This is a genomic window from Vibrio sp. A1-b2 (assembly GCF_021726015.1).
GTDB lineage: Bacteria > Pseudomonadota > Gammaproteobacteria > Enterobacterales > Vibrionaceae > Vibrio > Vibrio diazotrophicus.
Map to the genome: position 1 here is coordinate 57,672 of NZ_JAKKCI010000005.1, position 57,671 is coordinate 115,342.

A 57,671-nucleotide genomic window follows, 5' to 3' on the forward strand; every position below is an offset into this window, starting at 1 on the left:
CAACCCATTGAATATGGGAATGAGCACTGGAACAGGTTGTCATAACGGCTGGTTAATTTTTTAATCGCAATAGCCAGGTCATCACGCATTTCATCGCTAAGCTCGCTCATGCGGCGGATGTGGGTTTTCGGTAATAACATGGTTTCAAATGGCCATGCCGCCCAGTAAGGCACAAGCGCTACCCAATGTTCCGTTTCAACGACAATTCTGGAACCGTCTTTTAACTCTGCCTGCACATAATCCACCAGCAGGTTTGAGTTATTCTCTTGGTAATAGGCTCGTAAGTTATTGTCTTTACGTTCTATTTCATTAGGTAAAAAGCTATTTGCCCAGATTTGTCCGTGTGGATGCGGTTGAGAACATCCCATGGTTTCGCCTTTATTTTCAAAAGCCTGAACCCAGAGATACTCTTTGCCTAGCTCTTCAATCTGCTCATTCCATGTATCAATCACACCACGAATCGCTTGTGGAGATAATTCAGGCAAAGTCTTGCTGTGGTCCGGCGAAAAACAGATAACCCGACTTAAACCGCGAACGCCTTGCATCTTAAATAGGGGATGTTCATTTTCAGGTGCATCAGGAGAATCAGCCATTAACGCGGCAAAGTCGTTGTTAAAAACATAAGTGTCTTTGTAGTCTGGGTTCTTATCGCCAGAAATCCGCTCGTTGGTTGGACACAGGAAACACTTCGCATCATACGCAGGCAGTTCAGCGACAGATGGCTTTTCATCCTGACCACTCCAAGGACGCTTAGCTCGATGAGGAGAAACAAGCACCCACTGCCCAGTTAATGGGTTGTAGCGACGATGCGGATGATCTACAGGGTTAAATTCAGTATTCGACATAACTTTTATTCATCTCTCAAACTAGTAACCTTGCGGGTTAGCAACTTGCCAACGCCAAGTATCTTCTGTCATTTCTTTTACGCTGCGAGTTGCTTTCCAGCCCAGTTCACGCTCAGCTTTTTCAGTACTCGCCCAACATTCAGCAATATCACCAGCACGACGCGGGCAAACTTCATAAGCCACATCTTTGCCGCAAGCTTGGCTGAATGCCTCTACCATATCGAGCACACTAGAGCCTTTACCAGTGCCTAAATTATAGATATGCAAGCCGCTCTTCAGACCCACTCGAGTCAATGCTGCAAGGTGGCCATCGGCTAAATCCATCACATGAATATAGTCACGAACGCCCGTACCATCGGGTGTTGGGTAATCATTCCCGTACACTGAAAGTTTTTCTCTACGCCCTACTGCCACTTGTGCGATATACGGCATGAGATTGTTTGGAATACCTTGCGGATCTTCGCCCATCAAGCCTGATGGATGTGCGCCAACAGGGTTAAAGTAGCGCAGTAAAGTAATGCTCCAGCTCGGATCTGCGTTGAAAAGATCCGATAAACATTCTTCCACCATGTACTTGCTGCGGCCATAAGGGTTGGTCGTTGCGCCAGTAGGGAAAGACTCGGTAATGGGCACTGAAGCTGGGTCACCATACACAGTGGCAGACGAACTAAAGATAATATTCTTCACTCCCGCTTTACGCATAGAACGCGCAAGAACTAAAGAGCCGTTAACGTTGTTATCATAGTATTCGAGAGGCTTAGCCACCGACTCACCTACGGCTTTCAAGCCAGCAAAGTGAATAACCGCTTTGATATCATGCTCAGCAAAAATGGAGTCGAGCAGCGCTTCATCACGAATATCGCCGTGATAAAAAACTGGCGCTACACCAGAAATCATCTTAATTCTGTCCAACACCTTCTCTTTGGCATTACACAGGTTATCAAGAATGATCGGCTCCATCCCAGCGTCAATCATTTGCACGCAAGTATGACTACCTATGTATCCCATACCGCCAGTGACCAATACTTTCACTTCACTTACCTCAAACAACATCTCATTTAATGTGCAAGAGTTTAGCAGGCTATATCGTCAGCATTCTGTGATCACTGCTGCATAGTGGAAACGTTTACACAAATAACACTAAATTGTCATATACAGAAGGGGAGTTTAGATAACAAACATCTATGGCTGGTATAAGGTATTGCTCAAATGCCTTTATCTATAGGCGGTAAACGATTTCACATAAATATTTTGAAGCACATTTACTGGTTGTTTATTGAACAGAAAAAGGCAATCTCAACTAAACTTATTAAGTAGCTATAAGTTGCGTAATTAGGTTGATGAATTGAGTTGTCACCGAGGAAAAATTAGGGGGAGATGCCATGGACACGCACAGCAAAAATAGCGATCACAGCTATTTCGCATCTGCGGGAACTCTGAATAATCAGCTTACTGATATTCATGAGCGTTTGCGCGTGTCTGCTCCAGAAGTCGATCGCATTTCTTTTGCGCTTTACGATGAGGAGAATGATCACCTAAAAACCTATGCTGATAGCACCTTTCATGGCTTTGAACTCTTACACTACGAGTTTCCCTTATCAGAATTGCCAGCGTTAAAAATCTGTTCTGAAACTGGCGATTGTCGTTATTTAAATGATATTCCAAATCAGCTAGATGCCAAATTCCCTCATTCTAAATGGCTTATAGATCAAGGGTATCGCTCATCTCTGGCTGTGCCTGTTTTCCAAAACAAGAAGTTTATCGGTTTTATATTCTTAAATTCTTTTCAAAAAGATTTATTCAACCAGTCCATGACCGAAGCACTCAAACCTTTTTTGGAGATCATTCGTTTTGTTGTGACGTCAGAATATGACTTAGTGCACTCATTGATCGATTCAGCCAGCCATGTTCATTCACAATCTCAAGAACACTGGCAAGAGTCGTCTGAACACAAAGAAAGAATCTGTCGATATGCCAAAGTCATAGCACTTGAAGTTGCACACATCTACGAATTAGATGATGAAACCATTGAAAACATTACCCTGTTTTCTAAATGCCATGACATCGGCAAACTGTCTATTCCGGTGAGTTTATTAACCAAATCTAGCTCACTGGGACATGATGAACGCGATCAGTTAAAAGATCATGTGGAAAAAGGCGTAGAGATCATCAACAAGATCATTAATGAAATGGGCTCACCTGATCACCCTTGTGTAGCTGTACTAAAAGAGATCGTCGCTTACCATCATGAGTTTTTGGATGGTAGCGGTTACCCCTACGGTTTAACCCAAGAAGACATTCCAATATCTGCCCGCATTATCACCGTTGCCAATGTATTCGATGCGTTAACCAGCCACCGACCATACAAACAAGCTTGGTCGGTTCCCTTCGCGTTACTCGAATTAGAAAAGATGGTTGCCAACGGCAAGCTAGACAGACATTGCGTTAACGGACTCAGGTACCATCAGGAATATTTGAAGAAGGTAATTGAAGCCTATCCTGAGCCAGATCCCAAAGATAGGCTTGACCGTCACTGAGACATCATTTCTGCTTTTTCAGGTGTTTTTGCACGCACTTCGGCCAACGCACGTTCTAGATTTTCATTGGCAATCTTGTAGTAAGAAGTCTTTTTGTCGATGGCTTGCTGCAAATATGGGATCGCTTTTTCTGGTTTGCCCTGAAGCATTAAGAAATAGCCAACATTATTCAACGCTTCTGGAGCATCCATTCGGCGCATAAACACATTTAAAGCTCGCTGGGTTTCGCCTTTGGCTAAATAAATGAGTGCCAAGTTGTTTAACGCCTTCTCGTTATCTGGTTCTTGCTCAAGAGCGGCTAAAGTAAAACGCGTCGCATCAGTGTAATTTCCACTCATATAATGGGAATAACCCATATTCATTAACGCCTTACTCGATTTAGGCTCAATTTTTAAAGCATGTTTGTAAAACGCCTGCGCTACTTCATGTTGCGCTTTGACATCATCGAGTATGCCTAATCCCATGTAGGCACTGGCCGGAGAAAGATTGTCGCTGCTTAACGCCTCTATCTCTGACACACTTGCATCATCATCCAGTTTTATTCTGGAACTCAAACGCAGTTGATCCGCATTAATCGCTCGCAAAAAGTAGCTTCGACCTTCATCAACTTTACCTTGTTTACTGTAATTCGAACCCAATTGCTCCAGAACCTGAACGTTATTAGGGTTGTGCTCTAACGCCAGCAGATAAGCTCGTTCAGCAAGTTCATAATTGCCACGAGACTGATGTATACGACCAATGGTATACAAGGTTTTGTCGCTATATTGTGAGTCAGGAAACTCTAAAGAACGGATATATTCGTAAAGCGCCAAATCAGAATTGTTTTGCCTTAACGCATAGTCACCGCGTTTTATCGCTTCCGTTTCGGTTAGAGGCGCAGCGTCTGCACTAAAGGTTTCAACAGGTCTGCCATCATAAAGTTCACTATCAAACTTAGATTGTTTATCGGAATCGCTAGCGCAGCCGGCGATAAGAGAGATCAATAAGAGAGTGGCATAGTTATATTTTTTCATCATTTATCCTTTATTGCCCAAAAGCTTCCATTAACTTGATGATTGCCGGTCCAAGAACAACAATAAAAAATCCAGGCCAAATACAGACCAATAGAGGAAAAATCATCTTGGTGGGTATTTTAGCTGCAATCTCCTCCACTTCCTGATTTCGCTTGTCACGGTAATCTTCTGTATAGTCACGCAATGTTTGAGATAAGCTGCCGCCGATCCTTGATGCATGAGACAGCATGCTGATTAAACCAGCCAACTCCTCAACACCCGTTCGTTCAACAAACCCTTGAAACGCTTCTGACATATCGTAGCCCGCCTTGATTTTCAGACAGACGGTATCTAACTCATCCGCTAAATCCATATGAGACATGCCAAGTTCTTTTGATACTCGCATCAAGCCAGCATTTAAGCCTAACCCCGATTCCGTACAAACCACTAATAGATCAAGCATATCTGGGACACCAGCACGAATGCGCGACTGACGTTTTTTAACTAAATGTCGTAAGAAAATATTAGGAATAAAGAGGCCGACTCCAACACAGATTATTAAGATGAACAGCGGATTCTGCCCACTGTCTGAAAACGTGTAGTAGAGCAATCCGGCAAAAAGCCCGATTAGCGTAGAAAGTGTTTTTGTCACATAGAAGTATGTCAGTGCCGTTTCATTGTGAAATCCCGCATGCATCAGTTGATGACGCACCGTTTCTTTTTCTTTAGCATTACTGGTAGTAAAAATCGGTGATAAAGATTCAAGCGCATTATCAATTTTGCTATTTTTCTTTGTTATCTCCGCTTCCATTGTGTAGGTTTGTAGGCGATTACGAACAGTAGACTGTTTAGAACGACCAAATACCAGTAAGAATATAGTAATGACCACCAGAATACTGGCAAACATTATCATCAGCAGAATGAGGTTTTCTTCTGTTAATTTAAAATTCTGTAGATAATTGACTAGGTCCTGCATATATCAAACCTCAAAGTTAATAATTTTTCTTATCCACAAAGAGCCAATAAATAACCCTATCCCACCATATATCAATAAGCGGTGACCCCGAGGGTCACTGTAAAGAGGGTCCAAATATCCAGGACTAATTACACTTAACATAATAAATATAGCGAAAGGTGCTAACATTAATACCCAAGCAGACATTTTACTTTCAGCGGATAAGGTTTTTATTTTTCGCTGCAACTTGAATCTAGCACGTAATACTTTAGCGACTTTATCTAAATTTTCAGCCAGATCGCCGCCAGTCTCTTTTTGTAATAAAACTGCACTTGAAAAGGCAAACATAGATACGGTTGGATTACGCTCTACCATTTGCATCATGGCTAATCTGATATCGTAACCATAATTTAAAAGATTAAACGTATTCTTAAATTCACTGCCAACCGGCTCGGGTAATTCTTTTCCGACTTCATTAAACGAATAAGTAATAGGATGACCAGCAGATAGCATTCGCTTCATTATATCCAGAGCATCAGGAAAAAGTTCTTCAAATTTACTTAACCTTTTTGATATTTTTCCGCTAATAGCAAAATACAAAATTAGCCAAACAATAAAACTAGCTGCAAAAGCTATATAAAGTTCTGCGCCTAAGAAAATAAAAAGAATCAGAACCAATACTTGACTTAAAACCGTATAGGTAACCACTTGTGTTAATGATTTTCCTATACCGGCAAGCTCTAGGTTTTTTTTCATATTGGCGAAATAACTGTAACTCACCAATTTCTGATCAATAGGAGACAAGCTCTTGATGTAATGTTCATTCAACAATGAACGACTCTGCTCATCGACCTGCGATTGACTTTCTTTCAACCGCTTACTAATGGCTTTGTGCTTTGCTTTATTGCCAGCCGCTGGCATTAGGAATGCTTGGGAAATAAGAAAAACTGCGACAAACAGTAAAGCAAAAAAATACAGTTGGTCCATTGCTCTACCCCTTATTCAAAGGTTTCATTAAAAATTTCGTAAGGTAAATGCCAACCACGTTTAGACAATGAATCATGGCACTGTGGGATGACTCCGGTCGCAGTAAAAAATCCGATGACATTGCCTTCCTCATCCATGCCTTGGCGTTGAAATTTGAAAATTTCTGACATGGTAATGATGTCACCTTCCATTCCATTGATTTCGGCAATACTGACCATTCTCCGTTTACCGTCTTCCTGACGCTCCATCTGAACAACCAAATGAATCGCAGAAGCAATTTGTGCCCGTAAGTTTTTGGTAGAGATGTTCCAGCCAGCCATCGCAAACATATTTTCCACACGGCTCAAGGCATCTCTAGGAGTATTGGCGTGAATGGTTGCAAGCGAACCATCGTGCCCCGTATTCATTGCCGCCAACATATCAACCGCTTCACTGCCCCGAACCTCACCTAATACAATTCTGTCAGGTCGCATACGTAGTGAGTTCTTAACTAAATCACGCTGGGTAATTTCACCTTTACCCTCCAAGTTTGCAGGGCGGGTTTCTAGACGAACAACATGAGGTTGCTGTAATTGAAGCTCAGCGGAGTCTTCTATGGTAATGATTCGATCGTCACTAGGAATGAAGCCTGAGAATATGTTCAAAGTGGTGGTTTTTCCTGAACCAGTACCACCAGAGATAAGAATATTGAGTTCGCCTTTAACGGCTGCTTCGACAAACTTTGCCATTTGCTCTGAAATAGAGTTAAAGGATAACAAGTTATCCATAGTGAGCTTATCGACAGCAAAACGGCGAATAGAAACTGAAGGTCCATCAAGTGCCAATGGTGGGATAATCGCGTTGACACGGGAACCATCAGCTAAGCGGGCATCGACCATAGGAGACGATTCATCGATACGACGACCAACCTGGCTAACAATTCGGTCAATGATGCTACGTAGATGTCGGTCATCGAGAAAGGTATAAGGCGTTCTTTCTAGTTTGCCTCGGCGCTCAACATAGACACTTTTTGCTCCATTAACCAGAATATCTGAAACCGATGAATCATTTAAAAGTGGCTCTAGAGGCCCCAAACCAAACACTTCATCTTCGATCTGTTTTATGACACGTTTGCGACCCTCTGCACTCAAAGCATGACTTTGGTCTTCTGCCATTAGCTGAACCACTGCATCATGGAGATCTTTCTTAGCCCTGTCTTTTTCCAAGCTAGAAAGCAATGCCAAATCTAATGTTTCGAGTAGCCGGCGATGATAATAGTGTTTCGTTGCTTGCTCCTGTTCAAGCTGCTTACGGGTATCATCGATTTGTTTGTTTTTTGCTTCGGCTTCACGCAATTTGCGCTGAAGAGGGCTCTCATCCTGTTTAGGTGCTTCACTCTTTTCTTGATTTCCCAGTGCAGGACTAGATTTAGGCTTTACTGGTATATCAGCTTTTGGGGTGCTTTCTTCTTTTAAAAGCTCCTCTTGAAAATCAGAACTAATATTCTTACGTTTAAAAAACATACCCTCTCCCTAATCCATCAGGAAAATAGACGTCTCAGCCACCCTTTTTTCTCTTTAACTGGCGCTAATGTTTGTGATAAATCCACTACCGATTTAGTAATTGAGCTACCTTTTCTCGACTCTACAAATGGTTTCCCTAAGTTGGCACTTTCAATAGCCGCTTTAAAATCATTAGGGATAACATGTATTGGAACTCCTGAAATCGTCTGTTCGATATCTTTCAGTCGTATTTGCTGACGTTTTTCATAGCGATTAAGGATTATTTCAATTTGATCGCGCTGAATACCGTATTCAAAGGTCATTGCCTTTAGAATACGAGACATGTTTTTGACCGCGACTAAATTTTGTTGCGTGACCAAAAATGTTTTACTAGCTCGCGACAAAATAGGAGAAAACATTCGGTCGACACCACCGGAAAGATCAACAAATACATAAGGATAGTATTCCAATAACGTTGGTAATAACTTACCCATCTGCATCGCTTTATCAAAATTTTCATTATGATTTTCATGTTTAAAACTTAATACATGTAAACCAGATGGATGCTTAGAGACTAAAGCATGCAATGAAATTTCATCTAAATCTGACGCGTTCGCAATGGCGTCGTTAATGCTATAAGCTGGATTAATATTGAGATAATCCATGACAACACCAAAGTGAATATCCAAATCCAGCAATAACACTTTTTCTCTATGGTGCATGGCAACTTCAACCGCCGTATTTAAAGCTATTGTTGTCGCACCAGAGCCTCCTTTAGTATTAATAAATACAAACAGTTGCCCAAGTTTGCGTGCCGCTATTTTTTCCTCAGCAACATTTTTCAACAGAGGCATTAAATCCAAAATTGTGGCTTGATCAGATATAAAGTCTGTAGCACCTAGGCGAAGAGCTATTTTTAAAGCCCCATTATCACTCTCGTCACCAAATATAATTAATGAAGTACTAACTTCACTATCTTCAATCATTGGCCCGTCGTAATTTTGCAATTCCACTACTTTTTGTGCCCAGTTGGGACCTGTTTCTACAAAAATAAGGTCCGGTGGCGTAAAGTGTTTAAAACTGTCAGCAACAACACCATGAAGCGATATAGCTTCAAAATTTAAACTATTACACTGAGACAGCTCATTCATCATATGTAACTTGAATGCATCACTTGAATACAAAATCCATATAGACAAATTGGTCTTTATTCGAATGTTATTGCTGTCACCACGAGACAATTTAACTGCTTCTCCCATAGGGGCTCCCTTGATTATTTTTATTTGCAGTCAATATAAACTTTATCACCTGTTGATGAATCAAGTCGCCCTACCCCTAATGACTCTCTGACCAAAACTGTTTCAAATGCAGGAACCGATATGACACCATTATCTCCGAGAAAATTGAGTATTCCTGAAAATCCATAGTTGTAATCAACAACTTCCGCTTTAACATAATGAATCGGTGCATCATCGGCCAAAACATTTGGCACTGATACTCCTTCAGCATCCAGATAATCGATCTTCAGATTTTCGTTAGTAAATCCTTTGGGCACAAATTCTGACATTGTCAAACTGCGTATTACATCACCGTCATCAACCTGACAAACTGTCGCGATACGAGCAGCTCTTCGAGTTAAGTCATTCAAAGCTTGTAAGTTAAAAGTAAAGTATCCGAGCTCCAAAATGGCAAATACAAGCAACAGTAATGTAGAAGCGACCAGTGTAAACTCGACGATGGTGATACCTTGTTGATTACGTAATCTCCTCATGGCGCAACCCTCATCACTGCTGAAGAACGAACAGTTAAATTATCCAGTGCATCAATAGGAAGTAGATTAAGAATCGGCTGGTAATCATAGTTCGCACTGATTACCACGTAATTTCCCACAGGGATCACGGAAATGTTATCAAGTGTCAGTGAGTCAAGAACAGCTGTCGGCTTTTCGCCTTGCTCAAAAGACGTCTTTCCGTACATCACCATTTTCTTGATGTCACTTTCATTCGCAATCGAACCTGATGTGGCTGTGCCATAGATATCCACCACAGCGTAACGGGCGGCATTTTGTACAGATTTGTTTAAAGTGCTGTAGCGAATAAAAGCGTTACCAAATTCAATGACCACAGTAAATATGAACAACAATACTGGTAACGTGACCAAAAACTCTACTGCGGCAATACCCGATTGTTTATCGACAAAACTACGCATTTCAGGACTCCTTATTGAAAGGATCGTCATAGAGCACAATACGATAAGTACCTAAGCTATTGCTGACACCGTTATAAGGAACATTCGGCGTTGGGCATTTTTCCAAATACTCTCCGTATATCTGTTGCTTATCTCCGTTATTGGTCGGCGCGCGTTGCAACAAGAAAAAACAACCCACTGATTTCACGTTGTAATCACTCGCCCCTGTAGGAGAAGGATCACCATAAGCGTCGGCACTGCAATCTATGATAGGTACTGCTAAACGACGTCGGTCATTACCTGTATTTTGGTATTGCTCATAGTTAAAAGTCAGATCTTCTTGGCTATTAAGTGGATAGTCAGCCAAGACTGCTTCATATTGAGCGACCTCTGCATCAGTAAGTTCTTTGTTATTTTTGGGGTTCACATTGGTCGCTAATGCGGTCTCCGCTTCCGCTATTTTTTCAAACACATCCGTTATCGTGTTTACATCCTTATGATCATTCTTATAAATATCATTGAGTTCAGCTTCGGTGGTATTTGAGTCAGCAGGAAAAAGCACAGCATCGAGGTTAGATCTATCACCAAACCGCATATTGAGACCGTCACCAACAGGCCCTACGGTATTACCCGGTTTTGAACGAACAGTTTTCCCCGGAACCGTACATCCTTTGTATGCTCCTGCTAATTGCTCACTGAGCTTATAACTCTCTGTTTCCGAGGGCGTGTTGGGATCATCAGGGTCATAATTAAGTAACTGAAAATTGCCCGGCCCCATTTCGGAGTTGTTGGTAGCTAGCTTAAGTGCATAAATACTGTTGTACTCATAGCCCGAGTTACTTGTGTCACTAGGGTCTATTTCACATACAGCCATAGGAACCAGATTACAGCTGCCCCCGCCCGCACTAGGTCCAGCAACAGCACTGGCAGATAACTGTTTATTAAGACCAAACATCTGCATGACAAAACTGTTCAAAGATAAGTTGTTTACCGCAACCCTTACATAATGATCATCTCCTGCTGGATCATATCCTCCGGTCAAATCAGCTCGGTTTGCCAAGGTAATATTGACTTCAACAGGTGCGGAGACAAAATCTAACTCAGCATTTCCGTCTGCCGTCGCCATTTGAGCGAGAGCATCTTTGGCTGCTCCTGATGCGATAGCCAAAGCGCTTGCTGCTGTGCCATTGGTAAAGTCAGAACGATCAAGTACCAACGCCGCAGCTAATGCTGCGGAGTCAACACTGTTTTGCAATTTAGTACGGTTCATGAGCGCATGGTTGATATCAACGGCTAACGCTGCAATCCCCATAAAGGAAAACAGTGCGATTGTTACAATCACAGCAACCAGACCTCGCTGTTTTCGCATACTGCGAACTGGGTGATGTGTTTTCATATTGGCCTCAACTTAATTAAAGCCTAACAGCACTTGGCTGCTAGAGCCGCCCTCTAGAGTTTCACCACTTTTGCCAGTATATGCACTGTAAGCGTCTTCCATCCGCTCACCATTACCAGATGGTATAACTTCTAAGTTATTGAGAGTGGCTGACGTGTCATAGGTTTGTTGCACCCTAAGCTGGGCAACGTGTGTTCCCAAACGATGTTGATTGGCACAACCAGTAAGCAAAAAGCTCAACGACACTAATATTAATGATGTGTATTTCATTTGAAGCTTCTCCTTACATATCGTGACCAAATGATCCTTCAGCACCACCTCGAGAGTTGTCCTGCAACTCGTCATATTGCTGAGGCTCGGCACGATGTACCTCATCCGGTTTAGCGATATATGCGCCTCGACCTAATAGGTAATATTTAACATCGTTTGGCTCAACGAAAGCATCAGTCGGTAATTTAATTCTAGAACGATCGATAGGTTTAGCCAGTCTCGGCGTAACCAAAATGACTAGCTCAGTTTCTCCAGAAATATATGACTGACTTCCAAATAGCTGCCCCAAAACTGGCACATCCCCTATCCCCGGAAACTTAGAAGCTGAGTCTCGGACATTTTCACTAAGAAGACCTGCAATACCAATAGTTTGCCCGTCAGCCAACTCCAGTGTAGAAGAAGCACTTCGACGGGTAATTGGCGGAATATAGTAAGTGGCATTAGTTCCAGCCGTACTTAAAGACAAAGTTGTGGAAGTCGCTATCTCACTCACATCAACGGCCAAGTTTAAGTTAATTTTCTTATCACTGAGAATAGTCGGTATAAATTTCACTCCTACACCGTACTCTTTATATTCGATGGTAATACCTTCTTCACCAGGTACAGGAATCGGGAATTCCCCCCCAGCTAAAAATTCGGCTTTAGCGCCACTTAAAGCGGTTAGATTTGGCTCAGCCAAAACCTTGGCTACCCCAGTTTCTTTTGCGACATCAAGAGCTAAAGTAAACAGAGTATTCCCATCAATAAACGAAGATAGGACGCCTGTGCTTTCCGCCAGAGGCACACCGAGCACAGGGTTTACACCAAGGAAACCGCCACCAACAGAGGTACCACCAATTGAGAAGTTGCCGTTGGTCTGAAAGAAATTAAAGTTGGTACCAAAACGTCGCACTAAGCTGCGTTGCACTTCTGCTACGGTTACTTCAAGCATCACTTGCTGAGCACCACCTATAGTCATTAGGTTAACCACACCAGTGCTACCGCTTTCCTCATTACGAGTTGCAGTTTCACTATCTGCGGCCTGACCCGCAGCATAAGTTTCAGCCAAGCGTAATGCTAAGTTCATTTTTTCTAGTGAGCTTACCTGTCCACTTAAAATCAGACGATTTTGTGCACTTTGCACACTCACGGTTTCATCCGGCATTATCTCAAACAGCTTGGCCTTGAGATTGTTTACATCATGAGTCACTTCAATATTGATCGACTCAATTAACTGACCTCGACTATCCCATGCCATCAAGTTGGTCGAACCCAGTTTTTTACCGATTAAAAACAGTTCATCCGCTTTTAACATCACAATATCGAGAACATCAGGATCGCCCAAAGAAACTCGTGTCGCTTTGCCAGCAAGTTCAACAAAGGTCGATTTATGATGTGGAACATTGACCGTTTTACCGCTTTGAGTAGCCGCTATGACCCAGTGACTTAGTGCAAAACACAGTGTAAGTGCCGTTATTATTTTTTTCATCACTCACCTCACTCCCTGACCCGAACACTTGATGAATTCGTTCCTTTAATGATTGTCACTCGTGGAGCAACATACGGTTGAACAACTTTCGGTTCTATTGCTTGTGGATTACGCAGAGCCAGTTGTATAGCCCCTTTGGTATTCGCACTCAGTAATTTTTCTGCTTCTTTAGGCGTTACTTCAAGAGTTACAGCACGAACAATAATCGGTTTGTTTTCTTTGGTTCTGGCCGTCTGGTCTACCGCCAACACTTTGATATCTTTCAAAACGGTGGTTGTAGATGCTGAGTTTTGTCCGTATTTCACAGTGCTAAGAATATCAACCCGATTTCCCGGAAGAAGAAATCCTGCTACACCGATAACATCATTGACTCGAATCGTCACAGCTCGCTTATCTTCAGGAATGAGTGTTGCGAGCGTTGCGCCTTGCCCTGGAGCATTCACATGTTGAGCAATAATAATTTCATCTGGGTATAAGTTGTCTGCGGCAACCATACCAACCAACTCCGCAACATCAGAAAACTGATTTTCCGAACGCCACGCTTTTTCCAGTAATTTGGTGGTAAAGTGTTGCTCGTCAAGAATAGTGCCTGCAGGCACTTCAATGGCTGCCACCACAACTGGTTCTCGCTCAACAACTTCAACTTCAGTTTGAGGCTGTGATTGCCTATCCATCCATTGCTTAGCAAAAAATACTGCACCCAAACCGAAGATAATTGAAAGTAAAAATAACAGGATTATTTGATTGCGACTCATCGAGCGCCTCCTCCTTTACCATCAGCAGTGAAGTAAACCTCCCAAGCTCGTTTCAATATTTCAGGAGTAATCACAGAGGTGGCTTCTTCAAATGCAATGATGTCTCGACTGATTCCTATAATGTCTTTCGGTAGACAAGGATAAAAACCCACACTATGTATTCTGTGCAGATCATACAAACTATCAAAAGATGCTGGTTGAACAGTTAGTGCTCTACTAATCGCCATGTTTTCCCACAGAGCGTGATACTCAGAACGCTCAAGCGGATGAAATTGTATTTTGTATCCCAATCGACGTAAAAAAGCAGGATCACTGATTTTTTCAGGATCTAGGTTAGTAGAGAACGCTAGAGTAAGAATGAATGGGATGGTGATTTGCTGTCCGTTAGGCAAGGACAAGTGGTCAAAAAAATACTCCATTGGCACAATCCAACGGTTCAGTATGGTATCCACAGGCATAGGTTGACGCCCTAAATCATCGATAACCAATATTCCATTGTTCGCCATCATCTGAAGAGGTGCCATCCAAACCCGATTGTGCTCTGAATGATTGACTTCCAGCATATCCATGGTCAGTTCTCCACCGACTTGAATGCTAGGGCGTTCACACAGCACCCATCGACCATCATACTGGTCTTTGTAAGTCAGGCTTACCAACTGTGAATCTTTACTCACTACTGGTTTATGGTGCTGCTGAGATAAAACTTTGATGATATTTCCCGCCGCATAAACCGCATAAGGAATATAGACCGAGGTATTTAGCGAATTTAGTAGCCGAGTAGCGACATAGGTTTTACCAGTACCTGCATCACCGTACAATAATAATGCACGGCCAGAATTGATAGCAGGGCCTAAAACCGAGATCATTCTTTCAGCGCCAAACACATCACTCATTGCCCTAGTTACATCTGGACGAGTGACCAATTTAGCACGTACATCCTGAGCCTTAACCATTGCAGTGTAGTCTTGTAAGGAAACCGGAGCCGGCCCCAAATAGGCATCACGCGCAAAAGCGTTGTCCGCTTCCTGCATTCCGGTTTCAGATAGACCATAGCGAACATGACCAGAAGATTGGGCAAGATAAGAATTGGATTCAGCTTGATATACTTCAACCAATGATTTTTTGCGTAAAACGTCAATCAACTCTTCGATCATATGGCTGCTGATTGCCATCAAGCGAGTGAGCTGCAAAATGTCAGATTTAGGGTAAGCCGCTAGCTGTTTAAGTAGTAAATTCTCAAGAACAGCTTGAGGAATATGAAGCTCATCAAAAGTAGTAGGAACTTTAGGCGCGGCAGCCTGAGGAGTTAAAACTCCTTTTTCACTTGGCTTGATCTTTACAACTTCATTGACCTCTGATTCCATTTGAGACTCCCTTGTCTCTATAAAAGATAGGCTTTATGAAAAATGAGAGAAATAACTGTTTATAGCTAAAGCAACAATCATTACCGGAGCTAGAGGCATATAAGTGGCATTGGTTTGCATCGGCTTCATACTTTTAAAACTAACACTCACTAAAACGGCTTGATATCCTAAGTACCCGTATTGCACATCAGTTGTTAAACGTTTAATCAATTGGTACATCACACCTATAAACAAACAACTAAAAGCAAATGCCCAACTGTAGCTAGCCAACTCCTCCCAACCCAATATATATCCAATCACAGCAGCTAATTTGACATCGCCTGCAGCAACACCACCAACTAAGTAAAGCAACAACATCAATATAAATAATAGGGCAAAGCCGTATAACCGCTCGCTGATATCGATAGGGGAACCTAACGAAACGACAATAGCCACACTTAATAGCAATAAAACCCAAAAATTCGGAATGCGATGTTCACGGGCATCATAAACACCAATAATAAAAAGAATTACCCAAGTAAATATAGACGGATAAAGCACAATCCAGTTCACCAGTTCATTCCCAATTCAAAGCATTACGAAGAAACAAAAAGCGGTTATCAATAACAGGACCCAATACTGCGAATCCCGCGACTAATACTGCGATTAACAACGAACCAGCAACAATGTACTCAACCGCACTTAACCCTGATTCGCTTTGCCATAAAGATAGTATCTTTTTCATTACGTAGCCTAGCGCTTTCTAATAAAGTTAGAGGAAGCACTTACAAAAGTACTTCCACTTATCAGTTTAAATACATTAACAATCAGAGTTATGAATATGTAACTGCTAATCTGCAGTTGCATCAGTTAATCCACCTGTATTTAAGTCAGCATTTAATCCATCTAAAGCTTCGTCTAGTCTTCCTCCCAATGAAGTAAAACCAACAACTAAAACACCCACAACAAGTGCACCAGCCACAACATATTCAACAGCACTAAGACCGTCTTCGTCTTGCCAAAAGGCTTTGGCTTGTTCAATAAACTTATTCATTAGAGGCCTCCTTAATAAATGGCTCATTTCTAATGTAGAGAGTTCTTAAGTTTGCGGTTAGGACTTTTTTGTTCTCTTTTGGCACTTTTTTATACTTAAAATCGGTCATCATAGGAAAAACAGCTCAACCTTTAGGATGGATTTGTACTAACTACAAAGTGTTAAATTCATAGCAAAGCCTTTATAAAACAAGTTTCAAATAAGTTGAGACAAACAGTTAGAGCTGAGCATATTACCTAGATTACAAGCCACACTATTTATACTTGTACTTTCTCATTCTTGAAATTATTGAAAAAAATTACATCAACAATATGAAGCAATATCACTATTAATACTTACATCAACACGCCATTTCTCTAGGTAAAACCTACAACTTTTAGATGACAACTTGCACTTTCCAGTCACAACTCTACGCTTACATTACCATGACAACAAAATGACAATGCTGACATTATTCTGACAAAAAGAAGCTAAGAACCTAGTTGATTATCTACGGAAGGATAAAAACTCACTTATGGCAACAAAACATGTCGCTCACTGGCTTGGAAGCCCTGTGAATCAATTGCCCCTGAGAGCGCAACACGCATGTAACTCTTTTTTTACCGTGATTGAACACGGCAACGATGTCTCTGTTTTAAGTGAACCCAACATCCACTATGCAGTGTTTTTTCTGCACAGAGATAAATGCCAAGAGTTATTGCTCACGGCGCTAAGGATTTGTGCGAATCTCAACAAGTATTTGGTCGTTATTCATGAAGGGAACTTTCTAAACTCAATTAATAGAAACGAAGCGATTTTTGGCATTATTGATATATCAAAAGAAGATCCTCATATCGCAGCGAGTTTGATCAGTGAAAAGCTAAATCTCAGTTTTTCTTCTGGCCGAAGATCCTTGGATCCAAGGTTACAACATACTCCGCCACATCCTCATACAATGAGTAAGGAGATGTTAGACATATTGCGACATATTGATCTCAACCTTACTCAAGAAATTAGGGAAGAAGATGTCGCAAGCTATTGCCACTACTCAATCTCCTATTTTTCCAAGCTGTTCAAAAGAATGGTGGGGGTAAGCTTCAGAGATTACATTTGTAGCAAGAGAATCACACTTGCAAAGCGACTTCTACTCGAAGAGCCAAATGCGAAAATCGCCTTTGTTGCCTATCAGTGCGGGTATCATGATGTATCGTATTTTTCCCGTATTTTTAAGAAGAAAACAGGTATCAGTCCGGGAGTGTTTAGGCAAATCAACGCTCCTTAAATTTACAAATTTTCACGTTTTGATCTTTTTCGAACCAACAAACCCGTGCTAATGTTAAGTTGAATTAACATTTTTATAACAATAATAGGCTGTTGTATGGAGTTCGAACATGATTCTGCCAAATGAGTCACATCAACCTTACTGCTCTCTCCCACCACCAAACGAAATGATTTTGAAATGGGCCGAAGAGCGACCTAATGACGTTTATCTGAAACAGATAATCAACCGAAAATTCGTCGAATTTACTTATGCAGATGTTGCAGACAAGGCTTTGCGCTTGGTTTCAGCATTGCGAGCCCTAGGAGCCAAGCCCGGCGATAAAGTCGCGCTTGTTTCTAAAAACTGTGCGGAGTGGTTTATTTGCGATTTGGCGATGATGCTCGGTGACTATATCAGCGTTCCCATTTTTCCAACCGCAGGTTCTGACACAATCGAATACTGCCTGAATCATAGCGGCAGCCAACACATAATCATCGGTAAGCTGGATGATAATGAAGCGGTTATTGAAGCTATGAAGGCAACGCCGAACATCGTCAGTATCGCTTTACCTTACAGTTCTGCTCCAAAATGCCAATACGAGTATCAAGAGCTAATTAAACAGTACCCACCAAGCACAGAAAGAGCTCAGCATCACGATGATAAGCTGATGTCATTGGTCTATACATCAGGAACATCAGGTCAGCCTAAAGGCGCTATGCTCACCTACGGAGCTTTTACTTGGTCTGTCCAGCAATTAATAGATCTGATACAGATCGAAGACAACGATCGTTTGTTCTCTTATCTACCGTTAGCACACATCACCGAACGTGTGTACATTTTCGGAACCTCTATACAGGGTGGGGTCCAAACGGCCTTTCCTGAATCACTTGATACGTTTATTGAAGACGTCAGAATGCACCGTCCAACCTTCTTTATTTCGGTGCCACGTTTATGGACACTGTTCCAGCAAAGAATTCTAGATAAACTTCCTCAGCGAAAGCTCAACTTATTGCTGAAAATTCCGTTTGTAAACTCAATAGTCAAACGCAAGATAGCCGATGGTTTAGGGTTAGACAATGCAAGGATATTAGGCTGTGGTTCTGCACCTGTCTCTCCTTCTTTGCTTAGTTGGTATCACCAAGTGGGATTAAACATAACCGAAGCCTGGGGAATGACAGAATCATTTGCATACAGCACTATCAACTACCCTTTCCGCGCAGATAAAATTGGTACCGTCGGTAATGCAGGGCCTGGAGTAAAAATAAAAATAGCTCAAGATGGTGAGATTCTTGTTCTCAGCAAAGGGCTGTTCTCTGGTTATTACAAAAATGATATTGCAACTAAAGAGTCATTTGATAATGAAGGATGGCTGCACACGGGTGATATTGGCTCGATAGATAGCGACGGCTATCTCAGCATTCAAGGACGTAAGAAAGACACCTTCAAAACAGCTAAAGGTAAGTTCGTAGCACCCGTACCTATTGAAAAGAAACTGTTTGAATATTCGCGTGTAGAAATGATGTGCATGATTGGTTTAGGCTTACCAGCGCCAATACTATTGGTGGTTCCTCACGCATTTCCAAATTTTGACCGTTCGCGTTACGAAAGGACGACCGAGAAAATCATTAAACGCATTAATTCTGAGGTAGAGACTCACGAACAAATTAAAGGTGTTTTGATGATCAAAGAACCATGGTCAATAGCCAATGGTATTCTCACGCCGACGTTAAAAATTAAGCGCCATGTTTTAGAGAAAAAGTATCATGAAATTGGACAAAACTGGCCTAAAGATCAATTGATCGTCTGGGAAAAGTAAGTCAATTAACCCACCGCTAACGTCCTCTCTCCCAGTGAATGAGTAGTTTTAATCTGGGAGAGAACATCGTACCCCACCTAAGATAAATTATTCTCCGTCATTTGATTCAAGCTTGTATTGGAATCACCAATAAAACAAAAGCCCCATTCGCTTTCACGAATAGGGCTTAAAACACTTATTTAACTAATGACTAGTTAATTAGGCATTATTTCTTAGCGTTACGCTCTTTAACTTCAGCGATAACTTTTTCTGCTACGTTAGCAGGACATGGTGCGTAGTGTGCGAACTCCATAGAGAACTGACCACGACCAGAAGTCATTGTACGTAGTGTACCGATGTAGCCGAACATTTCAGATAGTGGAACGTCTGCTTTGATACGTACGCCAGTAGCGCCAGCTTGTTGGTCTTTGATCATACCACGACGACGGTTAAGGTCACCGATTACGTCACCAACGTGATCTTCTGGAGTGAACACGTCAACTTTCATGATTGGCTCAAGAAGTTGCGCGCCAGCTTTTGGCATAGATTGACGGAATGCGCCTTTCGCTGCGATTTCAAATGCGATAGCAGATGAGTCAACTGCGTGGAAGCCACCGTCGAACAGTTCAACTTCAACGTCTAGCGTAGGGAAGCCAGCAAGAACACCGTGATCCATCATGCTTTCGAAGCCTTTTTCTACTGCAGGCCAGAATTCTTTAGGTACGTTACCACCAACAACTGTTGATTTGAACGTGAAGCCAGAGTTTGGCTCACCTGGTTTGATGCGGTAGTCGATCTTACCGAACTGACCTGAACCACCAGACTGTTTCTTGTGCGTGTAGCTATCTTCAACAGCTTTAGTGATTGTTTCACGGTAAGCAACTTGAGGAGCACCAACAGTCAGTTCAACACCGTAAGTACGCTTAAGGATGTCTACTTTAATGTCTAGGTGTAGTTCGCCCATACCTTTAAGGATGGTTTCACCTGAGTCTTCGTCAGTTTCAACTTGGAAAGATGGATCTTCTGCAACCATTTTACCGATCGCGATACCCATTTTCTCAGTAGAACCTTTATCTTTAGGTGCTACAGCGATTGAGATTACTGGTACAGGGAAAATCATAGGCTCTAGAGTACATTCGTGCTTAGGATCACATAGAGTGTGACCAGTTTGCACGTTCTTCATACCTACGATAGCGATGATGTCGCCAGCTTGAGCTTCAGTGATCTCTGTACGATCGTTCGCTTGCATCTCAACCATACGGCCGATACGCTCAGTTTTACCAGTTGCAGAGTTAAGAATGGTGTCACCCTTCTTAATGCGACCTGAGTAAATACGTACGAATGTTAGAGCACCGAAACGGTCATCCATGATCTTAAACGCAAGAGCTTTAAGTGGAAGTTCAGCGTCAACGATCGCTTTCTCACCAGTTGGTTCACCAGTTTCTGGGTTAGTTAGATCTTGTGGTTCAACTTCTGTTGGGCTTGGTAGGTAATCTACTACTGCGTCAAGAACAAGTTGCATACCTTTGTTTTTGAATGCAGAACCACAGAATGTTGGGAAGAACGCTAGGTCACGAGTACCTTTACGGATACAACGCTTAATGTCTTCGATAGAAGGTTCTTCGCCTTCCATGTAAGCCATCATTAGCTCGTCATCTTGCTCAACAGCAGTTTCGATCAACATTTCACGGTATGTTTCTACATCATCAACCATGTCTGCTGGAACTTCTTTGACTTCGTAGTTCTCTGGTAGACCAGAATCATCCCACACATATGCTTGGCGGTTTAGGATGTCAACAACACCAACGAAATCGTCTTCACGACCGATTGGTAGAGTCATAACTAGTGGGTTTGCACCTAGTACTTTTTTAACTTGCTCAACAACGTTAAGGAAGTCTGCACCCATACGGTCTAGTTTGTTTACGAAAATGATACGTGATACTTCAGATTCGTTAGCGTAACGCCAGTTAGTTTCTGACTGAGGTTCAACACCGCCAGAACCACAGAATACACCGATACCGCCATCTAGAACTTTAAGTGAACGGTATACTTCAACTGTAAAGTCAACGTGTCCAGGAGTATCGATAACGTTTAGACGGTGATTTTTCCATTCACACGTTACAGCTGCTGACTGGATAGTAATACCGCGCTCAGCTTCTTGCTCCATGAAGTCTGTAGTAGATTCACCATCGTGAACCTCACCAGTTTTATGGATTTTACCAGTAAGCTTAAGAATACGCTCAGTGGTAGTGGTTTTACCCGCGTCAACGTGCGCGAAAATACCAATGTTTCTGTATTTCGATAAATCTGCCATTGTCTTACTCTGTTAATAGGATATAAAATGCGCGCAGAGTATATCACAATCTGTCAAGACTGATACCCCCGCAAACCGCTGCCCTTAAAAAATATTTAACTACAGCTAATGATCGTGAAATATAGGCGATTCCATCCCAAGACGCGAGCTAAATCAAAAATATTTTCTCGACTTTCATCTTTGGGAATAACACACCTAAAGTTCATCAAATGCTTCAATTGCCTCTGAAAGCTTCTTAACGCCATGTATCTGCATTCCTGCAATACCACCTTTAGGCATATTTGCAGCAGGAACAATGGCCCTTTTAAAGCCGTGTTTGAACGCTTCATTCAAACGTTCTTGCCCGCTTGGTACCGGGCGAATTTCTCCGGCCAGCCCCACTTCACCGAAAATAACAACGTCTTTCGGTAGCGGTTTGTCACGAAAACTGGATAGAAGAGCCATCAATAATGCCAAGTCAGCGCTGGTTTCCGTTACTTTCACGCCACCTACTACATTGACAAACACATCTTGGTCAGCCATTTGCAGCCCACCGTGCTTGTGCAACACCGCAAGCAATAGTGACAAACGGTTCTGCTCCAGCCCAACTGCAACTCGCCTTGGATTCGCCAACTGCGAATAATCCACCAGCGCCTGTATTTCAACAAGCAATGGACGTGTACCTTCCCATACAACCATCACTGAACTGCCTGAAGTCTCTTCTTCTCCACGAGAAAGGAAAATGGCAGATGGGTTACTTACTTCGCGCAGCCCTTGGCCTGTCATAGCAAATACGCCAAGCTCATTGACAGCACCAAAGCGGTTTTTATGACTGCGTAAAGTTCGGAATCGTGTATCTGAACCACCATCAAGCAATACTGAACAGTCAATAATGTGTTCCAGTACTTTCGGACCAGCTAAAGAGCCATCTTTTGTAACGTGACCAACAATAAATACCGCAACATTGTTTTGTTTTGCATAGCGAGTCAACGTTGTTGCTGATTCTCGGACCTGAGCCACCGTTCCGGGAGATGACTGAACATCAGCAACATGCATCACCTGAATCGAGTCAATCACCATAATTCTTGGCTGCTCTTTTTCTGCGACCTGACAAATTTTATCAACGTTGGTTTCAGAGAGCATTTTCAGATGCTCTTTAGGCAACCCCAGTCGAGATGCACGCATTGCGACCTGTTGAAGTGATTCTTCGCCAGTGACATAAAGCGTAGGCATTTGAGGTGAGAGCAAACACATGGTTTGTAACAAAAGTGTAGATTTACCAGCACCAGGGTTACCACCGATTAAAATTGCAGCGCCAGGCACCACACCACCACCAAGTACACGATCCAGTTCTTTAAAGCCACTACTAAAACGAGGAACTTCCTGTAGATTGATTTCTGAAAGTGTCTGAACCTGTGATTCTGTAGCACTTCCCGCATAACCACTGAGTCGCTCATTACGCGCAACCTGTGGTGAAGCAGCCAGCCTTACTTCAGATATGGTATTCCATGCGCCACAAGCGTTACACTGACCTTGCCAACGGGGAAAATCTGCGCCGCAATCGTTACATACGTAAGCGCGTTTTGCTTTTACCATGCTTCCTCAAATTCATCTAAGTTGTGACATAGAGACTTTAATAATATGTTGAATCAATGCAACATATTGCTAAAGAAATCATTATCAATGCCGATTTTATTAAGTGGACATTACTCTAACAGAAAACTATGCAGCAATCTGAAATTCTCTCCCTCGCTGAACGGCTAATTCCCGCTTATAAATCAGCCGACTTTGAGCAACTCCTGAATAAATTCACGGGGGGACAGCCGCCGTCTGTCAAACTTCTGGTGAAGATGGAATTGAATCGAGTCATGGCTCCATGCTCCAAAAGCATTGATTTACGCGGGCGAGTTCAAGGTGAATGCAGAGAATATGAGTTAGACGGCAAAAAACATTGGCTGGATGATGTTGCATTTAATACTTATCACAAGAGTGTTAAGAAGTTTGGCGGTTACACCGAAGGGGTTTGGGAGAATTTAATTAATACTCGCAACAACTTTCGCGTTATGAATCAGCAAGGCACATTGAACAAAGGTAAGAGTGTCACTGTAGATGGTAGCTTTGAAGTTGAACCGATTAAATTGGGTTATGACCTTAAACGCTTAGAAAATCGCTTAAAGATTAATACTCAGGTCAAAATCCATCTGCCAAGTAATGAGCAAGTGGTTCACGGTTTGAGTGTCGATTTATCAGCATCTGGCGCCAAATTCAAAGTTCCTTCAGCATTCAACTACAAACTTGGTGATACCATTTGGGTTCAATTCACCGAACTCACAAAAAGCAGCAAGCTGGAAGAGCTAAACAAACCGATTGAATATCGTATTCTTGGTGTTGATGAATCTTACGATAATGACGCGATAAAGTATTTGCGTGCTTTGAAACTGTCAGAGAGCCTAATTATTGAAAAGGTGATTGAAGAATCGCTAAAAAATAACAGCCAGAAAGCCCGTCACGACAACCAAGATAAAATTATCCGCGCTCGGACTCGTGGTTACGAACACAGCTATTTAAAACATACTTGTAACTTGCCTGTATTTTTCAGTGGTAGCGAACTGAAATTGGCATTGCTCACCGAACACAATCATCAGCTTTGGCAATACTGGCACGACGAGCGAAACCAACAATCTTTAAGTAGTCTGTTCAATCAGACTCGTATGGACATGCTCACCAAACCAGGTGTAAGCGGCAGTAATAATGTCCTTTATGCTTTCAAACACGAACATCAAGATAAGACGTTCTTCTTCTCGATGATGATGCCCGAAGCCACTAGCGATCAACGTAAGCTGTTTTGGCATGTCGGTGCACGTAAAGAAAGTTGGAAAGCTTTCCGTTTATCGGTATTTGAGCTTTCTCAGTCAGAGCGAGAAGAACTGGCTAATCATTCCAGTGAACTTGCGAACCAGTCGCAAAAACTCACTCACTGCGGTGTATTACAAGAAATCAGTGATTTCAGCTCGGCGAAGGACTATTTACTAGTCGACAAACCTCAGCTGCCAACCAGTGATCTCAACCCATTTCGTCATCCCCGTAAGGTTATTGGCTCTCCTACAGGTATCTATTTTGATGCCCGCTCACGCCGGAAAGAGCCTCGCTACACACTGAAAACCCCAGTGAGTGTCATTTTCAATGACCAAGTTCTTGGAGAAGGTGCCACTGTCGATCTTTCCAAACGCGGACTGAATGTGATTGTGAATACCCCTTTACAATTGAAAGCGGGGGACATGATCAACATCGATTATCTTGAGTTGAAGCTGTACGACAAAAATTTACCTCTCAATAATGTTCCATATCGGGTAATTAGAATCAGTCCTGAAGGACAGCGGTTGCATCTTGTGATCGATGAAAATGCGCAAACGATGAAAACCATCGCTTTTTTCAATAGCATCATTGAAAGCAATCAAGACAAGTTAAAAGCAAAAGAAGAAGTTCTGCCTAGTCCACAGTTACTTGAAGGCTTACACAATATTTTGCTGGATAAGATTGTTAGCGCACCAATTTTTGTCGAGAAAAGCGGTCCTAGCCTGAAGCCTAAAGTGATTGGTGTAAATTACCCTCTTCCACCTCACTTGGCTTTGCTGGCCAAATTGGGGCAAGAAGGTCAAATATCCCTTGAGCCAATCTTTAAAGGTCACACCAACACCTTACTGGCGACACCAATGAAGCGAATTGATGGTGCTGAAGCTCAACACAATGAAGTCTATATTGCTGCAATCAAATTTGGCTCACGCATCCAGTCTGTTGAGACTCGATTGTTATCAGATTTTGCCAATACAAACGAACGCATCAAGTTCATTCAAAAGGCACAATTGATGGGCGAGATTTTCATTCTAAGACTTTGCGGGGCTCCAGTGTTTGATCCATTCACAGTACTGTTGAGACGAGATATTGATGAGCTGGCACAAATCAGCCTCCATCAAGCCAAAAACTTAGAGAAAGAAATCGGTGCAATTGTTGGATATGGTGAGATTATCGATATTACTGAAGAAGTTCTTATCCGGTTGGAATTAACGAACTAAAACTTTTCTTGTTACGCAAATAAAAAATCCAGTGCTAATACACTGGATTTTTTATTCTCATTTAACTTAGGTTACTCGTTAGCCGTAAGCTCAGCTTTCTCTTTCGCTAGCTGAGCTTCGCGCACATCTTTGTAGATTCGCCCCAACTCAATAAACGAGTAACGATGTTCTACGTACTCATACACATTGAACGAGATAGCCAACTTATAAAGTGACACAGCATGAGCATAATCACCTTGCATGTGATAACGCTTACCTAAGTAGAAGTAGGCTTCTGTTAAACGCTGAGCTAATACATTGTTGTCACGCGTACTCGCTAATATCGCTTTGAATAGTTGCTCTTCAGATATTTCGTCCAACATCATAGCAACCAACAGCCATCCCCACTCTTCATTGTGAGATTTGAATTGTTGGCTTAGCTCGGCTTTTGCAGTATTTGGATCGAGATCCATTTTAATGATGTAGCGCCAAAGAGCTCGAAACGGATCGTTAGGATCCATTTGATAGTGTTTGTCAGCTTCATCGAATGCAAGCTGTGGGCGCTCACCGTAATAAAGCGCAACCGCTCGGTTACGCATTGCATATTCATTGTTCGGATCAAGCTCTAATGTTGAATCAAAAGACTCGTAAGCTGCATCGAACTCACCAGTTTCAGTGTAATAAACACCTAACAGATTAAAGATATCTGATTGTGCGGGGTTTAACGCTAACGATTGGGTGAAATCTAAACGAGCTAAATCACGTAAGCCGACACTGTCATAAGCGTTGCCACGTTCAAAAAGCATTTTTGCTCGAACTTCGTCGGTTAAATCAGAGCGCTGTAATAGCTGAGTCAAACGCGCTATTTGAACTTCCTGCTGCACACTAGCCTGTAAAGGAATAGCCATTGGTGGATAAACCCAAGGTAAGGATTGATCCGATTCTGATGAATTGTTCGCACATCCAGCTAATAGCATTAACGCTACACTGGCCGCTGCGGTTTTGAACCATTTCACTAATAGATACTCCTGTATACCCCAAACGCATGAAAAAGGGAGCGAATCACGCTCCCTTTATAACACGCTTTCTAGATAAAATGCGAAAACAGTTCGCATTCCATCTTTTGCGTAAACTTATTCCGCTTCTGGAGCAGAATCAGTTGCAGCTGCTTCAACTGGCTTTTCTACTGCTTCTTTCATGCTCAGACGAACACGGCCTTGGCGGTCGATTTCAAGTACTTTAACTTGAACTTCTTGGCCTTCAGTTAAGAAATCAGATACTTTCTCTACACGCTGGTCAGCGATTTGAGAAATGTGTACAAGACCATCTTTACCAGGAAGAACGGTTACGAATGCACCGAAATCAGCGAGACGTGCAACTTTACCTGTGTAGATCTTACCAACTTCAACTTCAGCAGTGATTTGCTCAATACGACGAATCGCTTCTTGCGCTTGCTCACCAGAAGTTGCTGCAATTTTGATTGTGCCGTCATCTTCGATTTCGATCGTTGTACCCGTTTCTTCAGTTAGCTGACGGATAACTGCGCCGCCTTTACCGATAACATCTTTGATCTTATCTGAGCTAATCTTCATTGTGTGGATACGCGGAGCGAATTGTGAAATATCGTCACGAGCACCAGAGATAGCTTCATCCATCACAGACAGGATGTGCTTTCGTGCACCTTGCGCTTGGTTAAGTGCAATTTGCATGATCTCTTTAGTGATACCTTCGATCTTGATGTCCATTTGAAGAGCAGTAATACCAGTGTTAGTACCTGCTACTTTAAAGTCCATATCGCCTAGGTGGTCTTCGTCGCCAAGGATGTCTGAAAGAACAACGAAATCATCGCCTTCTTTAACAAGACCCATTGCGATACCCGCAACAGAAGACTTGATTGGAACACCTGCGTCCATAAGAGCCAGTGAAGTACCACACACAGATGCCATTGAAGATGAACCGTTTGATTCAGTGATTTCTGAAACAACACGTACTGTGTACGGGAACTCTTCTGGAGAAGGCATTACAGCTGCAATACCGCGCTTAGCCAGTTTGCCGTGGCCGATTTCGCGACGCTTAGGAGAACCTACAAAACCAGTTTCACCTACACAGTATGGAGGGAAGTTGTAGTGTAGTAGGAAGTAATCTTTCTTCTCACCAGTTAGCTCATCAATGATTTGCGCATCACGTTGAGTACCTAGAGTTGCCGTTACTAGCGCCTGAGTTTCGCCACGAGTGAATAGCGCAGAACCGTGAGTACGTGGAAGAACACCAGTACGTACATCAAGTGCACGAACCATGTCTTTCTCACGACCATCAATACGTGGGTTACCCGCGATGATGCTACGACGTACAACTGTTTTCTCTAGATCGTGGAAAATAGTGTGAACTTCTTTTAGGTTCAGCTCTTCATCTTCAGCAAGTAACTTTTCATTCACTTCAGCACTGATTTCGTGGATACGGTCATAACGCGCCATTTTTTCAGTGATTTGGTAAGCTTCAACAAGTTTAGTCTCAGCTAGCTCAGCGATTTTCGCTTTAAGCTCTGTGTTTTCTGCTGGAGCTTCCCAAGACCATGCTGGAGTTGCAACTTCTGCTGCAAATTCGTTGATAGCATTGATAACTGTTTGTTGTTGGTCGTGACCAAATACAACAGCAGAAAGCATCTCTTCTTCAGTTAGGTTGTCTGCTTCTGATTCAACCATCAATACTGCAGATGAAGTACCAGCAACAACAAGGTCAAGCTTAGACGCAGCAAGCTCAGTGTTGCTTGGGTTAAGTACTAATTGACCATCAATGTGACCAACACGAGCTGCACCGATAGGGCCATTGAATGGGATACCAGAAATAGCAAGCGCTGCTGAAGTACCAATCATAGTTACGATATCTGGTTGTACATCAGGGTTAACTGAAACAACAGTAGCGATAACTTGAACTTCGTTTTTGAATGCATCTGGGAATAGAGGGCGAATAGGACGGTCGATTAGACGAGCAGTCAGTGTTTCGCCTTCAGAAGGACGGCCTTCACGCTTGAAGAAGCCACCTGGGATTTTACCTGCAGCGTACGTACGCTCTTGGTAGTTTACAGTTAGAGGGAAGAAGTCTTGACCTTCTACCGCTTCTTTTTTACCAACAACAGATACAAATACTGCGGTGTCATCCATAGTAACCATAACTGCTGCTGTCGCTTGACGTGCAATAACACCTGTTTCTAGCGTTACAGTGTGGTTGCCGTACTGAAACGTTTTAACAACTGGTTTTTCGAACATGTAAATATTCCTTGCTCTGAGCAGATGCTCAGATTTATTAAATGAATCTCACACATTACGAATCGCGACTAGTAAAAACGTGCTCAGTTCTTTATTGCAAGAAACGTCCGCAAAACACGCTTTGAATAGCCGCGACCGTTTGGTCGACGTGGTTGACTGTAATGTAGTGAGTATTGATTGGAAATCCTTACAGAGGATTTCGCCGTGCGTAGTATATACCCGCTTGCTTCAAGATGCTAATTTCAGGAGATAATTGGTGTGCTTTTTCCGGTATTCCAGATGCCTTATATACCATTAAAACGTAGGCTGAAATCTAGCTAAAGCGCGCGATTATATTAGATTCTGGATATTTGGTGGCGAAATTCCAGAATGACACTGTTAAGTAACTGAGTGTCACACTCTCAAATCGCAGACACAAAAAAGGGGCTAAAAAGCCCCTTTTTCTTCAAACCTGCTTGGCAGACGCGAATTAACGACGTAGGCCTAGGCGTTTGATTAGGTCGTGGTAACGATCTAGATCTTTACCTTTTAGGTAATCTAGAAGTTTACGACGGCTAGAAACCATACGTAGAAGACCACGACGGCTGTGGTGATCGCCTTTGTGTTCTTTGAAGTGACCTTGAAGGTGGTTGATAGAAGCTGTAAGTAGAGCTACTTGAACTTCTGGTGAACCAGTGTCGCCTTCAGCACGTGCATATTCTGCTACGATTGCTGCTTTAGTTTCTGCATTCAGAGACATAATTCTCTCCTAAAGAGTTAAGTTTATATTTGTGTCAGCCAATCTCTGATTCAGCCGACACGTGAGGGGCGGATTATAGGGAATATCCTGTAATCACACAAGCGCTATTTCACGTAATAAAATTCGTAACTTCGCACCATAAATCTGTCATTGAAGTTGCAGACAAGCAAAAAGCGAACGACTCCTCACGAGCATAGATAAACTATGTTATTAGGGTGAGTCAACGCAGTTAACAACGCTGCAGCTTCAAGCGCGCGGTGGATAAACCACTAAACGCTTCGGCGCTACTTTCCCATCGTTATCGATTTCAGCAACACCTAGGAATAGCTTCTCTTCACCACCCGTCATGCGAACTATACCGTCTGTTGGAGCACCAAAGACTTGAACCGCTTGACCGTGCTGAACCATATCAACCAGCTCAGCAACCAGATTTACTTCAGGCAAATCTTGTACTGCGGTATCCATTGGTAACAACAAAGCATCAAGAGCATCATAAGGTGAACGCTCTTCACGATGAGCCTGTTCAACAAGCTCGTTAAGCTGCTCTAGTGTCACCATATTTTCATATGGATATTTAGCAACACCAGTACGACGTAACATAGTGACGTGCGCGCCACAGCCTAGCATTTCACCTAAATCATCAACGATAGTGCGGATGTAGGTACCTTTTGAGCAGTGTACTTCCATCTCAACTTCATCGTTTTCAAAACGATGCAGAACAATATCGTAAACGGTGATTTTGCGAGATTCACGAGGAACTTCGATACCTTGACGAGCATATTCATACAGAGGACGACCTTGATATTTCAATGCTGAAAACATTGAAGGTACTTGGTCAGTTTCACCCCTGAATTTTTCGATACAACTGATCAGAGTTTCGCGGTCTACGTTCACTTCACGAGTTTCAACTACTTCACCATCTGAATCTGATGTGTCAGTGCGCTCACCCAGCTTTGCGATCACGCGATAACGTTTATCGGAATCGAGCAGAAACTGAGAAAACTTAGTTGCTTCACCCAAACAGATCGGAAGCATACCCGTTGCTAGAGGATCTAGCGCACCGGTATGTCCTGCTTTTTCTGCGAAGAAAAGGCGCTTAACTTTTTGCAGGGTATCATTTGATGAGATGCCGGTTGGTTTATCAATCAGCACCACACCATTTATCGGACGCCCTTTACGACGACGAGCCATTACTCTTCGTCCTCGCGACCCGCATCTTTTTGCTTACGCTTATCGGTACTGACTACTTCAGAAACAAGGTTCGACATACGCATACCTTCTACTAAGGTACTGTCATAGTGAAAACGAATTTCAGGTGTTAGACGTAAGCGAATACGTTTACCAAGCATCATACGAATATGAGCTTCATGCTCACGTAATGCTTTTAAACATGATTCTGGTGTTTGCTCGCCTACACATAAGAAAGTGACGAACACTTTAGCGTAAGCAAGGTCACGAGAAACTTCTACATCAGAAATGGTCACCATTCCTAATCGAGAATCACGAACTTCGCGCTGAAGGATCATCGCTAGTTCTTTTTGTAGTTGCTGAGCCACACGCTGAGTGCGGCTAAATTCTTTTGGCATAATTTTCTCACTAAATAGAAAGAATGGGGGAATGGTAAACCCACTCCCCCATGGCGTATTCAACAACCGAACATTGCCGTTTGTTCTAGTTGATGAGCCATTATGACTAACGAATAATCATTAGGTCTCATCAATTTTAACGAATTAATCGATGGTACGTTGAATCTCAACCGTTTCGAATACTTCAATTTGGTCGCCTACGCGAACATCGTTGTAGTTCTTAACGCCGATACCACACTCATAACCGTTCTTAACTTCTTGCATGTCGTCTTTAAAGCGACGTAGCGATTCAAGTTCACCTTCGTAAATAACCACGTTATCACGTAGTACACGAATTGGGCTGTTACGCTTGATTGTACCTTCAGTAACCATACAACCAGCGATTGCACCCAGTTTCGGTGACTTAAACACGTCACGAACTTCAGCAAGACCAATGATTTCTTGCTTGAATTCTGGAGCAAGCATACCGCTCATTGCCGCTTTAACTTCATCAATCAATTGGTAGATGATTGAGTAGTAACGTAGATCGATATTTTCGTTTTCAACTGCACGACGAGCTGATGCATCAGCACGAACGTTAAAGCCAACAACGATAGCGTTTGAAGCCGCTGCTAGTACTACATCTGTTTCTGTAATACCACCAACACCTGAACCTACAATGTTCACTTTTACTTCATCAGTAGATAGTTTCACTAATGAATCAGAAATTGCTTCAACAGAACCTTGTACGTCAGCTTTCAGTACGATATTCAGTTCAGAAACGTCACCCGCAGTCATATTAGAGAACATGTTCTCTAGTTTAGATTTCTGCTGGCGAGCCAGTTTCACTTCACGGAACTTACCTTGACGATAGTTTGCAACTTCACGAGCTTTACGCTCATCACGTACAACTGTCGCTTCGTCACCCGCCGCAGGAACACCTGAAAGACCTAGAATTTCTACCGGGATAGAAGGACCAGCTTCGTTAACTTCGTTACCAACTTCATCACGCATTGCGCGAACTCGGCCATATTCCTGACCACAAAGTACGATATCACCTTTGTTCAGAGTACCTGACTGTACAAGAACAGTTGCAATTGGACCGCGGCCTTTATCTAGGCGTGATTCGATAACAACACCAGAAGCCATACCATCTTTAACTGCAGTGAGTTCAAGAACTTCTGCTTGTAAAAGGATAGACTCAAGTAGTGAATCAATGTTTGTACCCTGTTTTGCAGAGATATGAACGAAGATATTCTCACCGCCCCACTCTTCAGGAATAACATCGTATTGAGCTAGCTCATTCTTAACGTTATCTGGGTTAGCATCTTCTTTGTCGATCTTGTTCACAGCGATAATCAAAGGTACACCTGCCGCTTTTGCGTGCTGGATAGCTTCAACTGTTTGTGGCATTACACCATCATCTGCTGCAACAACAAGAACAACGATATCTGTCGCTTGAGCACCACGAGCACGCATTGACGTAAACGCCGCGTGTCCAGGAGTATCAAGGAACGTAATCATGCCGTTTGGTGTTTCTACATGGTATGCACCAATGTGCTGCGTAATACCACCTGCTTCGCCAGAAGCAACGTGTGTACGACGAATGTAGTCCAACGTTGACGTTTTACCATGGTCAACGTGACCCATAATGGTAACGACTGGAGCACGTGCAACTTTTTCGAACTCGTTATCACGGTCTTGCATTACCGCTTCTTCAAGTTCATTTTCTTTACGAAGAACCACTTTGTGACCCATTTCTTCAGCAACAAGTTGTGCTGTTTCTTGGTCAATCACTTGGTTGATCGTCGCCATTGCTCCCATCTTCATCATCACTTTGATGACTTCAGTCCCTTTTACTGACATCTTGCTTGCCAGTTCAGAAACTACGATAGTTTCACCAATCACAACATCGGATTTAGCAACAACTGCGCTCTTATCAAAGCCGTGTTGCATTGACGATGGCTTGGCAATCTTGCCAGCTTTACGACCTTTACCACCACGACGAGTATCGCGCTCTTGCTTATCGTCGCGATTAGACATTTTCGTCTTTTTCGTCTTAGCAGCAGCACTACGGCGACGAGCACCTTCTTCACGACGGTCTGCTTCATCTTCTGCCGCACGAGCATAGCTCGATGTGGTCACATGGTAATCTGTATTCTCTTCCATTTTACCCTTTTTCTCTTCTTCAGCAGACCAACGCTCATTATTCTGTTCAGCCAATTCACGTGCTTTCTCAAGCTGACGAAGACTCTCTTCTTCAGCTTTACGCTTAGCTTCTTCTTCCTGACGACGCTTCAGTGCTTCGGCTTCTTTTCGCGCTGCTTCTTGCTTCATTTTATCTTCAGCAGAACGTTCACGTTTCGCCCCACCCTGTGCATCACGATTAGCTTCTTCTGCTTCACGTTTTGCTTTTTCATTTGCTTCTCGTTGCGCTTTTTCTTCTGCTTCACGTTTTGCCTTTTCTTCGGCTTCACGTTTCGCAGCTTCTTCAGCTTCACGTTTCGCTAATTCTTCAGCTTCGCGCTTAGCAGCTTCTTCTGCTTCGCGTTTTGCTTCATCTTCAACTGCACTGCGCTTAACATACGTTCGTTTTTTGCGCACTTCAACTTGAACATCCTTACTTTTACCGCCACCAGCACTTACGCTTAGTGTACTACGGGTTTTACGCTGGAGCGTTAAACGAGTTGGCTCAGATCCTGAGCCCTCTCCATGTTCCTTACGTAAGTGATTCAGAAGTTTGCTTTTTTCTTCTTCTGATACGCTGTCTGAACTCGTTTTTTTCATGCCAGCATCAGCAAGTTGTTCTAATAAGCGGTCAACTGGAGTACCAATTTCTTCACTCAGTGCTTTAACTGTAAGTTGTGTCATGCCGCTTCCTCCCTTGCTGAAATTATGCGTCTTCACCGAACCAACAAATGTTACGAGCTGCCATAATGAGCTCGCCAGCGCGTTCTTCGGTTAGACCTTCAATACCTTCAAGATCGTCGATGCCTTGGTCTGCTAAATCTTCTAGTGTTACTACACCTTTAGCAGCAAGTTTAAATGCCATATCACGCTCAAGACCAGCTAGAGATAGTAGGTCTTCAGCTGGCTCTAGGCCTTCGAACGATTCTTCTTGTGCCAATGCAATTGTTGTCAATGCATCTTTCGCACGGTTACGCAGTTCTTCAACTAGGTCTTCATCCAGACCGTCTACTTCTAGTAGTTCGTTGACAGGAACATACGCAACTTCTTCTAATGTAGAGAAACCTTCTTCAACCAACAGCTCAGCAAAATCTTGCTCAACATCGAGGTACTTCATGAAGCGCTCGATAGCTGCCATTGATTCTTCTTGGTGTTTCTTGTTTAGATCTGCAACTGTCATTACGTTCAGTTCCCAACCAGAAAGTTGAGACGCTAGACGTACGTTTTGACCGTTACGGCCAATTGCTTGAGCTAGGTTATCTGCTTCAACAGCGATATCCATTGAGTGTGCATCTTCATCAACAATGATAGAAGCAACGTCAGCTGGAGCCATTGCGTTGATCACAAATTGTGCAGGGTTATCATCCCAAAGCACGATATCAATGCGCTCACCACCAAGTTCGCTAGATACAGCCTGTACACGTGCACCACGCATACCGACACACGCACCTACTGGGTCAATACGGCGATCGTTTGTTTTCACAGCGATTTTCGCGCGAGAACCAGGATCACGAGCCGCACCTTTCAGTTCGATCATCTCTTCGCCAATTTCTGGCACTTCCACACGGAACAGTTCAGCCAACATTTCAGGCTTAGAACGTGTTACGAATAGTTGGAAACCACGAGCTTCTGGAGCCACTTTGTAAAGTAGGCCACGAACACGGTCGCCAGGACGGAAGTTTTCACGTGGCAGTTGGTCTTCACGTAAGATAACCGCTTCAGCGTTGTTACCAAGATCTAGGATAACAGTCTCACGGTTAACCTTTTTAACCACACCTGTTACTAGCTCACCTTCGTTGTCGATGAACTGCTCAACGATTTGTGCGCGTTCGGCTTCACGTACTTTCTGTACGATAACTTGCTTCGCTGTTTGCGTTGTGATGCGGTCAAATGTTACAGATTCGATTTGCTCTTCGTAGTAATGACCTAACTCAACTGAATCATCATCATAAGATGCAGCGTCTAGAGACATCTCTTTTGTTGGGTTTTCCACTTCGTCTACAACTAACCAACGACGGAAAGTTTCAAACTCACCCGTTTTGCGGTCGATAGCAACGCGAACATCTACGTCAATTTCGTATTTTTTCTTAGTCGATGTTGCTAGCGCAATTTCAAGCGCTTCAAAGATACGCTCACGAGGTACTGCTTTCTCGTTCGAAACAGCCTCTACAACCGCTAAAATTTCTTTACTCATTGTTATAGCCTCTTAAGCTCTTTTCTCTAGGAGAACTAAAATTTAGGGATCAGGTTAGCTTTTGAAATGTTGCTAATCGCAAAATGTTCTTCTTGACCATCTACAGTTATAGCAACAGTTTCACCATCAACTGAGTGAATGATGCCTTTCCATTTACGACGGTTTGCTACAGCCATTTTCAAAACGATGCTGACCTCGTGACCGATAAATTGATCATAATGTGCAGCTTTAAAGAGTGGTCTTTCCATACCTGGCGAAGACACTTCTAAGTTGTAAGCAACAGTGATTGGATCTTCAACATCCAATACAGCACTCACTTGGTGACTTACTTCTGCACAATCGTCAACGTTAATACCGTTTTCATGATCAATGTAGATACGTAGTGTTGAGTGTTGTCCTGCGCGAACAAACTCCAATCCAACTAACTCATAACCTGATGCCGCTACAGGCGCGTCAAGCATTTCTGTTAATTGTCTTTCTAAACCAGTCATTTAAACCACTCCAGAAACAAAAAAAGGGCATAGAGCCCAATTTAAATTCCAAGCAAAGCACCTGTATTTCACATTAAGAAACACAGATAACAAAAAACCCCGAAAGTCGGGGTTTTTGCTGCTGGACCCTGATAAATTGAGAATTTCTTCTCAACTGCAGTGAGGTAAACACTGCCAAACTTGCAACAATTAACTCTCTATAAAATAGAAGATAATTGGTTGCGGGGGCCGGATTTGAACCGACGACCTTCGGGTTATGAGCCCGACGAGCTACCAAGCTGCTCCACCCCGCGTCCGACTTGTGAGCAATTATACGCTCAACAAGGTGTTTTACAAGTTTGTAAACATGGTGCCGAGAGAGGGACTCGAACCCTCACACCGAAGCGCTAGCACCTCATGCTAGTGTGTCTACCAATTTCACCATCTCGGCATAACCTTTCTTACTTTAAAGTAAGATTATTGAGGAATTTCGTCGCCTGTTGGGGCTGGAGCTTCACTCAATGTACCTTCAGTAGTTTGCTCAATCACTTGACCTTTAGCAGGGTCAACCCATTGTGATTCAGTTTTATGTGTAGACATGTTGCCTAGCACAAGACTAAAGATAAAAAATATTGTTGCAAAAATTGCAGTCATTCGGGTTAGAAAATTTCCTGAGCCGCTCGCGCCAAACACTGTGTTTGAAGCACCAGCACCGAATGAGGCTCCCATATCTGCGCCTTTACCTTGCTGGATCAACACTAGGCCAATGATACCAACCGCTGCCAACAGGTAAATCACAAGTAGAACTGTAAACATCGCTTCCACCTATGTTCCAAATTGTTGAGCCAGCGCCGTTCTAATCATTTGCAATCATCGACAAGAACAAGGCTAGCGACCTCCTAACAGAAGGCGGACGCAATACTATCGAATGCGAGTATGACTGACAAGGGATATTTGTTAAAAATATCCCGTTTGCTTATCAAACGGTCAAAAAAGGCTCAAAGTGATATTAGTTTAAACTTGGCTCCAAAATTTTAACTTGGTTAAAAACTTAGGAGCCAACAAAAACAAGACTTAACAGTTAGCTTTTACAGCTTCTGCAATTTTTAAAGCGGAAGATTTAACCAGTTCAGCATCTTCACCTTCTACCATTACTCGAAGCAAAGGCTCAGTGCCTGACTTGCGTAACAAAACACGGCCTTTAGCGCCAAGTTTTGCTTCAACTTCTTTAACGCTCGCAATCACAGCTTCTGCTTCTAACGGATTGGTATCACCACTAAAACGCACATTTTCCAGCACTTGAGGATAGAGTGTCATTCCTTTGGACAACTCGCCTAGTGACATTTCACTACCGACAACTGAAGCTAAAACTTGTAGCGCGGCAACAATCGCATCACCAGTGGTGACTTTATCCAGCAGGATAATATGCCCAGAGTTCTCTGCACCGATCTTCCAGCCTTTTGCCAGTAATTGCTCCATTACATAGCGGTCACCAACTGCAGCACGAACAAATGGAATACCCAGTTGTTTTAGACCATTTTCCATACCTAGGTTTGTCATTAGCGTACCAACAACACCACCTTTCAATTCTCCACGACGTAATGCATCGCGAGCAATGATATAAGCGATTTGGTCGCCGTCGACCTTATTGCCATTCTCATCGACCATAATTAAACGGTCGCCATCGCCATCAAAAGCCAGACCTAGATGAGCTTGCTCTTCCACAACACGTTTTTGTAGTGCAGCGACATCCGTTGCACCTACTTTATCGTTGATATTTGTACCATTAGGTTCAATACCCATAGCAATAACATCGGCACCCAGTTCTTTAAACACATTCGGAGCAATGTGGTAAGTCGCGCCGTGTGCACAATCAACGACAATTTTCAGTCCGGCCAAACTTAATTTATTTGGAAAAGTGCTTTTGCAGAATTCGATATAACGACCAGCAGCATCAACTAAGCGTGAAGCTTTACCTAGTAGAGCAGATTCAACACAAGTGATCTCTTTGTCTAACTCAGCTTCAATAGCCAACTCCACTTCATCAGGCAGCTTTGTACCATCCGATGAGAAGAACTTAATGCCGTTGTCGTAATACGGGTTGTGTGATGCTGAGATAACAATCCCCGCTTCTGCACGAAATGTTTGAGTCAAATACGCTACCGCTGGCGTTGGCATTGGGCCAGTCAATACAGCTTTTAAACCCGCAGCTGCAAGACCCGCTTCTAGAGCAGACTCCAACATGTAACCAGAAATGCGGGTATCTTTACCAATGATCACTTGCTTAGTACCTTGTTTAGCAAGTACGCGCCCAGCAGCCCAACCAAGCTTAAGTACAAAATCAGGAGTAATCGGGTATTGACCTACCTTGCCACGCACGCCGTCAGTACCAAAATAACGTCTTTCGTCAGACATAATGTATCCTTAACTAATTTTTATAACTTATTGTTACTTATAAATTGTTGTTCATTGTTTGGATGATTTTCATCGCTTCCAATGTCTCTTCGACATCATGAACGCGAATAATCTGTGCGCCTTTTATAGCGGCAATCGTTGCACAAGTCACACTTGCAACCATACATTCCGCTGGTTTCTTCTCAAGAAGCTTAAAGATCATCGATTTACGCGACATTCCAGCCAAAATAGGTAACCCCAAGCGATGTAGTTTTTCTAAGTTGGCGAGTAAATGATAGTTGTGCTCAATTGATTTACCAAAGCCAAAACCTGGGTCTAAAATGACGTTCTCTCTTGGAATTCCAGCTTTTTCACAAGCTGCTAATTTCTCTAGCAGAAAGCTTTCAACTTCATCCAGAACATTATCGTATTCCGGATTGATTTGCATCGTTTTCGGTTGTCCTTTCATGTGCATGATACAAACAGGCACTTGCGCTTGAGCTGCAACTTCCAAAGCTCCCGGCTCTTGCAGGGAACGAACATCATTGATTAGGTCTGCACCAGCCGCTATCGATTGTCGCATCACTTCAGCTTTACTGGTATCAACTGATATCCAAACATCTTGGTTAAACTCTCGAATCGCTTTGATTGCTGGAATGACGCGTCGAAGTTCTTCCTCAAGGCTCACATCAGGAGCACCCGGTCTGGTAGATTCTCCACCAATATCGATAATGCTTACACCAGCTTCTATCATTTGTTTGGCACGAACAATGACATTATCTATCGACGTATAACTGCCGCCATCTGAAAATGAATCCGGAGTCGTGTTCAGAATCCCCATAACATGAGGACGGTCTAGAATGAGTTCTTTAGTTGCTGTTGTTAATTTCATAAACGATGAATGTTTCCATAACCATGTTTCCATAACCCGGAAACAGAAAACCCCGAACAAGTCGGGGTTTTATAGATGATATAAGATTACTCTGAATCTTTTTTCTCAGCAGATGAGTCTTCAGAATTACCTTCTGCTTTCGACTCTTCTTTTTTCTCTTCAACAGGCTCAGAAACTTTAGAAGCCTCTTCAGCATTTTCTTGCTGAGACTTAGCTTGATCGCCCCAACCTGCTGGCTGACGAATCTCTGATTTACGCTCCATCAGATCATCAATCTGGCCGGCATCGATCGTTTCATATTTCATCAATGCATCTTTCATTGAATGCATGATATCCATATTTTCGAGCAGAATCTTGCGAGCACGTTCGTAGTTGCGGTCAATGATGATACGAATCTCATCATCTATCAACTTAGCGGTATCATCCGACATATGTTTGGTTTGCGTTACACTACGTCCAAGGAAAACCTCGCCTTCCTCTTCAGCGTAAAGCATTGGACCTAACTTCTCAGAGAAACCCCATTGAGTGACCATCTTACGAGCAATATCAGTAGCTCGTTCGATATCGTTAGATGCACCAGTCGACACTTTCTCAACACCGTAAATCAGTTCTTCAGCAAGACGACCACCGTACAAGCTTGAGATCATCGACTCTAGATGCTGTTTTGACATACTTACACGATCTTGCTCTGGTAAGTACATAGTCACACCAAGAGCTCGGCCACGAGGAATGATCGACACTTTATAAACTGGATCATGTTCAGGCACTAAACGACCAACGATGGCATGACCTGCTTCATGGTAAGCGGTTGATTCTTTTGTTTCTTCTGACATCACCATTGAACGACGCTCTGCGCCCATCATGATTTTGTCTTTAGCCAGCTCAAACTCGACCATAGAAACATTTCGCTTGTTACCACGAGCAGCAAACAGAGCAGCTTCATTGACAAGGTTCGCTAAGTCAGCGCCTGAGAAACCCGGAGTACCACGAGCAATTAATGAAGGCTCAACGTCACCTGCCAGAGGAACTTTACGCATGTGAACTTTAAGGATTTGCTCACGTCCGCGTACGTCTGGTAAACCAACAACCACTTGGCGGTCAAAACGACCAGGACGAAGAAGTGCAGGGTCAAGTACGTCAGGACGGTTAGTCGCTGCGATAACAATGATACCTTCGTTACCTTCGAAACCATCCATTTCAACCAGCATTTGGTTTAGTGTTTGCTCACGTTCATCGTGACCACCACCAACACCAGCACCACGTTGGCGACCTACTGCATCGATCTCATCAATGAAGATAATACAAGGCGACGCTTTCTTAGCTTGTTCAAACATGTCACGCACACGAGATGCACCGACACCAACAAACATTTCTACGAAGTCAGAACCAGATATGGTAAAGAACGGTACTTTGGCTTCACCAGCGATCGCTTTAGCAAGCAATGTTTTACCTGTACCGGGAGGACCAACCATCAACACACCAGTTGGAATTTTACCACCCAGTTTTTGGAAACGGCTTGGATCACGCAGATAATCAACCAGCTCTTTTACATCTTCTTTTGCTTCATCACAGCCTGCGACATCGCCGAATGTGGTTTTGATTTGCTCTTCGCTCATCATGCGGGCTTTGCTCTTACCAAAGGACATCGCGCCTTTGCCACCGCCACCTTGCATCTGGCGCATGAAGAAAATCCACACACCTACGAGCAGAATCATTGGGAACCAAGAAATGAAGATAGTTCCAAGTAGGCTTTGCTCTTCTGGAGCAGTACCTTGAACTTTCACATTTTGATTGATCAAGTCATCAAGTAATTTTTCATCATATACAGGCATATAAGTCACGTAACGTGCACTACTGCCTCTACGAGTAAAGCTTATCTCACTGTTATTGAATTGAGCTTCTTGAATCTGGCCTTGACCAACTTCTTGTACAAAGGTCGTGTAATCGATAGTTCTACCGTTGTTATCACCTGGACCAAAACTTTGGAATACAGACATCAACACAACAGCGATTACAAGCCACAGAATTAAATTTTTTGCCATGTCACTCAAGGTGTAAGCCTCTCGATAACTAGTTGTAATTAAAGGTAGGGTACTACAGTTTCTAGGCTGTAGCCATAGTGTTAACTTTTCTCACCTAGGTAAAATAGTTAACCTTTGTAACCAGTGGCGACGATATAAACTTCTCGAGAGCGAGCCCTTGAAGAATCTGGTTTACGAATTTTCACAACGTTAAACATGTCGCGGACATCTTTAACATATTGGTCAAATCCTTCGCCCTGAAACACTTTGACAACAAAACTACCATTAGGCGCAAGAACTTGTCGACACATATCTAATGCTAATTCCACCAGATACATCGCCCTAGGTTGGTCAACAGAAAGGTTACCTGCCATATTAGGTGCCATGTCGGACATTACGACATCGACCATATCAGGCTGAATTCTTTCTAAAAGCGCTTCCAAAACCGCTTCTTCACGAAAATCACCTTGAAGAAACGATACACCAGCAATTGAATCCATCGGCAAAATATCACAAGCAATAACTTGCCCATTATCACCGACAATACCAGCGGCATATTGTGACCATCCACCAGGAGCGGCCCCCAAGTCAACCACTGTCATTCCGGACTTCAACAATTTGTCTTTTTCTTGAATTTCTTCAATTTTAAAGATAGCACGTGAACGATAACCTTTCTTTTTAGCTTCATTCACATACTTGTCATCAAAATGTTCTTTCAACCAGCGGCCAGAGCTCGCTGAATGTTTTTGTTTACTCATTCTAATCCTAATCAAACAGCGTCTATCTGAGAAAGTATGGTAGAAAATATAGTCTTCAAAGATAGATGGCGCTAAAATAGCTCTTTTCAACCCTGATAATAAAGAAATTTGGGCGCGTAATGAACCTAAGCAACAAACAAAAGCAGCACCTAAAAGGTCTAGCACACCATTTAAACCCAGTCGTCTTAATGGGCGCTAACGGGCTGACCGAAGCTGTTCTGGCAGAAATCGAAATTGCGCTTGACCACCATGAACTGATTAAAGTTAAAGTGGTATCTGAAGATCGCGAAACAAAACAACTGATTGTTGACGCGATCGTTCGAGAGACTAAAGCAGAGAAAGTACAAGTAATTGGTAAAGTACTGGTTCTGTATCGTCCTTCAGAGCAACGTAAGATTGAACTACCTCGTAAGTAATAACTGTTCTGCAGTAAAAAGTGTTACTTAAGATTACAAAAAGGTCGCCTTAGCGACCTTTTATATTTTAAGAGAACTAAAACTCTACAGTTAGAGGTAATCTACTCTATCAATTTCAAATACTTTATCGCCACCAGGCGTCACGATGGTCACTTCGTCACCTTCGCTTTTTGCAATCAATCCGCGAGCAATAGGTGAACTAACAGAAATTCGACCTGCTTTGATATCTGCTTCATCATCACCAACAATTTGGTAAGTTTTTTCTTCATCAGTATCTACATCGATCAGTGTCACTGTAGAACCAAAAATAACCTTACCTGTCTTATCCATTTTCGTTACATCGATAACTTGAGCCACAGATAGCTTATATTCAATATCACGGATCTGCGCTTCACAAATGCCTTGCTCTTCACGAGCAGCGTGATATTCAGCATTCTCTTTCAAGTCACCTAGCTCACGAGCTTCTGCAATAGCTTGAGAAATTTGTGGGCGCAATTTCAATAATCTTTCAAGTTCATCACGCAGTAATTTCTCACCGCGTACTGTCATAGGAACTTTTTCCATTTTATACCTCTACGCCAAAGCTGCCTTTGGACAAAACGAAACAGCCTAACCTCCCTAGAGAGATAGGCTGTATTAGATAAATGTATTTCGTCTAAGTGTAAACAAAGTTTCTGTCGAAATCATCCAAATTAAAAATTAGATACAAGAATTGGCTTTCCGCGCACAAACCTAGATTCCACAGCGATCTAGTTCACATTTTATCCAGCTCACATTCCCACCATTAAAATAAAAAAACATAAATATTTGCACTTAACATTCGATTAAAAAAAGATCAGAAAAACAAATAAACCCTTTAAATACATTAACTTGATATTTTTTAAGCACAATAAAACATCGTTCGATTGAGTTTTTTACATCATTTTACTAACAAGCACGGGAACTTTGCGGTTTAAATCTAACTACGCAATATCCGTAAGATCTCTAAACTTGTTTATGCAACTTTCACATAAACATGACATAGGAATCTTGATCGGCTTAAGTATTCAAACGACGATAGATATGTGCGTTGTAGTATATTCACACTCTATTTCTATTTATGGACAGTAAATTAGGATTAAAAAATGAAAAAGACTCTAATTGCTCTAGCAGTGGCAGGCGCAGCAGTGGCAACAGGCGCAAATGCTAACGAACTATACAACAAAGATGGCGACACTCTTACTATGGGTGGCCGTGCAGAAGCACGTCTGTCTCTTAAAGATGGCAAAGCAGACGACCTATCTCGCGTCCGTCTAAACTTCCTTGGTAAAAGCATGATCACCGACAGCCTATACGGTGTTGGTTTCTACGAAGGTGAGTTTACAACATCGGATCAAGGTAAAACTGACAGTTCAGGTTCAGATAGCCTAATGAACCGTTACGCTTATGCTGGTATCGGCGGTGACTTCGGTGAAGTCACTTACGGTAAAAACGAAGGTGCTCTAGGTGTTATCACTGACTTTACCGATATCATGGCTTTCCACGGTAACTCAGCAGCGGACAAATTGGCTGTAGCTGACCGTACTGACAACATGATTTCTTATAAAGGTGCATTTTCTGACCTTTCACTAAAAGCTAGCTACCGCTTTGCTGATCGCGATTCAGACCTACAAGACGACAACGGTCAAGACGGTTACTCTCTATCTGCAATCTATACATTAGGTGATACTGGCTTGAAACTAGGTGGTGGTTATGCAGCTCAAGACGAAGCTAATGAATATATGTTAGCTGTGTCTTACAAAATCTCAGACTTCTACTTAGCAGGTACTTTCACTGACGGTGAAAAACAAGTTAGTAACACAGATAAATCTACATTTGACTACACTGGTTACGAATTTGCTGCTGCATACAAACTGGGGCAAACTGTATTCACTACTACATACAACAACGCTGAAACTGATAGCGAAACATCTAAAGACAACCTAGCGGTTGATGCAACTTACTTCTTCAAGCCAAACTTCCGCGCTTACGTATCATATAACTTCAACCTAATCGATGAAGGTGATGTTATCGGTACTGTAGCTGCTGGCAACGGTACTGCGACAAAAGCTCAAGCTGAAGACGAAGTTGTGCTAGGTATGCGTTACGATTTCTAATCGTAAACAATGCCTTTTCTTAAAACGCCTGCTTTGCAGGCGTTTTTGTTTTTGACACATAAAAGTTTAACCAAAACAGCAATGAAACTTGCTGCTTAACACATTATACTGACTGCACTTTTAGGCAATTTTGTAGTCCGTATGCAGCATATCTTTTTAGCCAAACTTACCTTTGAAAAAATCGTTTTTGGTTTTGTGGTTGGATTGACGATCACCCTACTTTCCTTTCAGGCGCAGGCTAATCAAGTTGCTGCTCAGCTCCCCCCTGCTACTCGTTATGCACTTATTGCGAAAAAGCTTACTGACAAGATTGAAACAGACACTCAATCGACAAACCAATACTTCCCTCCTGCCAGTACGTTAAAAATCGTAACAGCCCTTGCCGCAAAACTGGAATTGGGCGATGAGTTTCGTTTCCAAACAGCCTTATCACAGTCAGGTAATAGCTATTCTCTGGTATTTTCTGGAGACCCAACTTTATCTTCAGAAAACATCAAGCAACTGCTGGGCAATATAAAATCCACAAACTCGGGGGTAATCTCTGGCGACATTTGGTTAGATAACACAGCATTCACCGGATATGACAAAGCCGTAGGTTGGCCTTGGGATATTGTAGGGGTCTGCTATAGCGCACCAGCAAGTGCGATCAATATCGATGGTAACTGCATTCAATCTTCGATCTATACAGAGAAAGATGGAACCACTCGTGTTTACGTACCTGAACAATACCCTGTTTATGTAATGACCGATGCTGAAACGGTTTCTGAACAACAACAAGAGTCACGATACTGTGATTTAGAACTCTATCCGACACAAGAAAACCACTATCAACTGTCCGGATGTTTGGCTGAACGAGCAAAGCCACTGCCTCTAAAATTTGCGGTACAAAATACCAATCTTTATGCACAAAGAGTCGTGTATAAATTGCTCAATCAATTGGGACTTCAGCTTAAAGGTGAGATAAAAATAGGAAAGATGCCAAAGACAGGAAAAGTCATCGCAACTCATCAATCAGAACCTCTGCCCGTTCTGCTCGATACCATGCTCAAAGATTCTGACAACCTGATAGCGGATACGTTAACAAAATCTATAGGCAGACATTATTACCAACAAGCAGGTAGCTTTAACAACGGTACAGAAGCCATAAAGGAAGTGATCAGCAAGCAGACCGGTATTTCTCTTAAAGATGAGCAACTGGTCGATGGCTCTGGTTTATCACGTAATAACCGGCTTCAAGCGTCAAGTATGCTTCAAATCCTGCATTACATTTGGAAACACGACAAAACCTTAGGTTTAATTAACCTATTACCGAGTTCTGGAGAATCAGGGACATTGCAGTATCGCCGTAGCATGCGAGAAGAGATGATTAAAGGAAGAATCAAAGCCAAGAGCGGCTCTCTCTACGGAACGCACAATATGGCTGGATATGGTTTAGATGAAAAAGGGAAACCAAGTGCTGTCTTCATCCAGTTTGTTACGGATTACTTCCCACCAGAAGTCGAAAACGAAGTCCCTGTAGAAGCTCCTCTGGTGACGTTTGAAAAAAGCTTTTATCGACAAATTGTTGAGCTCAGTAAATAGCTTTAGAGCTAAGAAGCGCGTTGATTAAACATACGTATCCTTAAAACACAAAAAGCGCCTGTCGGCGCTTTTTGATGTTCGATATGCAGCAAATTACTTCACAGTTACTCGTGCAAATTTACGCTTACCAACTTGGTAAACATAAGTGCCCGCAGTTGGAACTAGCTTAGCATCTTCGATTTTTTCACCGTCTTGCTTAGCCGCGCCTTGCTTGATCATTCGCATTGCATCGGATGTTGAATTAACAAGACCAGCATCTTTAAGTAGGTTAGAGATTGCAATACCAGCTTCAAATTCGAATTCTGGCATCTCATCTGGCATCGCACCTTTTTGGAAACGATTGATAAACTCTTGTTCTGCTGCTTCAGCATCTTCTTCACTATGGAAACGAGCAATGATCTCTTTAGCCAAAAGAATCTTAGCGTCACGAGGGTTCGCGCCATTCGCTACGTCTGATTTCAGTTTTTCAAGCTCAGCAAGAGGGCGGAATGACAGTAGCTCGTAGTAGCTCCACATCAGATCGTCAGAGATAGACATGATCTTACCGAACATCTCACTCGGAGCTTCACTAATACCAATGTAGTTATTGGCTGATTTAGACATTTTCTTTTCACCGTCTAAACCAACTAATAGTGGCATCATTAGTACAACTTGAGGTTTTTGACCGCTAGACTTTTGCAGTTCACGTCCCATCAGTAGGTTGAACTTTTGGTCAGTACCACCCAGTTCAACGTCAGTTTCCATCGCTACTGAGTCATAACCTTGTAGGAGTGGGTACATGAATTCATGAATAGCAATTGGCTGGCCGCCTGCATAACGCTTCTTGAAGTCATCACGCTCTAGCATACGAGCAACCGTTTGGTTTGCAGCCAGACGAATCATACCTTCTGCACCAAGCTCAGATAACCATTCAGAGTTAAACTGAATTTTAGTTTTCGCAGGGTCTAAGATCTTAAACACTTGCTGCTTGTACGTTTCAGCGTTACGTAGAACGTCTTCACGTGTTAGCGGTGGGCGAGTAGTATTTTTACCCGTTGGGTCACCGACCATACCCGTGAAATCACCGATAAGGAAAGTAACGTCATGCCCTAAGTCTTGGAAAGTACGTAACTTATTCAGAATCACAGTGTGACCTAAATGAATATCTGGTGCTGTTGGATCGGCACCCAATTTGATACGTAAAGGACGGCCTTCTTTAAGCTTAGCAATCAGCTCTTCTTCAGGAATCAGTTCCTCAACACCACGTTTAATTTCAGCTAAAGCCGCTTCAATACTCGCCATTCTTGTTCACTCCCACAGATTTGGCAAAAATTTAATAGTTCGACATATTACTTGAATAGCGATGCATTTTGAAACCAGTTAGACTACGTAACTGGATTTTTTATTAATTATTGACTGAATGACCTCCGAGTATGCTTTCTATTTTCACTCGTCTTCCATGGATTCATCGAACTTTAATCGCGTTATGCAGTGCGTTGATTGTTTTTGCTCTTTTATTTTTGCCTAGCCCAGAGTCTTTGCAAAAGAATCCAAACAAACTACAAGTAGGTCGTCACTACCCACTTGCTATTAATAGTGAAGCTCTCTCTCCGGGCTCGACGATTCTTCCTTCTGCGATTCTGCGCTGGGAGCAATACAAGGTTCGTTCCGGAGAAAGCGCCGCAGTTCTATTCCAACGTATTGGACTCAGTGCCAGACAGCTATACAGCTTAACGTCTAGTAACGATGAGATTAACAAACAGTTAAGCCGTCTACGTCCAGGCGATGAACTGCAATTTGGCTTTGATGACAACAATGAACTGGTTCAACTTAAACGTAAACTGAGTGCTTACGAAACCTTTGTGATAACCCAATCTGAAAATGGTTACACCTCGGAAATAGACAAGAAAGAAGTCTTCTACCAATACAACTATGCAGAAGCAGAGATCACATCAAATTTCTGGAATGCCGCGATGTCTGCAGGTTTAAGCGCCAACCAAATTATGGAGTTGGCAGGGATTTTTGGTTGGGATATCGATTTTGCTTTGGATATACGTTTTGGTGACAGCTTCAAACTGCTCTATCAAGAAAAGATCGTTGAAGGGGAAGTGGTTGATCGCGGAAATATCATCGCTGCCAGCTTTATCAACCAAGGCACAAACTTTACTGCAGTACTTGATGACAATACAGGGAACTACTATGACCCAAGTGGTCGAGCTATGAAGAAAGCCTTCTTGCGCTCACCGCTTGATTTTCGTCGGGTATCTTCCAACTTTAACCCAAGACGCTTACACCCAGTAACTGGACAAGTGAAAGCACACAGAGGTACCGATTATGTTGCGCCTATCGGTACACCTATTTGGGCTGCTGGCGATGGCGTGGTAGAAAAATCGAGCTATAACCAGTTCAACGGTAACTATGTATTTATCCGCCACAGCAATACCTACATTACCAAATACCTGCATTTGACTAAGCGAACCGTAAAAACTGGTCAAAGAGTGAAGCAAGGGCAAGTCATTGGTACTTTAGGCAGAACAGGCCGAGTGACAGGCGCTCATCTGCATTACGAATTCTTGGTCAATGGTGTTCATAAAAATCCACGAACAGTGTCATTGCCTCAATCTCAATCATTAACAGGCAAAGCAAAACAAACTTTCATTGCCAATGCGGAAATTAGACTGCAGCGTTTAGACAGATACAGCCAGTTACTGTACGCAAAATAACGAGTTGTCTGTATCTATATAAACCAAAGATGAAGATGTCTAGAAGACAAAAAGGGCTGAATATAAACTCAGCCCTTTTTGTCAGCTTTTTTTAACCGCTATTCTTGGTGCTTATTTCGTCCCAGCATCAATAGACACGGCGTCAATACAAGAGTTAGAACTGTTGCAAATGCTAAGCCGCCAGCGACGGCTGTGGCTAATTGCGACCACCACTGAGTACTTGGTGCACCAAATTCAATCTTTTGGTTGATCAAGTCAATATTCATTTCCAGAACCATAGGCAATAAGCCAAGGATCGTGGTTATGGTGGTGAGCAATACCGGACGTAAACGTTGAACGCCTGTTCGGAGTATTGCCTCTTTCTTATCCAAACCGCGTTTTACCAGCTGATTATAAGTATCGATTAAAACAATATTATTGTTTACCACAATACCTGCCAGTGAAATAACGCCAATGCCGGACATAATCACACCAAACGGTTTCTGGAAAATCAACAAACCAGCGAAAACCCCAACCGTCGAAAACAGTACCGCACTCAAGATTAAAAAAGCTTGGTAGAAGCTGTTGAACTGAGTGATCAGAATTACTGCCATAGCCACCAATGCAACTAAAAACGCCTTTTCTAGGAAAGCCGCCGAATGCTCTTGCTCTTCGTTCTGGCCTCTCATTTTAAACTCAACGCTTGGTGGTAATCCTAACTCAGCTAATGCTTGCTCTATTTTTGGTAACTCTAGCCCCAAGTTATAGCCTTCGTTTAAATCAGCCATCACGTTGATAACTCTGCGTCCATCAATACGTTCTATCGTATCTTGCTTATGATCTGGCTTGATTTCAGCAAAATTGGTAATCGGTACTAAACCCGCCGGTGTTTTTACCCGAAGCTGATCAAACCGCCCAATATCGCGCTTGTCTTCTGGGTAGCGAACAAGAATATCCACTTCTTCGTTGGCATCATCGGGTAAGTAATCACCAATTTTTAGACCATTAGTAACAAACTGAACCGTGTTACCCACCAAAGTTGCATCAGCAGCAAAGCGAGAAGCATCATCACGACGAATATCAATCCGCCAGTCGATACCCGGTTTTGAAGATGAGTCGCTAATATTGGTAAACACAGCATAACTGTCAGCCCAGTGGCGTACCGTTTTAGCCGCCAACTCTAACTCTTGAGCATTATTGCCGGAAAGCTCTATAACCACGTCATGATCGACTGGCGGCCCCGCGTCCGGAAACTTATACTCAATTTCCACACCCGAAAACTTATCTGTGGTCAGTTTTAGCTCATCAATAATTGCCATGACTTTACGACGATACTGCCAGTCTACAGGCTTAACTTGTATTTGGCCGATAACATCATCGCCACCAGTTTTGGTATAGACACTCTCAAACTCTTCATGACCCAGCATAACCTGTTCAATTTCACGCATAATAGTGTCTTTTTCATGAATAGAAAGATCACCATAAGAACGCACTTTAACATTGAAAAATGGCGGATCGACCTCAGGGAAGAATTCCACACCATTACCGGCTTTGACATAGGCAAATCCAATTGCGACAGACATGACAATCGCACTCAAAAGGATTTTCAGCGGGTGATGTAAAGCAACAGAAAGCGTCTGGTAATAAAGCTTGGTGATACCCGTCGCCTTATCAAATTCGCCTTCGTGTAACGCCACCATATTGGCTCTCGCTTCGGCAGTTACGTTTTGAGGACGCCCCATTACGCTACCTAAAACTGGCACAAACAGCATCGCCATAATTAATGAAGCGGTCAACGTAGCAATCAGAGTCAGAGGTAAATACCTCATAAACTCGCCTGTTACGTCCGGCCAGAACAGCAAAGGGGCAAACGCCGCGAGAGTGGTCGCAGTAGAAGCCGTGATAGGCCATGCCATACGTTTCGCTGCATCGCGATAAGCTTCCCCTCTAGGCATTCCTTCCTGCATTCGCCTATCGGCAAACTCGGTCACAACAATCGCGCCATCCACCAGCATACCGACCGCCATAATGAGCGCGAACAATACGATGATGTTAACGGTTAATCCAAATACCGAAAGTGTCAGCAAGCCGATTAAGAATGAACCTGGGATAGAAACACCAACCAACAATGCGGTTCTCACACCCAATACGGCGATGATAACGATAACGACAAGAATAATGGCTGATAACACATTGTTCTGCAGGTCATTTAGCATCATCTCGACATCTTGAGATTCATCCCATGTGTACTTGACCAATAAGTTGGATGGCCAATCCTCTCTCTTTTGCGCTTCACGTATAACGGTTTTGACAAGTTCTACCGTTTCAATGATGTTCTCGCCCGCTCGCTTTTTAACATCCAAAACGATGGCGGATTTGCCGTCTAGTCTGGCGAACGAGCTTGGGTCTCTGAATGCGCGTCGTACTGTTGCAATATCACCGAATGTGACAACTTGCTTGCCATCCACTTTCACTGGCAGCTCTAAGACATCTTTTATCGAGTCAAACACCGAAGGAACTTTGACAGAAAAACGGCCATAACCCGTATCTACAAAGCCTGCGGCTACAACACGGTTATTTAACGCTATCAGGTTGTAAATATCGCCCTGATCTAATCCATAACTTTCCATGAGCAGTGGATCGACAATGATCTCAACGATGTCGTCTCTGTCACCGGCAATATCCACTTCTAGAACTTGACGGAAACTCTCCAACTTATCCCGTAATAGACGAGCGATTTGTACTATGCCACGTTCAGGTACTGTGCCGTATAAAACAACAGACAATACTGGCTGTGCATTCGCTAACGTCACTTCGTTTACGGTTGGCTCATCACTGTCGGCTGGCAATTTCGGCTTGGCTAAATCTACCGCATCTCGCACATCCGCCATCGCCTTATCAAGATCGACACCGACGTTGAATTCAAGGACAACAGAAGCATGGCCTTCAGAAGAATTGGACGTCATCTCCTTAATGCCTTCGATGGAACGTAATTCTTGCTCTAAAGGACGAGCAATCAAACGCTCCGCATCTCCCGGTGAAATACCTTGGTGAGAAACAGAAACATAGATGATTGGGATAGTAATATCTGGACTCGATTCTTTAGGAATCGTGACATAAGTTAATGCGCCCGCTACAAGAATAAACACCAATAGCACGAGCATAGTTCGAGTACGCGACAGTGCCGCGTCAATTAACGCAAACATGTCGCCTCCTAAGGCTTACTGTCCTGTAACGGTTGGGTTTCTATATCTGCTGTGTGCTTAACCGCTGCGACTTTATCACCATCACGCACAAAACCTTGACCACGAGTAATGATGTCAACTTCTTCGCCTAAGCCCGTTAGCCAAACGCCGTCTTGCTCCGCTTTGACCAGTTGAATAGGAACGAAATGAACCCTGTCTTCAACCAAGGTTTTCACCCCTAAGTTTCCTTGATCATCAAGCGCAAGCATGGCTGGAGTAATTTTCACTGCCATTTGCGTTTCTAAATTCAATTCAACTTGAGTGCTTACCCCTGCTGGGATCTGCTGATTCGGATTAGGTACTTCCACTTCAATCGCGAAAGTATTGGTTGAAGGAGAAGAAAGCTGAGACAAATAACGCACGGTTCCCTGAGTTTGAGAGCCTTGAATAAAGTGAATGGTTGCTGGTTGACCTTTAGTAATACTCTGAATATGGCGTTCACTTACATTCGCTTCTATCACCAATTTCTTAAGATCAATCAAGGTTGCTACTGGGTCGCCAACCCCAACGAAATCGCCCTGTTCAATAAACAAGTTTTCAACTACGCCATCGAAAGGTGCAACAATTGAAGTGTGCGCTAGGTGCATTTCGACCGTTTTCACACTGGATTTGGCATCGGTAAGTTCTGCAAGAGCGTTTGTATAAGCGATTTCGCCCTGCAATCCACGATTTTTAAGCGACTCTGCCGCTTTGAACTCTTGACGTTTCACCGACAACACTGCCTTTGCTCGATCAAGCTGAGATTGCAAATCACCTTGATCAATAAGCGCAATTACTTGCCCTTTAGAGACTTTGTCACCTTTGTCGATTTTGGTGAGTAAGATCTTGCCTGCGATTTCCGCAGATAAACGAGCTTTCTTATCTGGCGCTGTGCGGCCGTAAAGATCGATTTTCTTTTCTGTAGGTTCAGCATGGAAGGTTTGATACATCACTTTAGCAAGTGGGATGGTATCTGCAGATTTTTCTGGTGCTTGCTCTTGTGCGTTAAGTGAGCCAAGACTCAGCCAGAGGGTTAACAATATGATCAGTATGAAAGAAACGAGCCAAGGCTTTTGTGTAAAATGTCGCCCGCCAAGTAAGCTTCTCAATGAGACATGAGACATGGACAATCCTTTATATATATGTCCCTGCACAACAACTCAAATATGCAAGGAGAGTGAATCAGCTGAAATTTCATTTAGATAGCTAATTCACTCTACATCATTAGTTAAACACTAAACGATGCACCGCAACCACATGTGGTTGTTGCGTTTGGATTGTTTACAAAAAAGCGAGAACCTTCTAGCCCTTCCGTATAATCAACCACTCCGCCAATCAGATATTGCAGACTCATAGGGTCAACCACTAGGGTTACTCCGCTATTTTCGATTGTGGTGTCTCCATCATTTACATTCTCGTCAAATGTGAATCCGTATTGGAAGCCACTACAACCACCACCTGTAATATACACACGTAGTTTCAGTGCCGGGTTTTCTTCTTCAGCAATCAACGCTCTAACACGTGTTGCTGCTGCATCCGAAAAGGATAACGGTACATTTACATCACTCACAATGACCTCTCTCAGTCGCGTAAATGTACACCAGATATTATTCACTAGATCAATCTGATGGACATGACTCTTTTTTAATAATGCGGCGATTATCTAATACCTGACCTATACGTTCAAGTATTCACCGATACTTAGTTCAGAGTCTTCAGAAATGATGAGCTCCATTTTTGCTGATTAAACTAGATAACTCAGTGAGAAGGGTCAGAAATTTAGTTAAAACGTTTCACCTCCGCACTCACAAGCGTACAATGCACAGCAACTTGGTCCGAGACACAATAAAGAGGAAGATTCCATGACCAAATCAGCTGATCTCTATAACAAAGCTCAATCAAAAATTCCTGGCGGCGTTAACTCTCCTGTTCGTGCGTTTAACGGTGTTGGTGGCTCTCCAATTTTTATTGAGCGAGCAGACGGCGCATTCATCTTTGATGCTGATGGTAAAGCATACATTGATTATGTAGGTTCTTGGGGACCTATGATTCTTGGTCATAACCACGCCGTTATCCGCGAAGCAGTGATCAACGCGGCAAACCGTGGTTTGAGTTTCGGCGCTCCGACTGAAATCGAAATCACGATGGCTGAGCTAGTGTCTGAGTTAGTTCCTTCAATGGAACAGCTACGTATGGTGAGCTCTGGTACAGAAGCGACCATGAGTGCAATTCGCCTAGCGCGTGGTTTCACTGGTCGTGACAAGATCATTAAGTTTGAAGGTTGTTACCATGGTCACGCAGACAGCTTATTAGTAAAAGCAGGTTCAGGTGCCTTGACGCTGGGTCAACCAAGCTCCCCTGGCGTACCTGCTGATTTTGCAAAACACACATTAACGGCACGCTTTAATGATCTTGAATCAGTACGTGAACTGTTCGCTGCAAATAAAGGTGAAATTGCATGTATCATCGTTGAACCTGTTGCAGGCAACATGAACTGTATTCCACCAGTGGAAGGCTTCCACGAAGGTCTACGTGAGATCTGTGATCAAGAAGGCGCATTGTTGATTTTTGATGAAGTAATGACCGGCTTCCGCGTAGCCCTTGGCGGCGCTCAAGCTCATTACAATATCAAGCCAGACTTAACAACATTAGGTAAAGTGATTGGCGGCGGTATGCCTGTCGGCGCATTTGGTGGCCGTAAAGATGTCATGCAATTTATCGCACCAACAGGCCCTGTATACCAAGCTGGTACATTGTCAGGAAACCCAGTAGCGATGGCTGCGGGCCTTGCGTGTCTGAGTCTTCTGAAAGAAGAAGGTAACGAGAAACGTCTTGCATTTAAAACTAAGCAATTAGCTGACGGTTTTAAATACCTTGCAGATAAACATGGTGTCCCAATGGTCGTGAACCAAGTGGGCGGTATGTTTGGCTTCTTCTTCACTGAGCAGGAAAGCATTACCTGCTACGAAGACGTGACCAAATGTGATATCGAACGCTTTAAGCGCTTCTTCCACTTAATGCTGGATAAAGGTGTTTACCTTGCGCCGTCGGCATTTGAAGCAAGCTTTACTTCTCTGGCTCACGGCTCAAGAGAAATTGAAGCGACACTTGAAGCAGCGGATCACTGTTTAGCGATTATTGCAGCTGAAGCAAAATAACGTACAACCAGTTTGAACAATAAGGCTGCTTTGGCAGCCTTATTTTATTTCCAGTTGGCAATAACTAGTACAACTAGTACGGCAACAACAACGCCGATCCATGAAATTCTGCGACGTTTTACATTCTTAGTTTCGCAACACTTCTCATCATTGCAACATCCCATAATACCCTCTTCATTGCTAACCAACTGAATTACAGCCATTATAAACATACTTATTTGATTCCAAGGACAACCAAAAGTGCCAGAAAAAATCAAAATTTCATCCAGTCATTGGGTTCTTGTTATTGCCCTACTCGTCGCTGGTTTCGCCTGCTACTTACTCGTAGAACCCTATATCAATTCGATTGTTATGGCATTCATTATTTCCATGCTTATGATTCCTCTGCATGAAAAATTAGACAACATGATGCCCACTCATAGAAACATCTCATCATTGCTCTCCTGCATTATTCTGACATTTATTATTGTCATTCCGCTGCTTTTCGTATTTGCGGCGATCGTTCAACAAGGATCCAAGTTTTCTCAGAACGTATATCAGTGGGTAACCCATGGCGGCATTCAGACTCTGTTTAACCATCCTTGGGTGGTAAAAGGATTAGGTTTAGCTAATCAGTATTTACCTTTTGATGGTATTAACCCACAACAAATTGCACAGAAAATTGCACAATTCGCGACCAGCTTTGGCACTAATCTGGTTGGCATCAGCGCCAAGATATTAGGTGATGCGACAAGTTTTATTATGAGCTTCTTCTTGATGCTATTTGTTCTGTTCTTCTTGCTAAGAGACAGAGAAAAGATCATCTCAACTATTCGTCATATATTGCCATTGTCTCGTAGCCAAGAAGACCGCTTATTGGATGAGATTGAAAGCGTGTCCAAATCAGCAGTGATGGGATCTTTCCTTACGGCGATCGCTCAGGGCGTTGCTGGTGGTATTGGTATGTGGTTAGCAGGCTTTCCGGGATTGTTCTGGGGAACCATGATGGGTTTTGCGTCGTTTATTCCTGTTGTCGGTACCGCGCTCATCTGGATCCCAACCGCGACGTATCTATTCCTAACGGGTGAGACAACTTGGGCTATCTTCCTTACCGTATGGAGCGTGGCTATTGTTGGCTCTATCGACAACTTGCTCAGACCTTTCCTGATGCAAGGCAGTGCAGGAATGAACACCCTGATGATCTTCTTCTCGCTACTGGGTGGTATTCAGCTGTTTGGTTTAATTGGCCTTATCTATGGTCCTCTGATCTTCGCGATTGCCATCGTACTGTTTAACATTTACGAAGAAGAGTTCCATAACTTTCTCGATAACCAAGACAACAGCTAAAAAGCTTCATGCTTGGAGCCGACTATGCGAGAATCGGCTCCAAAATTGAACCTAGCTTAATTGAACCTAAAAGATAACAGGCTCTAAATGTCTAATTACATTACCCCAAGCCAAATTGCTCAACGCCAGCTTGCATACTTTGAGAATAAAAAAGTACTCGTAGCAGGTGAAGCCGAAGATCTGTTTCCTGTCGAACTTGCCAAACACTGTGTTTCCGTTTCTGTGTTTACCACCAACTATGGCTACTACCGTCAGCTTAAATCAAAGTCAGCGATTAGCGTCCATTTTGGTGCCGAGCTAGAAGGCGATATCGATGCAGATATGGTGCTTCTCTACTGGCCAAAAGCAAAGATGGAAGCGGAATATCTGCTCGCTATGTTGATGGCAAAACTTGGGGTCAACACAGAGATCGTGGTTGTTGGTGAAAACCGCTCTGGTGTAAAAAGCATCGAGAAGATGTTTGCAGACTATGGTAGCGTGACAAAGTTCGATTCTGCCCGCCGTTGCTCTTTCTATTGGGGTCAATGCTTAGAACAGCCAAAAGCTTTCCAGATCGAAGATTGGTTCAAGTCTTATACCGTTCAATATCAAGAACATGAACTTACCATTCGTAGTTTGCCTGGCGTATTTAGCCATGGTGAGTTTGATTTAGGCAGTCGATTACTGCTCGATAGTTTGCCTAAGCTTAGTGGTAAAGTGCTTGATTTTGGTTGTGGCGCTGGTGTTCTTGGCTGCGTGATGGCGACACTGAACACGGATATTCAGTTGGAAATGTGTGATATCAGTGCGTTGGCTGTACGCTCAAGTGAGGAAACACTGAAAGCCAATCAATTATCTGGCCGTGTATTCGCATCAGATATCTACTCAGATACCGCGACAGACTATAACTTCATCGTCACTAACCCTCCGTTCCATGCCGGCTTAGACACCAGCTATAACGCAACGGAAACCTTATTAGAAAAAGCACCAAGCTATTTAACCGCTAATGGTGAACTATTCGTAGTGGCCAATAGT

At 43.0% G+C, this 57,671-nt stretch carries 48 protein-coding genes and 2 tRNA genes (2 of these 50 cut by a window edge); 11 read left to right on the forward strand and 39 right to left on the reverse strand.

The window, feature by feature from the left end; translation table 11 throughout:
- Positions 1 to 845: the 5' portion of a UDP-glucose--hexose-1-phosphate uridylyltransferase gene (locus tag L3V23_RS12865; protein ID WP_102966243.1), read on the reverse strand. The gene continues 208 nt to the left of window position 1, outside the view; 845 of the gene's 1,053 nt are visible here — the first part of the coding sequence; it begins with the start codon at positions 843 to 845; its stop codon lies beyond the left edge, outside the window.
- 21 nt (positions 846 to 866) lie between these two features.
- A complete protein-coding gene (galE, locus tag L3V23_RS12870) occupies positions 867 to 1,877 on the reverse strand; it encodes a UDP-glucose 4-epimerase GalE (protein ID WP_102966269.1) in 1,011 nt (336 codons plus the stop codon).
- A 350-nt stretch (positions 1,878 to 2,227) separates the two neighbouring features.
- Here galE and L3V23_RS12875 point away from each other — a divergent pair, with 350 nt between their 5' ends.
- Positions 2,228 to 3,382 (forward strand): HD domain-containing phosphohydrolase, encoded by a 1,155-nt coding sequence (locus L3V23_RS12875; RefSeq protein WP_102966242.1) that lies wholly within the window; start codon positions 2,228 to 2,230, stop codon positions 3,380 to 3,382.
- Here the strand turns inward: L3V23_RS12875 and L3V23_RS12880 are convergent.
- The 15 genes from L3V23_RS12880 to L3V23_RS12950 all read right to left on the reverse strand — a co-directional run bounded on the left by L3V23_RS12880 (position 3,376) and on the right by L3V23_RS12950 (position 16,270).
- A complete protein-coding gene (locus tag L3V23_RS12880) occupies positions 3,376 to 4,395 on the reverse strand; it encodes a tetratricopeptide repeat protein (protein WP_237292413.1) in 1,020 nt (339 codons plus the stop codon). The genes L3V23_RS12875 and L3V23_RS12880 overlap by 7 nt on opposite strands.
- A 10-nt stretch (positions 4,396 to 4,405) precedes the next feature.
- Positions 4,406 to 5,350, reverse strand: coding sequence for a type II secretion system F family protein (locus L3V23_RS12885; RefSeq protein ID WP_102966240.1), 945 nt, complete (start codon positions 5,348 to 5,350; stop codon positions 4,406 to 4,408).
- Between the two features lie 3 nt (positions 5,351 to 5,353).
- Entirely contained in the window at positions 5,354 to 6,316 is a 963-nt protein-coding gene (locus tag L3V23_RS12890; RefSeq protein WP_102966239.1) for a type II secretion system F family protein, read from the reverse strand.
- Positions 6,317 to 6,327: 11 nt separating this feature from the next.
- Complete coding sequence (locus L3V23_RS12895; RefSeq protein WP_102966238.1) at positions 6,328 to 7,818, reverse strand: CpaF family protein; 1,491 nt, start codon at positions 7,816 to 7,818, stop codon at positions 6,328 to 6,330.
- A gap of 17 nt (positions 7,819 to 7,835) precedes the next feature.
- Positions 7,836 to 9,056: an AAA family ATPase gene (locus tag L3V23_RS12900; protein ID WP_180980314.1), complete on the reverse strand. Its 1,221-nt coding sequence runs from the start codon at positions 9,054 to 9,056 to the stop codon at positions 7,836 to 7,838.
- Between the two features lie 20 nt (positions 9,057 to 9,076).
- Complete coding sequence (locus tag L3V23_RS12905) at positions 9,077 to 9,568, reverse strand: TadE family protein (RefSeq protein ID WP_102966237.1); 492 nt, start codon at positions 9,566 to 9,568, stop codon at positions 9,077 to 9,079.
- Positions 9,565 to 10,005, reverse strand: a complete 441-nt coding sequence (locus L3V23_RS12910; protein WP_102954138.1) for a TadE family protein — start codon at positions 10,003 to 10,005, stop codon at positions 9,565 to 9,567. Before L3V23_RS12910 ends, L3V23_RS12905 begins: the two co-directional genes overlap by 4 nt.
- Before the next feature lies 1 nt (position 10,006).
- Entirely contained in the window at positions 10,007 to 11,380 is a 1,374-nt protein-coding gene (locus L3V23_RS12915) for a pilus assembly protein TadG-related protein (RefSeq protein WP_102966236.1), read from the reverse strand.
- A 12-nt stretch (positions 11,381 to 11,392) separates the two neighbouring features.
- Positions 11,393 to 11,650 carry a hypothetical protein gene (locus L3V23_RS12920; protein ID WP_102966235.1) on the reverse strand — a complete coding sequence of 86 codons (258 nt, stop codon included), beginning with the start codon at positions 11,648 to 11,650 and terminating at the stop codon, positions 11,393 to 11,395.
- A 13-nt stretch (positions 11,651 to 11,663) separates the two neighbouring features.
- Positions 11,664 to 13,118, reverse strand: a complete 1,455-nt coding sequence (locus L3V23_RS12925) for a type II and III secretion system protein family protein (protein ID WP_102966234.1) — start codon at positions 13,116 to 13,118, stop codon at positions 11,664 to 11,666.
- A gap of 8 nt (positions 13,119 to 13,126) precedes the next feature.
- A complete protein-coding gene (gene cpaB, locus L3V23_RS12930) occupies positions 13,127 to 13,873 on the reverse strand; it encodes a Flp pilus assembly protein CpaB (protein WP_102954134.1) in 747 nt (248 codons plus the stop codon).
- Positions 13,870 to 15,237: an AAA family ATPase gene (locus tag L3V23_RS12935; RefSeq protein ID WP_102966233.1), complete on the reverse strand. Its 1,368-nt coding sequence runs from the start codon at positions 15,235 to 15,237 to the stop codon at positions 13,870 to 13,872. Before L3V23_RS12935 ends, cpaB begins: the two co-directional genes overlap by 4 nt.
- 33 nt (positions 15,238 to 15,270) lie before the next feature.
- Entirely contained in the window at positions 15,271 to 15,789 is a 519-nt protein-coding gene (locus tag L3V23_RS12940; protein ID WP_180980313.1) for an A24 family peptidase, read from the reverse strand.
- A gap of 4 nt (positions 15,790 to 15,793) precedes the next feature.
- Positions 15,794 to 15,961, reverse strand: a complete 168-nt coding sequence (locus L3V23_RS12945) for a Flp family type IVb pilin (RefSeq protein ID WP_102966231.1) — start codon at positions 15,959 to 15,961, stop codon at positions 15,794 to 15,796.
- Between the two features lie 105 nt (positions 15,962 to 16,066).
- Complete coding sequence (locus L3V23_RS12950) at positions 16,067 to 16,270, reverse strand: Flp family type IVb pilin (protein ID WP_237292414.1); 204 nt, start codon at positions 16,268 to 16,270, stop codon at positions 16,067 to 16,069.
- A gap of 514 nt (positions 16,271 to 16,784) precedes the next feature.
- On the opposite strand from L3V23_RS12950, the gene L3V23_RS12955 reads away from it, so the two are divergent.
- Both L3V23_RS12955 and L3V23_RS12960 read left to right on the forward strand, forming a co-directional pair.
- The gene (locus L3V23_RS12955; RefSeq protein ID WP_102963256.1) at positions 16,785 to 17,531 is read left to right on the forward strand and encodes an AraC family transcriptional regulator; all 747 of its coding nucleotides are present in this window, start codon (positions 16,785 to 16,787) and stop codon (positions 17,529 to 17,531) included.
- Positions 17,532 to 17,640: 109 nt separating this feature from the next.
- Positions 17,641 to 19,326: an AMP-binding protein gene (locus L3V23_RS12960; protein WP_102963255.1), complete on the forward strand. Its 1,686-nt coding sequence runs from the start codon at positions 17,641 to 17,643 to the stop codon at positions 19,324 to 19,326.
- Between the two features lie 205 nt (positions 19,327 to 19,531).
- On the opposite strand, the gene fusA is transcribed toward L3V23_RS12960, so the two are convergent.
- Both fusA and radA read right to left on the reverse strand, forming a co-directional pair.
- Positions 19,532 to 21,619, reverse strand: coding sequence for an elongation factor G (gene fusA, locus L3V23_RS12965; RefSeq protein ID WP_042484369.1), 2,088 nt, complete (start codon positions 21,617 to 21,619; stop codon positions 19,532 to 19,534).
- A 195-nt stretch (positions 21,620 to 21,814) separates the two neighbouring features.
- Positions 21,815 to 23,194 carry a DNA repair protein RadA gene (radA, locus tag L3V23_RS12970; protein WP_042484372.1) on the reverse strand — a complete coding sequence of 460 codons (1,380 nt, stop codon included), beginning with the start codon at positions 23,192 to 23,194 and terminating at the stop codon, positions 21,815 to 21,817.
- Positions 23,195 to 23,322: 128 nt separating this feature from the next.
- Here radA and L3V23_RS12975 point away from each other — a divergent pair, with 128 nt between their 5' ends.
- A complete protein-coding gene (locus L3V23_RS12975) occupies positions 23,323 to 25,671 on the forward strand; it encodes a PilZ domain-containing protein (protein ID WP_102966230.1) in 2,349 nt (782 codons plus the stop codon).
- Positions 25,672 to 25,742: 71 nt separating this feature from the next.
- Here L3V23_RS12975 and nlpI read toward each other — a convergent pair whose 3' ends face one another.
- From nlpI to rlmE, 15 genes are all read right to left on the reverse strand, one after another.
- Complete coding sequence (gene nlpI, locus L3V23_RS12980; RefSeq protein ID WP_042484376.1) at positions 25,743 to 26,666, reverse strand: lipoprotein NlpI; 924 nt, start codon at positions 26,664 to 26,666, stop codon at positions 25,743 to 25,745.
- Positions 26,667 to 26,783: 117 nt separating this feature from the next.
- The gene (gene pnp / locus L3V23_RS12985; RefSeq protein ID WP_042484379.1) at positions 26,784 to 28,916 is read right to left on the reverse strand and encodes a polyribonucleotide nucleotidyltransferase; all 2,133 of its coding nucleotides are present in this window, start codon (positions 28,914 to 28,916) and stop codon (positions 26,784 to 26,786) included.
- Between the two features lie 469 nt (positions 28,917 to 29,385).
- Positions 29,386 to 29,655 (reverse strand): 30S ribosomal protein S15, encoded by a 270-nt coding sequence (gene rpsO, locus L3V23_RS12990; RefSeq protein ID WP_042484382.1) that lies wholly within the window; start codon positions 29,653 to 29,655, stop codon positions 29,386 to 29,388.
- A gap of 246 nt (positions 29,656 to 29,901) precedes the next feature.
- A complete protein-coding gene (gene truB / locus L3V23_RS12995) occupies positions 29,902 to 30,846 on the reverse strand; it encodes a tRNA pseudouridine(55) synthase TruB (RefSeq protein WP_102966229.1) in 945 nt (314 codons plus the stop codon).
- Positions 30,846 to 31,241 carry a 30S ribosome-binding factor RbfA gene (rbfA, locus tag L3V23_RS13000; protein ID WP_042484387.1) on the reverse strand — a complete coding sequence of 132 codons (396 nt, stop codon included), beginning with the start codon at positions 31,239 to 31,241 and terminating at the stop codon, positions 30,846 to 30,848. Before rbfA ends, truB begins: the two co-directional genes overlap by 1 nt.
- A 144-nt stretch (positions 31,242 to 31,385) precedes the next feature.
- Positions 31,386 to 34,091 (reverse strand): translation initiation factor IF-2, encoded by a 2,706-nt coding sequence (gene infB / locus L3V23_RS13005; protein ID WP_042484391.1) that lies wholly within the window; start codon positions 34,089 to 34,091, stop codon positions 31,386 to 31,388.
- A 22-nt stretch (positions 34,092 to 34,113) separates the two neighbouring features.
- Complete coding sequence (gene nusA / locus L3V23_RS13010) at positions 34,114 to 35,601, reverse strand: transcription termination factor NusA (protein ID WP_042484394.1); 1,488 nt, start codon at positions 35,599 to 35,601, stop codon at positions 34,114 to 34,116.
- A 35-nt stretch (positions 35,602 to 35,636) separates the two neighbouring features.
- On the reverse strand, positions 35,637 to 36,092 hold the full coding sequence (gene rimP / locus L3V23_RS13015) for a ribosome maturation factor RimP (protein ID WP_042484396.1): 456 nt from the start codon (positions 36,090 to 36,092) through the stop codon (positions 35,637 to 35,639).
- A 216-nt stretch (positions 36,093 to 36,308) separates the two neighbouring features.
- Positions 36,309 to 36,385 (reverse strand) — tRNA-Met (locus tag L3V23_RS13020).
- 54 nt (positions 36,386 to 36,439) lie between these two features.
- Positions 36,440 to 36,522: transfer RNA gene (locus L3V23_RS13025), tRNA-Leu, on the reverse strand.
- 26 nt (positions 36,523 to 36,548) lie between these two features.
- A complete protein-coding gene (gene secG / locus L3V23_RS13030) occupies positions 36,549 to 36,887 on the reverse strand; it encodes a preprotein translocase subunit SecG (RefSeq protein ID WP_102963310.1) in 339 nt (112 codons plus the stop codon).
- A 258-nt stretch (positions 36,888 to 37,145) separates the two neighbouring features.
- Positions 37,146 to 38,486, reverse strand: a complete 1,341-nt coding sequence (gene glmM, locus L3V23_RS13035; RefSeq protein ID WP_102963249.1) for a phosphoglucosamine mutase — start codon at positions 38,484 to 38,486, stop codon at positions 37,146 to 37,148.
- Positions 38,487 to 38,523: 37 nt separating this feature from the next.
- Positions 38,524 to 39,357, reverse strand: a complete 834-nt coding sequence (gene folP, locus L3V23_RS13040) for a dihydropteroate synthase (RefSeq protein WP_102966228.1) — start codon at positions 39,355 to 39,357, stop codon at positions 38,524 to 38,526.
- 86 nt (positions 39,358 to 39,443) lie between these two features.
- Positions 39,444 to 41,408, reverse strand: a complete 1,965-nt coding sequence (ftsH, locus tag L3V23_RS13045; protein ID WP_102966227.1) for an ATP-dependent zinc metalloprotease FtsH — start codon at positions 41,406 to 41,408, stop codon at positions 39,444 to 39,446.
- A gap of 98 nt (positions 41,409 to 41,506) precedes the next feature.
- A complete protein-coding gene (gene rlmE / locus L3V23_RS13050) occupies positions 41,507 to 42,136 on the reverse strand; it encodes a 23S rRNA (uridine(2552)-2'-O)-methyltransferase RlmE (protein ID WP_042484404.1) in 630 nt (209 codons plus the stop codon).
- A 119-nt stretch (positions 42,137 to 42,255) separates the two neighbouring features.
- Between rlmE and yhbY the strand changes: the two genes are divergently transcribed.
- Positions 42,256 to 42,552 (forward strand): ribosome assembly RNA-binding protein YhbY, encoded by a 297-nt coding sequence (yhbY, locus tag L3V23_RS13055; protein ID WP_042484407.1) that lies wholly within the window; start codon positions 42,256 to 42,258, stop codon positions 42,550 to 42,552.
- A 90-nt stretch (positions 42,553 to 42,642) separates the two neighbouring features.
- Here the strand turns inward: yhbY and greA are convergent, their stop codons facing one another.
- On the reverse strand, positions 42,643 to 43,116 hold the full coding sequence (gene greA, locus L3V23_RS13060; RefSeq protein WP_102954122.1) for a transcription elongation factor GreA: 474 nt from the start codon (positions 43,114 to 43,116) through the stop codon (positions 42,643 to 42,645).
- Between the two features lie 560 nt (positions 43,117 to 43,676).
- Between greA and L3V23_RS13065 the strand changes: the two genes are divergently transcribed.
- On the forward strand, positions 43,677 to 44,687 hold the full coding sequence (locus L3V23_RS13065) for a porin (protein ID WP_102966226.1): 1,011 nt from the start codon (positions 43,677 to 43,679) through the stop codon (positions 44,685 to 44,687).
- Between the two features lie 141 nt (positions 44,688 to 44,828).
- Positions 44,829 to 46,268, forward strand: coding sequence for a serine-type D-Ala-D-Ala carboxypeptidase (gene dacB / locus L3V23_RS13070; protein WP_102966225.1), 1,440 nt, complete (start codon positions 44,829 to 44,831; stop codon positions 46,266 to 46,268).
- A gap of 93 nt (positions 46,269 to 46,361) precedes the next feature.
- Here dacB and tyrS read toward each other — a convergent pair whose 3' ends face one another.
- Positions 46,362 to 47,549 (reverse strand): tyrosine--tRNA ligase, encoded by a 1,188-nt coding sequence (gene tyrS / locus L3V23_RS13075; RefSeq protein WP_042484417.1) that lies wholly within the window; start codon positions 47,547 to 47,549, stop codon positions 46,362 to 46,364.
- A gap of 131 nt (positions 47,550 to 47,680) precedes the next feature.
- Here tyrS and L3V23_RS13080 point away from each other — a divergent pair, with 131 nt between their 5' ends.
- A complete protein-coding gene (locus L3V23_RS13080; protein WP_102966224.1) occupies positions 47,681 to 48,970 on the forward strand; it encodes a peptidoglycan DD-metalloendopeptidase family protein in 1,290 nt (429 codons plus the stop codon).
- 98 nt (positions 48,971 to 49,068) lie between these two features.
- On the opposite strand, the gene L3V23_RS13085 is transcribed toward L3V23_RS13080, so the two are convergent.
- The 3 genes from L3V23_RS13085 to erpA all read right to left on the reverse strand — a co-directional run bounded on the left by L3V23_RS13085 (position 49,069) and on the right by erpA (position 53,743).
- Entirely contained in the window at positions 49,069 to 52,155 is a 3,087-nt protein-coding gene (locus L3V23_RS13085; RefSeq protein ID WP_102966223.1) for an efflux RND transporter permease subunit, read from the reverse strand.
- 8 nt (positions 52,156 to 52,163) lie between these two features.
- The gene (locus tag L3V23_RS13090) at positions 52,164 to 53,297 is read right to left on the reverse strand and encodes an efflux RND transporter periplasmic adaptor subunit (protein WP_237292415.1); all 1,134 of its coding nucleotides are present in this window, start codon (positions 53,295 to 53,297) and stop codon (positions 52,164 to 52,166) included.
- Positions 53,298 to 53,401: 104 nt separating this feature from the next.
- Entirely contained in the window at positions 53,402 to 53,743 is a 342-nt protein-coding gene (gene erpA, locus L3V23_RS13095) for an iron-sulfur cluster insertion protein ErpA (RefSeq protein WP_042484430.1), read from the reverse strand.
- Positions 53,744 to 54,035: 292 nt separating this feature from the next.
- Between erpA and hemL the strand changes: the two genes are divergently transcribed.
- From hemL to rsmC, 3 genes are all read left to right on the forward strand, one after another.
- Positions 54,036 to 55,331: a glutamate-1-semialdehyde 2,1-aminomutase gene (gene hemL / locus L3V23_RS13100; RefSeq protein WP_102966221.1), complete on the forward strand. Its 1,296-nt coding sequence runs from the start codon at positions 54,036 to 54,038 to the stop codon at positions 55,329 to 55,331.
- 240 nt (positions 55,332 to 55,571) lie between these two features.
- Entirely contained in the window at positions 55,572 to 56,657 is a 1,086-nt protein-coding gene (locus tag L3V23_RS13105; RefSeq protein WP_102954115.1) for an AI-2E family transporter, read from the forward strand.
- Between the two features lie 87 nt (positions 56,658 to 56,744).
- Positions 56,745 to 57,671, forward strand: the 5' portion of a protein-coding gene (gene rsmC / locus L3V23_RS13110) for a 16S rRNA (guanine(1207)-N(2))-methyltransferase RsmC (protein WP_102966220.1). It continues 108 nt past the right edge of the window; only the first 927 of its 1,035 coding nucleotides appear in the window; its start codon is at positions 56,745 to 56,747; its stop codon lies beyond the right edge, outside the window.

Excerpts from the sequence above, each read along its gene's own strand:
- L3V23_RS12875 (WP_102966242.1), top strand. The coding sequence starts at position 2,228 with ATGGACACGCACAGCAAAAATAGCGATCACAGCTATTTCGCATCTGCG.
- L3V23_RS12880 (WP_237292413.1), bottom strand. The coding sequence starts at position 4,395 with ATGAAAAAATATAACTATGCCACTCTCTTATTGATCTCTCTTATCGCC.
- L3V23_RS12885 (WP_102966240.1), bottom strand. The coding sequence starts at position 5,350 with ATGCAGGACCTAGTCAATTATCTACAGAATTTTAAATTAACAGAAGAA.
- L3V23_RS12890 (WP_102966239.1), bottom strand. The coding sequence starts at position 6,316 with ATGGACCAACTGTATTTTTTTGCTTTACTGTTTGTCGCAGTTTTTCTT.
- L3V23_RS12895 (WP_102966238.1), bottom strand. The coding sequence starts at position 7,818 with ATGTTTTTTAAACGTAAGAATATTAGTTCTGATTTTCAAGAGGAGCTT.
- L3V23_RS12900 (WP_180980314.1), bottom strand. The coding sequence starts at position 9,056 with ATGGGAGAAGCAGTTAAATTGTCTCGTGGTGACAGCAATAACATTCGA.
- L3V23_RS12905 (WP_102966237.1), bottom strand. The coding sequence starts at position 9,568 with ATGAGGAGATTACGTAATCAACAAGGTATCACCATCGTCGAGTTTACA.
- L3V23_RS12910 (WP_102954138.1), bottom strand. The coding sequence starts at position 10,005 with ATGCGTAGTTTTGTCGATAAACAATCGGGTATTGCCGCAGTAGAGTTT.
- L3V23_RS12915 (WP_102966236.1), bottom strand. The coding sequence starts at position 11,380 with ATGAAAACACATCACCCAGTTCGCAGTATGCGAAAACAGCGAGGTCTG.
- L3V23_RS12920 (WP_102966235.1), bottom strand. The coding sequence starts at position 11,650 with ATGAAATACACATCATTAATATTAGTGTCGTTGAGCTTTTTGCTTACT.
- L3V23_RS12925 (WP_102966234.1), bottom strand. The coding sequence starts at position 13,118 with ATGAAAAAAATAATAACGGCACTTACACTGTGTTTTGCACTAAGTCAC.
- cpaB (WP_102954134.1), bottom strand. The coding sequence starts at position 13,873 with ATGAGTCGCAATCAAATAATCCTGTTATTTTTACTTTCAATTATCTTC.
- L3V23_RS12935 (WP_102966233.1), bottom strand. The coding sequence starts at position 15,237 with ATGGAATCAGAGGTCAATGAAGTTGTAAAGATCAAGCCAAGTGAAAAA.
- L3V23_RS12945 (WP_102966231.1), bottom strand. The coding sequence starts at position 15,961 with ATGAAAAAGATACTATCTTTATGGCAAAGCGAATCAGGGTTAAGTGCG.
- L3V23_RS12950 (WP_237292414.1), bottom strand. The coding sequence starts at position 16,270 with ATGAATAAGTTTATTGAACAAGCCAAAGCCTTTTGGCAAGACGAAGAC.
- L3V23_RS12955 (WP_102963256.1), top strand. The coding sequence starts at position 16,785 with ATGGCAACAAAACATGTCGCTCACTGGCTTGGAAGCCCTGTGAATCAA.
- L3V23_RS12960 (WP_102963255.1), top strand. The coding sequence starts at position 17,641 with ATGATTCTGCCAAATGAGTCACATCAACCTTACTGCTCTCTCCCACCA.
- fusA (WP_042484369.1), bottom strand. The coding sequence starts at position 21,619 with ATGGCAGATTTATCGAAATACAGAAACATTGGTATTTTCGCGCACGTT.
- radA (WP_042484372.1), bottom strand. The coding sequence starts at position 23,194 with ATGGTAAAAGCAAAACGCGCTTACGTATGTAACGATTGCGGCGCAGAT.
- L3V23_RS12975 (WP_102966230.1), top strand. The coding sequence starts at position 23,323 with ATGCAGCAATCTGAAATTCTCTCCCTCGCTGAACGGCTAATTCCCGCT.
- pnp (WP_042484379.1), bottom strand. The coding sequence starts at position 28,916 with ATGTTCGAAAAACCAGTTGTTAAAACGTTTCAGTACGGCAACCACACT.
- rpsO (WP_042484382.1), bottom strand. The coding sequence starts at position 29,655 with ATGTCTCTGAATGCAGAAACTAAAGCAGCAATCGTAGCAGAATATGCA.
- truB (WP_102966229.1), bottom strand. The coding sequence starts at position 30,846 with ATGGCTCGTCGTCGTAAAGGGCGTCCGATAAATGGTGTGGTGCTGATT.
- rbfA (WP_042484387.1), bottom strand. The coding sequence starts at position 31,241 with ATGCCAAAAGAATTTAGCCGCACTCAGCGTGTGGCTCAGCAACTACAA.
- infB (WP_042484391.1), bottom strand. The coding sequence starts at position 34,091 with ATGACACAACTTACAGTTAAAGCACTGAGTGAAGAAATTGGTACTCCA.
- nusA (WP_042484394.1), bottom strand. The coding sequence starts at position 35,601 with ATGAGTAAAGAAATTTTAGCGGTTGTAGAGGCTGTTTCGAACGAGAAA.
- rimP (WP_042484396.1), bottom strand. The coding sequence starts at position 36,092 with ATGACTGGTTTAGAAAGACAATTAACAGAAATGCTTGACGCGCCTGTA.
- secG (WP_102963310.1), bottom strand. The coding sequence starts at position 36,887 with ATGTTTACAGTTCTACTTGTGATTTACCTGTTGGCAGCGGTTGGTATC.
- glmM (WP_102963249.1), bottom strand. The coding sequence starts at position 38,486 with ATGTCTGACGAAAGACGTTATTTTGGTACTGACGGCGTGCGTGGCAAG.
- folP (WP_102966228.1), bottom strand. The coding sequence starts at position 39,357 with ATGAAATTAACAACAGCAACTAAAGAACTCATTCTAGACCGTCCTCAT.
- rlmE (WP_042484404.1), bottom strand. The coding sequence starts at position 42,136 with ATGAGTAAACAAAAACATTCAGCGAGCTCTGGCCGCTGGTTGAAAGAA.
- yhbY (WP_042484407.1), top strand. The coding sequence starts at position 42,256 with ATGAACCTAAGCAACAAACAAAAGCAGCACCTAAAAGGTCTAGCACAC.
- greA (WP_102954122.1), bottom strand. The coding sequence starts at position 43,116 with ATGGAAAAAGTTCCTATGACAGTACGCGGTGAGAAATTACTGCGTGAT.
- L3V23_RS13065 (WP_102966226.1), top strand. The coding sequence starts at position 43,677 with ATGAAAAAGACTCTAATTGCTCTAGCAGTGGCAGGCGCAGCAGTGGCA.
- dacB (WP_102966225.1), top strand. The coding sequence starts at position 44,829 with ATGCAGCATATCTTTTTAGCCAAACTTACCTTTGAAAAAATCGTTTTT.
- tyrS (WP_042484417.1), bottom strand. The coding sequence starts at position 47,549 with ATGGCGAGTATTGAAGCGGCTTTAGCTGAAATTAAACGTGGTGTTGAG.
- L3V23_RS13080 (WP_102966224.1), top strand. The coding sequence starts at position 47,681 with ATGCTTTCTATTTTCACTCGTCTTCCATGGATTCATCGAACTTTAATC.
- L3V23_RS13085 (WP_102966223.1), bottom strand. The coding sequence starts at position 52,155 with ATGTTTGCGTTAATTGACGCGGCACTGTCGCGTACTCGAACTATGCTC.
- L3V23_RS13090 (WP_237292415.1), bottom strand. The coding sequence starts at position 53,297 with ATGTCTCATGTCTCATTGAGAAGCTTACTTGGCGGGCGACATTTTACA.
- hemL (WP_102966221.1), top strand. The coding sequence starts at position 54,036 with ATGACCAAATCAGCTGATCTCTATAACAAAGCTCAATCAAAAATTCCT.